General features: G+C 28.3%; 54 protein-coding genes. 9 read left to right on the top strand and 45 right to left on the bottom strand.

Annotation, left to right across the window (positions count from 1 at the left end):
• Window positions 1–202: 202 nt before the first annotated feature.
• The 17 genes from EJJ37_RS13470 to hypB all read right to left on the bottom strand — a co-directional run bounded on the left by EJJ37_RS13470 (window position 203) and on the right by hypB (window position 15,191).
• Window positions 203–952 (bottom strand): N-acetylmuramoyl-L-alanine amidase, encoded by a 750-nt coding sequence (locus EJJ37_RS13470; protein WP_133016101.1) that lies wholly within the window; start codon window positions 950–952, stop codon window positions 203–205.
• A 72-nt stretch (window positions 953–1,024) separates the two neighbouring features.
• Window positions 1,025–1,537 (bottom strand): AmiS/UreI family transporter, encoded by a 513-nt coding sequence (locus EJJ37_RS13475; RefSeq protein ID WP_133016102.1) that lies wholly within the window; start codon window positions 1,535–1,537, stop codon window positions 1,025–1,027.
• Window positions 1,538–1,575: 38 nt separating this feature from the next.
• Window positions 1,576–2,778: an ammonium transporter gene (locus EJJ37_RS13480; protein ID WP_133016103.1), complete on the bottom strand. Its 1,203-nt coding sequence runs from the start codon at window positions 2,776–2,778 to the stop codon at window positions 1,576–1,578.
• Window positions 2,779–2,826: 48 nt separating this feature from the next.
• Window positions 2,827–3,675, bottom strand: a complete 849-nt coding sequence (locus EJJ37_RS13485) for an urease accessory protein UreD (protein ID WP_133016104.1) — start codon at window positions 3,673–3,675, stop codon at window positions 2,827–2,829.
• A 1-nt stretch (window position 3,676) separates the two neighbouring features.
• Complete coding sequence (gene ureG, locus EJJ37_RS13490; RefSeq protein WP_133016105.1) at window positions 3,677–4,288, bottom strand: urease accessory protein UreG; 612 nt, start codon at window positions 4,286–4,288, stop codon at window positions 3,677–3,679.
• Window positions 4,289–4,410: 122 nt separating this feature from the next.
• The gene (locus EJJ37_RS13495) at window positions 4,411–5,112 is read right to left on the bottom strand and encodes an urease accessory protein UreF (protein WP_133016106.1); all 702 of its coding nucleotides are present in this window, start codon (window positions 5,110–5,112) and stop codon (window positions 4,411–4,413) included.
• Window positions 5,102–5,566 (bottom strand): urease accessory protein UreE, encoded by a 465-nt coding sequence (gene ureE, locus EJJ37_RS13500; protein WP_133016107.1) that lies wholly within the window; start codon window positions 5,564–5,566, stop codon window positions 5,102–5,104. The genes EJJ37_RS13495 and ureE overlap by 11 nt, the downstream gene beginning before the upstream one ends.
• Before the next feature lie 18 nt (window positions 5,567–5,584).
• Entirely contained in the window at window positions 5,585–7,300 is a 1,716-nt protein-coding gene (gene ureC, locus EJJ37_RS13505) for an urease subunit alpha (protein WP_133016108.1), read from the bottom strand.
• The gene (locus EJJ37_RS13510) at window positions 7,300–7,635 is read right to left on the bottom strand and encodes an urease subunit beta (protein ID WP_133016109.1); all 336 of its coding nucleotides are present in this window, start codon (window positions 7,633–7,635) and stop codon (window positions 7,300–7,302) included. Before EJJ37_RS13510 ends, ureC begins: the two co-directional genes overlap by 1 nt.
• A 13-nt stretch (window positions 7,636–7,648) precedes the next feature.
• Window positions 7,649–7,951, bottom strand: coding sequence for an urease subunit gamma (locus EJJ37_RS13515; RefSeq protein ID WP_133016110.1), 303 nt, complete (start codon window positions 7,949–7,951; stop codon window positions 7,649–7,651).
• 97 nt (window positions 7,952–8,048) lie between these two features.
• On the bottom strand, window positions 8,049–8,765 hold the full coding sequence (locus tag EJJ37_RS13520; RefSeq protein ID WP_133016111.1) for a carbonic anhydrase: 717 nt from the start codon (window positions 8,763–8,765) through the stop codon (window positions 8,049–8,051).
• A gap of 183 nt (window positions 8,766–8,948) precedes the next feature.
• A complete protein-coding gene (locus EJJ37_RS13525) occupies window positions 8,949–9,839 on the bottom strand; it encodes an ATP-binding cassette domain-containing protein (RefSeq protein WP_166484768.1) in 891 nt (296 codons plus the stop codon).
• A 2-nt stretch (window positions 9,840–9,841) separates the two neighbouring features.
• Window positions 9,842–10,849, bottom strand: a complete 1,008-nt coding sequence (locus EJJ37_RS13530) for an ABC transporter ATP-binding protein (RefSeq protein WP_133016113.1) — start codon at window positions 10,847–10,849, stop codon at window positions 9,842–9,844.
• 55 nt (window positions 10,850–10,904) lie between these two features.
• Window positions 10,905–12,485 carry an ABC transporter substrate-binding protein gene (locus EJJ37_RS13535; protein WP_133016114.1) on the bottom strand — a complete coding sequence of 527 codons (1,581 nt, stop codon included), beginning with the start codon at window positions 12,483–12,485 and terminating at the stop codon, window positions 10,905–10,907.
• A 14-nt stretch (window positions 12,486–12,499) separates the two neighbouring features.
• On the bottom strand, window positions 12,500–13,399 hold the full coding sequence (locus EJJ37_RS13540; RefSeq protein ID WP_338032272.1) for an ABC transporter permease: 900 nt from the start codon (window positions 13,397–13,399) through the stop codon (window positions 12,500–12,502).
• On the bottom strand, window positions 13,389–14,369 hold the full coding sequence (locus EJJ37_RS13545; RefSeq protein WP_133016116.1) for an ABC transporter permease: 981 nt from the start codon (window positions 14,367–14,369) through the stop codon (window positions 13,389–13,391). The genes EJJ37_RS13540 and EJJ37_RS13545 overlap by 11 nt, the downstream gene beginning before the upstream one ends.
• Window positions 14,370–14,534: 165 nt before the next feature.
• Entirely contained in the window at window positions 14,535–15,191 is a 657-nt protein-coding gene (gene hypB, locus EJJ37_RS13550; RefSeq protein WP_133016117.1) for a hydrogenase nickel incorporation protein HypB, read from the bottom strand.
• A gap of 157 nt (window positions 15,192–15,348) precedes the next feature.
• On the opposite strand from hypB, the gene EJJ37_RS13555 reads away from it, so the two are divergent.
• Complete coding sequence (locus tag EJJ37_RS13555) at window positions 15,349–15,771, top strand: DUF3842 family protein (RefSeq protein ID WP_133016118.1); 423 nt, start codon at window positions 15,349–15,351, stop codon at window positions 15,769–15,771.
• A 35-nt stretch (window positions 15,772–15,806) separates the two neighbouring features.
• On the opposite strand, the gene EJJ37_RS13560 is transcribed toward EJJ37_RS13555, so the two are convergent.
• Together EJJ37_RS13560 and EJJ37_RS13565 are read right to left on the bottom strand one after the other, a co-directional pair.
• A complete protein-coding gene (locus tag EJJ37_RS13560; RefSeq protein WP_133016119.1) occupies window positions 15,807–16,559 on the bottom strand; it encodes an exodeoxyribonuclease III in 753 nt (250 codons plus the stop codon).
• A gap of 97 nt (window positions 16,560–16,656) precedes the next feature.
• The gene (locus EJJ37_RS13565; protein ID WP_133016120.1) at window positions 16,657–17,892 is read right to left on the bottom strand and encodes a serine hydroxymethyltransferase; all 1,236 of its coding nucleotides are present in this window, start codon (window positions 17,890–17,892) and stop codon (window positions 16,657–16,659) included.
• 141 nt (window positions 17,893–18,033) lie between these two features.
• Here EJJ37_RS13565 and EJJ37_RS13570 point away from each other — a divergent pair, with 141 nt between their 5' ends.
• Window positions 18,034–18,792, top strand: a complete 759-nt coding sequence (locus EJJ37_RS13570) for a threonine/serine exporter family protein (protein WP_133016121.1) — start codon at window positions 18,034–18,036, stop codon at window positions 18,790–18,792.
• Between the two features lies 1 nt (window position 18,793).
• Entirely contained in the window at window positions 18,794–19,252 is a 459-nt protein-coding gene (locus EJJ37_RS13575; RefSeq protein WP_166484769.1) for a threonine/serine exporter family protein, read from the top strand.
• 57 nt (window positions 19,253–19,309) lie between these two features.
• On the opposite strand, the gene EJJ37_RS20290 is transcribed toward EJJ37_RS13575, so the two are convergent.
• The 13 genes from EJJ37_RS20290 to EJJ37_RS13635 form a co-directional block, all read right to left on the bottom strand.
• Window positions 19,310–19,453 (bottom strand): hypothetical protein, encoded by a 144-nt coding sequence (locus EJJ37_RS20290; protein ID WP_166484767.1) that lies wholly within the window; start codon window positions 19,451–19,453, stop codon window positions 19,310–19,312.
• Window positions 19,454–19,608: 155 nt separating this feature from the next.
• The gene (gene aspS / locus EJJ37_RS13580; protein WP_133016122.1) at window positions 19,609–21,396 is read right to left on the bottom strand and encodes an aspartate--tRNA ligase; all 1,788 of its coding nucleotides are present in this window, start codon (window positions 21,394–21,396) and stop codon (window positions 19,609–19,611) included.
• A 20-nt stretch (window positions 21,397–21,416) separates the two neighbouring features.
• Window positions 21,417–22,664 carry a histidine--tRNA ligase gene (gene hisS, locus EJJ37_RS13585; protein ID WP_133016123.1) on the bottom strand — a complete coding sequence of 416 codons (1,248 nt, stop codon included), beginning with the start codon at window positions 22,662–22,664 and terminating at the stop codon, window positions 21,417–21,419.
• A gap of 4 nt (window positions 22,665–22,668) precedes the next feature.
• Window positions 22,669–24,102, bottom strand: a complete 1,434-nt coding sequence (locus tag EJJ37_RS13590; RefSeq protein ID WP_133016124.1) for a coproporphyrinogen III oxidase — start codon at window positions 24,100–24,102, stop codon at window positions 22,669–22,671.
• Between the two features lie 14 nt (window positions 24,103–24,116).
• Entirely contained in the window at window positions 24,117–24,734 is a 618-nt protein-coding gene (locus tag EJJ37_RS13595) for an MBL fold metallo-hydrolase (protein WP_133016125.1), read from the bottom strand.
• A gap of 25 nt (window positions 24,735–24,759) precedes the next feature.
• Entirely contained in the window at window positions 24,760–25,209 is a 450-nt protein-coding gene (gene dtd / locus EJJ37_RS13600) for a D-aminoacyl-tRNA deacylase (RefSeq protein WP_133016126.1), read from the bottom strand.
• An 83-nt stretch (window positions 25,210–25,292) separates the two neighbouring features.
• Window positions 25,293–27,476, bottom strand: a complete 2,184-nt coding sequence (locus tag EJJ37_RS13605) for a RelA/SpoT family protein (protein ID WP_133016127.1) — start codon at window positions 27,474–27,476, stop codon at window positions 25,293–25,295.
• Window positions 27,477–27,604: 128 nt separating this feature from the next.
• Entirely contained in the window at window positions 27,605–28,123 is a 519-nt protein-coding gene (locus tag EJJ37_RS13610) for an adenine phosphoribosyltransferase (protein WP_133016128.1), read from the bottom strand.
• 62 nt (window positions 28,124–28,185) lie between these two features.
• Window positions 28,186–29,040, bottom strand: a complete 855-nt coding sequence (locus EJJ37_RS13615) for a DHH family phosphoesterase (protein ID WP_133016129.1) — start codon at window positions 29,038–29,040, stop codon at window positions 28,186–28,188.
• A 203-nt stretch (window positions 29,041–29,243) separates the two neighbouring features.
• Window positions 29,244–30,116, bottom strand: coding sequence for a protein translocase subunit SecF (secF, locus tag EJJ37_RS20900; RefSeq protein ID WP_133016130.1), 873 nt, complete (start codon window positions 30,114–30,116; stop codon window positions 29,244–29,246).
• 3 nt (window positions 30,117–30,119) lie between these two features.
• On the bottom strand, window positions 30,120–31,373 hold the full coding sequence (gene secD / locus EJJ37_RS20905; RefSeq protein WP_133016131.1) for a protein translocase subunit SecD: 1,254 nt from the start codon (window positions 31,371–31,373) through the stop codon (window positions 30,120–30,122).
• 230 nt (window positions 31,374–31,603) lie between these two features.
• Window positions 31,604–33,784 carry a DNA topoisomerase III gene (locus tag EJJ37_RS13630; protein WP_133016132.1) on the bottom strand — a complete coding sequence of 727 codons (2,181 nt, stop codon included), beginning with the start codon at window positions 33,782–33,784 and terminating at the stop codon, window positions 31,604–31,606.
• Between the two features lie 151 nt (window positions 33,785–33,935).
• Window positions 33,936–36,002: an SPFH domain-containing protein gene (locus tag EJJ37_RS13635; protein WP_133016133.1), complete on the bottom strand. Its 2,067-nt coding sequence runs from the start codon at window positions 36,000–36,002 to the stop codon at window positions 33,936–33,938.
• Between the two features lie 192 nt (window positions 36,003–36,194).
• Between EJJ37_RS13635 and EJJ37_RS13640 the strand changes: the two genes are divergently transcribed.
• Window positions 36,195–38,207, top strand: coding sequence for a penicillin-binding transpeptidase domain-containing protein (locus EJJ37_RS13640; protein ID WP_133016134.1), 2,013 nt, complete (start codon window positions 36,195–36,197; stop codon window positions 38,205–38,207).
• A gap of 64 nt (window positions 38,208–38,271) precedes the next feature.
• Here the strand turns inward: EJJ37_RS13640 and EJJ37_RS13645 are convergent, their stop codons facing one another.
• The 4 genes from EJJ37_RS13645 to EJJ37_RS20915 all read right to left on the bottom strand — a co-directional run bounded on the left by EJJ37_RS13645 (window position 38,272) and on the right by EJJ37_RS20915 (window position 40,115).
• Window positions 38,272–38,997, bottom strand: a complete 726-nt coding sequence (locus EJJ37_RS13645) for a DUF434 domain-containing protein (protein WP_133016135.1) — start codon at window positions 38,995–38,997, stop codon at window positions 38,272–38,274.
• Between the two features lie 106 nt (window positions 38,998–39,103).
• On the bottom strand, window positions 39,104–39,433 hold the full coding sequence (locus EJJ37_RS13650; RefSeq protein WP_133016136.1) for a branched-chain amino acid transporter permease: 330 nt from the start codon (window positions 39,431–39,433) through the stop codon (window positions 39,104–39,106).
• Window positions 39,414–39,629, bottom strand: a complete 216-nt coding sequence (locus EJJ37_RS20910) for a hypothetical protein (protein ID WP_243124895.1) — start codon at window positions 39,627–39,629, stop codon at window positions 39,414–39,416. The genes EJJ37_RS13650 and EJJ37_RS20910 overlap by 20 nt, the downstream gene beginning before the upstream one ends.
• Window positions 39,630–39,764: 135 nt before the next feature.
• A complete protein-coding gene (locus EJJ37_RS20915) occupies window positions 39,765–40,115 on the bottom strand; it encodes an AzlC family ABC transporter permease (RefSeq protein ID WP_243124896.1) in 351 nt (116 codons plus the stop codon).
• 234 nt (window positions 40,116–40,349) lie between these two features.
• Here EJJ37_RS20915 and EJJ37_RS13660 point away from each other — a divergent pair, with 234 nt between their 5' ends.
• Window positions 40,350–40,808 (top strand): immunoglobulin-like domain-containing protein, encoded by a 459-nt coding sequence (locus tag EJJ37_RS13660; protein WP_133016137.1) that lies wholly within the window; start codon window positions 40,350–40,352, stop codon window positions 40,806–40,808.
• A gap of 110 nt (window positions 40,809–40,918) precedes the next feature.
• Here EJJ37_RS13660 and EJJ37_RS13665 read toward each other — a convergent pair whose 3' ends face one another.
• On the bottom strand, window positions 40,919–41,221 hold the full coding sequence (locus EJJ37_RS13665) for a hypothetical protein (protein ID WP_133016138.1): 303 nt from the start codon (window positions 41,219–41,221) through the stop codon (window positions 40,919–40,921).
• Between the two features lie 581 nt (window positions 41,222–41,802).
• On the opposite strand from EJJ37_RS13665, the gene selD reads away from it, so the two are divergent.
• Window positions 41,803–42,840 carry a selenide, water dikinase SelD gene (selD, locus tag EJJ37_RS13670; protein WP_133016139.1) on the top strand — a complete coding sequence of 346 codons (1,038 nt, stop codon included), beginning with the start codon at window positions 41,803–41,805 and terminating at the stop codon, window positions 42,838–42,840.
• 88 nt (window positions 42,841–42,928) lie between these two features.
• Here selD and yedF read toward each other — a convergent pair whose 3' ends face one another.
• The 6 genes from yedF to EJJ37_RS13695 all read right to left on the bottom strand — a co-directional run bounded on the left by yedF (window position 42,929) and on the right by EJJ37_RS13695 (window position 46,330).
• Window positions 42,929–43,525: a sulfurtransferase-like selenium metabolism protein YedF gene (yedF, locus tag EJJ37_RS13675; RefSeq protein WP_133016140.1), complete on the bottom strand. Its 597-nt coding sequence runs from the start codon at window positions 43,523–43,525 to the stop codon at window positions 42,929–42,931.
• Between the two features lie 37 nt (window positions 43,526–43,562).
• Complete coding sequence (gene yqeB, locus EJJ37_RS13680; protein ID WP_166484771.1) at window positions 43,563–44,348, bottom strand: selenium-dependent molybdenum cofactor biosynthesis protein YqeB; 786 nt, start codon at window positions 44,346–44,348, stop codon at window positions 43,563–43,565.
• A gap of 24 nt (window positions 44,349–44,372) precedes the next feature.
• The gene (yqeC, locus tag EJJ37_RS13685; RefSeq protein WP_133016142.1) at window positions 44,373–45,119 is read right to left on the bottom strand and encodes a selenium cofactor biosynthesis protein YqeC; all 747 of its coding nucleotides are present in this window, start codon (window positions 45,117–45,119) and stop codon (window positions 44,373–44,375) included.
• Window positions 45,120–45,256: 137 nt separating this feature from the next.
• Window positions 45,257–45,421, bottom strand: coding sequence for a hypothetical protein (locus EJJ37_RS20300; protein ID WP_166484770.1), 165 nt, complete (start codon window positions 45,419–45,421; stop codon window positions 45,257–45,259).
• A 70-nt stretch (window positions 45,422–45,491) separates the two neighbouring features.
• The gene (locus EJJ37_RS13690) at window positions 45,492–45,689 is read right to left on the bottom strand and encodes a hypothetical protein (RefSeq protein ID WP_133016143.1); all 198 of its coding nucleotides are present in this window, start codon (window positions 45,687–45,689) and stop codon (window positions 45,492–45,494) included.
• Window positions 45,690–45,703: 14 nt separating this feature from the next.
• Window positions 45,704–46,330, bottom strand: coding sequence for an HAD family hydrolase (locus EJJ37_RS13695; RefSeq protein WP_133016144.1), 627 nt, complete (start codon window positions 46,328–46,330; stop codon window positions 45,704–45,706).
• 136 nt (window positions 46,331–46,466) lie between these two features.
• On the opposite strand from EJJ37_RS13695, the gene EJJ37_RS13700 reads away from it, so the two are divergent.
• Window positions 46,467–47,033, top strand: a complete 567-nt coding sequence (locus tag EJJ37_RS13700) for a hypothetical protein (RefSeq protein ID WP_133016145.1) — start codon at window positions 46,467–46,469, stop codon at window positions 47,031–47,033.
• A gap of 208 nt (window positions 47,034–47,241) precedes the next feature.
• On the opposite strand, the gene EJJ37_RS13705 is transcribed toward EJJ37_RS13700, so the two are convergent.
• Window positions 47,242–48,690, bottom strand: coding sequence for a glycogen synthase (locus EJJ37_RS13705; protein WP_133016146.1), 1,449 nt, complete (start codon window positions 48,688–48,690; stop codon window positions 47,242–47,244).
• A gap of 327 nt (window positions 48,691–49,017) precedes the next feature.
• Here EJJ37_RS13705 and EJJ37_RS13710 point away from each other — a divergent pair, with 327 nt between their 5' ends.
• Window positions 49,018–49,212 (top strand): hypothetical protein, encoded by a 195-nt coding sequence (locus EJJ37_RS13710; RefSeq protein ID WP_133016147.1) that lies wholly within the window; start codon window positions 49,018–49,020, stop codon window positions 49,210–49,212.
• Between the two features lie 76 nt (window positions 49,213–49,288).
• Here EJJ37_RS13710 and yjeM read toward each other — a convergent pair whose 3' ends face one another.
• The gene (gene yjeM, locus EJJ37_RS13715) at window positions 49,289–50,788 is read right to left on the bottom strand and encodes a glutamate/gamma-aminobutyrate family transporter YjeM (RefSeq protein ID WP_133016148.1); all 1,500 of its coding nucleotides are present in this window, start codon (window positions 50,786–50,788) and stop codon (window positions 49,289–49,291) included.
• Window positions 50,789–51,197: 409 nt separating this feature from the next.
• Here yjeM and EJJ37_RS13720 point away from each other — a divergent pair, with 409 nt between their 5' ends.
• The gene (locus EJJ37_RS13720) at window positions 51,198–51,932 is read left to right on the top strand and encodes a phosphatase (RefSeq protein WP_133016149.1); all 735 of its coding nucleotides are present in this window, start codon (window positions 51,198–51,200) and stop codon (window positions 51,930–51,932) included.
• The last annotated feature ends 196 nt before the right edge of the window (window positions 51,933–52,128 follow it).

Raw genomic sequence — 52,128 nt, forward strand, 5'->3', positions numbered from 1 at the left:
TTACACCTCCTAGTACCATACCTTATTGCTTTTTAGCTTGTACATCAATATTTTCAGTGCTACCTATTTTTTAATATATTTATAATTATGATTTATAACATTATTTTATCCATATTTTATATTTTTATTACTAATAAATCCTTTAGCCCCTCCCCCTAAAATTAAATTTTAGAGCTATAAAAAAATATATAGCTCTAATTAATTAATTTTTCAAAAATTCTTCACTATATTTATCTATAGATTCTGACACACATTCCATTAAAAGCTTTTGATATTTAGGATCTGATAACATTCTATCCTCATTATAATTACTCATAAATCCCATTTCTAATATAACAACTGGCACTCTAGACCAGTTAAATCCAGTTATATCATTTCTCTCAAAAACTCCATTAACCTTTATATTATTATTTTGTAGAGTACTCTTTAGTATTTCTGCATATTTATTACTTTCACAATAAATATTTTTTGTATATTGTGAATTTTTTGCTGGCACTAATATAGTAGCTCCAGTTTTTCCTGAATCATTAATACTATCACAATGAATTCTAATTGTCATATCTGCATTTGCATTATTAGCAATTTCTGCTCTTTCCGCATTACTAATATTAACATCAGCAGTTTCTCTAGTCATAATTACATTATAATTTTTTTGTACTAGTAAATCTTTTAATATCATTGCTGCTTCTAGATTTACAACATGCTCAGCCTTTTTTGTCGCAATTCCTGCTGTTCCAGATGACACTCTTGGTTTCTTATTTCCAGAACCTGGAGCAACCGGCTCCCCTTTTGGATCACCTTTTCCTTGATGTCCAGGATCTATACATACTGTAAACTCTTTATTTAAAATTTCGCCTTCCTTATTACATTCGTAAGCTTTTGTATAACTTGATGCACTTAAACTAAATATAATTAATATAGCTATTAAAGATGCTGATATTTTTTTTAACATATTTCCTCCATCTATTTTAATAAATTAAGAGGCCAATACTAACTGTATTTAGCCTCTTAATTTATTTATTTTTTACTTAGGATACATATTTATTAATAATAAAAATCCTGGAATCCATGCTGTGAATATTCCATCAAATACAGAAAGATATCCGACAAACTTCCCCAAATCTTTTTTCATCACAAGTTCTATAAATCCAGTTAACCATAATAATCCCCATAATAACCATATGAAAATCCAATATATGTTACCTATTGTAAAATCTATAAATCTTAGTGTATTAGCATCAATAAATGCTAATGGTATAGTATTAATTGCAACAAATAAACAATACCAACCATATAGTCTTCCATCTAAATTGAATATGCTTCTAGCTGCAATATACAAATATGTAAATCCAAACAATAATCCTGTTCCTGCAGCGAAATAGTTTCCTTGTATTACTGCTACTATATTTAAAATAAATGATAGCATACCTGTAAATACATTAAATACAGCACTTGATTTAGCGTCTACATTACATAGTCTTCCTATTCCATTTAAAATAAGAACTACTCCTACATAAATTAAAACTACTCCTAACATCGTTCTCCTCCTTTGCTTTTTTCTAAAAATATAATCTTTTAATCTATTTTAGTTTCATAATTTTCTTTAAAGAATTCTTGATCTAAACCTTTTCTTTGAATTTCTTCACTTACTTTAATTGACTTAGTCTTATCTACTAATTTAAATATTAAAAATGTTACTAAGATAGAATAAACGCCTATTATTACAGCTCCTAAAGCCTGAATTAGAAATTGATGTAATCCTGCACTAACACCATTTATACGAGGATCTGCAAATATTCCTATTAACAAAATACCTAATAATCCTCCCATTCCATGTACTCCCCAAACATCTAATGCATCATCCCACATTTTTCTTTCAAACTCAACACAGTAGAAACATACTAGTGCCCCTAAAGCACCAATAATTAATGCACTTAAAGGTTTAACATATCCTGATGCAGGTGTTACCGTTGCTAAACCTGCAATAGCTCCTATTATTGCTTCAAGGAAGGATGCTCTTTTAGTATGTATAGCATGTAAAATTAACCATACTACCATTGCTGATGCAGCTGCAACTCCTGTATTAGTGAAAACAATGGCTGCAATATCAGCAGCTGCTATTGTCCCACCAGCATTAAATCCAAACCATCCAAATAACAATAATCCTGCTCCAATTGCTACTAAACCTAAATTAAATGGTCCCTTTTCATTTTTAACTTTTCTTTCTCCAAGTACATAAATTCCACCCAAACATCCAAATCCTGATGTTATATGTATTACAGCTCCACCAGCAAAGTCAACAAATCCTAATTTACTTAAGAATCCGCCGCCCCAAACCCAATGTGCTACTGGAAAATATATTAAAATCATCCAAAGAATTAAGATTTTAATCCATCCACTTACTGTTAATCTATTTGCAAATGCTCCTGTCATTAACGGCGCTGTTATAATTGCAAACATCATTTGATACATAAAAAACAATATAAATGGTATTGTTTCGCTATATCTCAAATCTACTGTAAATGTTACATCATTAAATGCAAAAAATTGTAGTGGATTACCTATAATGCCGCCAATATCATCACCAAAAACTAAACTGAAGCCTCCAAAAATCCATAATAAGGAAACAACTCCAATTGCTATAAATACTTGGAACATTATAGTTAAGGCATTTTTTCTTTCAACTAATCCTCCATAAAAAAATGCTAATCCTGGGGTCATAATTAAAACAAGTGTAGTAGCTAATATCATAAAAGCTACGTCACCATGAATAATCATAGAATCACTCCTTTAATCTTCTTTTGTTTAACTTTTAAATAAAACTTTTTAGTATTTTCTTATAATTAAATCCTTAGATCCTAAGAAACTTTTTCTAATATAATTATGACAAGCCCCCGTTACTTGCTCTATATGTTGTGTTAAATTCCCTAATACTCTGAGAACAAATCCATTAATCTCTAATTTTGATATTCCAAAATCTATAGGTAAATTTAGCTTTTCAATTACATCTCTTAATTCATCTATAACTTTATCGTCTATATTTTTATTAATAACTAGTAATGTTCCAAAATTCAGGTATTCTTCAAAAAAGCCTAATTTTGTTACATCGTTATTATTAGGATTAACAATTAAATTATCTAATAATACCAACTTATTATTTACATATACATTACTTTTTAATTGTACACTTCTATATTTAAAATTTTCTCCTTCTGGAGACCATCCAGCTGTAATCCCATCACTATATATTAATGTTGAACTTTCATCTAAATATATATTATTAACTTGCTTATAAATTGCATCTTTATATAAAATAACATTATCAGTTATATATTCTAAAACACTATTTTTACCTAATTCTATTTCTGTTTCTTGTTGTGTCATTATATTATTTAGACACTTATAAACTTTTGCTGCTGCTTGTGTTGTTATTATAGCTCTTGCATTATCTTTTAGCTTAAATCTATTTTTGTATTTTTCTCCTTCAATATACCCTCCTCCAAGCTGTAATAAATAAAATGTAGGTATATTTTCTCTATCCATTTTAATAGTAGGAGATACCTTTACTAATCCTTCATAAAACTTTTTAGTTGCAATTGTTTTATCATCTTTTCTTTCTAACACTAAATCTATAAATCCAGAATATTCACTTTTAATTTTCGCTTCTTTAAACATATTATGAAATTCCCTCTAATAAACAATTTTTCTTAATCCAATTTATGACACTTTCAATTCCTTCATCTGTTTTAAGATTAGTAAAAATAAAACTATTTTCATCTCTAAAAGCTAATGTGTCTTTTCTCATAACTTCTAAATTTGCTCCAACATATGGAGCCAAATCAACTTTATTTATTATAAACAAATCGCTTTTTATCATACCTTGACCTGCTTTTCTTGGGATTTTCTCACCTTGAGCAACATCAATAATATATATAGAAAAGTCAACTAAATCAGGACTAAATGTTGCAGCTAAATTATCGCCACCACTTTCTAAAAAAATAATATCTAAATCATCAAATCTTCTTTTTAATTCTTCTAATGCTTCAAAATTCATTGATGCATCTTCTCTTATTGCTGTATGTGGACAACCTCCTGTTTCAACTCCAATAACATGATCTTCACTTAAAACAGAATTTTTAACCATAAACTTAGCATCTTCTTTAGTATAAATATCATTAGTTATAACAGCACATTTATACTCATTATTCATTGCTCTAGTTAATCTTTCTATAAGTAATGTTTTTCCACTACCTACTGGTCCTCCAACTCCTATAACTACTGGTTTCATATTGCAACACCCTTTCAATAAATATTAAATTTATTTATTTTGAATTATGAATAAGTTTCCTCATTCATAATTCAAAATAAAATATATTTGCATGTAATTTTCTTTACAAACCTTCTATTTAATTAAGACATAAATAATCTAAATTCCATAGTCTCATGCTTAATTTGAGATAATTCTAATCCTGGGCTATTAGCTCCAAAATAATCATCATCCAAACTTATAACAATATCATATAGACTTTCAAATTTCTCACTAAACTCTTTTAATAATAATTGCCCATCCTTTTGTCCTAAAGGAATAGTTCTTACAGCATTACTTATAAGAGTAGATACAGTACTATACATATGGTAAATTATAGCTTCTTTTAAATTAAAACCTAGAGAATACATTAACATTCCAAATACAATTGCTGGATGTCCAAATGCTTCTTTATTGACAATTTTAGTATTATATTCTTTTAACAAATCAAAATCATATAAATCCAAGAAAAGCTTAATCATTCTACTTGCAACTAATTTTCCACCGTTTCTAGTTTCAATAGCAACAGTTTGAACAGTTATACGATTATCTAAATCTAAGATACTTTCTAAATCATCATTGTTTAAATATTCATATAGCATTCTAATTGATAAAGCATCACTAAAAATAAATTGTTCATTTAAATATACTTTCAACCATTCTCTAAAAGTTTCTGTATTATAAACTTTTTTTAATCTTAAATAAGTTTCCATACCATATGAATGGTTAAATGATCCAATTGGAAAATTTGAGTCACATATTTGAATAACCTTTAAAACATCAGCAATATTATTATTAATTGGCATGTGTATGAGTGTGCCCAAATTCCACGTGCCTGAAAGCTTTCTTTAATTTTAAGTTCTCTCTAGAATAATTTATATTATCTCGCTTTAATTCACCTTCTACTAATGCATCATATTGAATTATCATTTTTCCATCTTCAAATTGTGCTTGTAAATGTCTATTTCCAAGACTATGAGCAATAATTCCCATCTCTGTAATACTATTTGGCTTTATAACTAAAACATCATCACCTTTAATCTTTACTATAATAATATTTTTATCATCACGGTAAAGTATATCTCCGTCTTTCAACTCAATATTTTCAGATAATGCTATACCATATTCATGATTATGATCTGAATTAACTCTCATTATCCTTTTTAATGCTTCTTCACTAGTTATGTATATCTTTTCTATATGTACGTCATTTAAATTATCTATTTCATTTATATTTCCTAATACTTGATTAAAAATCATATAACCTTCTCCTTAATTTTAGAATAAGAAATATCTTTGAGCTAATGGTAATTCACTTGCTGGTTCACAAGTTATTAATTCACCATCAACTGTTACATCATAAGTTTGAGGATCTACTCTGATTTCTGGAGTAGCATCATTAAGCTTCATATCTTTCTTTGTTAAATTTCTAATTCCACCTACTGGTAATACTGTTTTTTCTAATCCTAACTCTTCTTTTATTCCATGTTCATAAGCATACTTAGAAACAAAAGTAATACAAGTTGATTCTTTAGCTTTACCAAATGCTCCATAACAATCTCTATATATAACAGGTTGACATGTTGGAATAGAAGCATTTGCATCACCAATTATTCCTCTAATTGCCATACCACCCTTGATTATTAAATGTGGTTTAACACCAAAATATGGTGGTTCCCAAAGTACTAAGTCAGCTATCTTACCAACTTCTACTGAACCAATATATTGATCCATACCTTGTGCTATAGCTGGATTAATTGTATATTTAGCAATATATCTTCTAACTCTATTATTGTCGCTATATTCACTATCATCTGGGAAAGTTCCTCTTTGCTTCTTCATCTTTGAAGCTGTTTGCCAAGTTCTTGTTACAACTTCTCCGATTCTTCCCATAGCTAATGTATCAGAACTCATAATACTAAAAATACCCATATCTTGGAATATATCTTCTGCTGCTATTGTTTGATGTCTAATTCTTGAATCAGCAAATGCTATATCCTCTGGAACTTTTGCATCTAAGTGGTGACAAACCATAAGCATATCTAAGTGTTCTGCTATTGTATTAATTGTATAAGGTTTTGTTGGATTAGTTGATGCAGGTAAAACATTTATTTGTGATGCTACCTTCATTAAGTCTGGTGCGTGACCACCTCCAGCACCTTCTGTATGATATGTATGAATTACTCTACCAGCAATTGCTTGAATAGTATGCTCTACAAATCCACCTTCATTTAAAGTATCACTATGTAATGCAACTTGAATATCATATTTTTCAGCAGTTTCTAATGCATAATTAATAGCAGACCTTGTTGCTCCCCAGTCTTCATGAACCTTAAGACCAATTGCTCCTGCTTCAATTTGTTCAGCATTTACATCAATATTAGCTCCACTACCTTTTCCTAATAAACCAACATTTACTGGCCATCCATCTGCAGATTGTAACATTTGTTTAATATTCCATGGACCTGGAGTTGAAGTAACAGCATTTGTTCCATCAATAGGGCCTGTTCCTCCACCAACTAATGTAGTTATACCATTTTCTAATGCAACTTCTGCACAACCTGGATGAATATAGTGAACGTGAGTATCTATTCCACCAGCTGTTAAAATTCTACCTTCACCAGCTAAAGCTTCAGTTCCAACGCCAACTACAAAGTCAACGTTATCCATTGTATCAGGGTTCCCCCCTTTACCTATAGCAAGAATTTTACCGTCTTTAATTCCTACATCGGCTTTATATATTCCAGTATAGTCTACTATAGTAGCTCCTGTTATTATTAAATCAGCAACTTCTGGATTTTTACTAGTTTGTGTAGCATTTTGTCCCATACCATCTCTAAGAGTCTTTCCTCCACCAAACTTACATTCATTGCCATAACCTGTATAATCTTTTTCAATTTTTATAAAAAGATCAGTATCTCCTAATCTAATACTATCCCCTTCTGTTGGGCCAAATAATTCTGCATATCTATGTCTATCAATTTCAAAACTCATTACTTTTCACCGCTCCCTTTTGACATTCCATCTAAGAATCCATCACACATATTTCTAATTCCATAAACTCTTCTATATCCACCGATATCAATTAAGTTTACTTCTTTTTTATCTCCAGGTTCAAATCTAACAGCTGTTCCTGAAGGGATATCTAATCTTTTTCCCCAAGCAGCCTCTCTATCAAAATTTAAGGCATCATTTACTTCATAAAAGTGATAATGTGATCCTATTTGCACTGGTCTATCTCCAGTATTAACAACTTGTAATTTGATTGCTTCTTTTCCTTTGTTATATTCAATTGTTCCCTCTTGTATTTTTAATTCACCAGGTGTCATATTCTAAACCTCCTTATTTAATTGGTTCATGTACTGTTACTAATTTTGTTCCATCTGGAAAAGTACATTCAACTTGAACAGCATGAATCATATCTGGAACACCTTCCATAACTTCATCTTTTGATAAAATTTTTGTTCCGTAATCCATTAAATATTCAACTGTTTTTCCCTCTCTAGCTCCCTCTAACATTTCATCTGTTATAATTGCCATAGCTTCAGGATAATTTAACTTTAATCCTTTGCTTTTTCTTTTTCGAGCTATATCAGCTGCAACAGCAACCATTAATTTTTCTTGTTCTCTAATTGTTAAATGCAAAATAAATTCCTCCTTTTTCTAGTAATAAATTCTAAATTTATTACATATTTCTTATTTTTCCAATATTTTTATATTTTATTCTCTTTATTTAGACTTTTTATTCGTAGAAAGTTACTTTTCCATTCAAATCATAATAAGCTCCTATAACCTTAACTTTTCCTTGGTTTATTAATGATTTAACTGCATCATCTTCAGATATTTCTTTTACTACTGAATCAATATTATTATGAATTGCATCATCTATAGTTCCATCTTTATTAATACTTGGAGTTATTTTTTCTACAAATGATTCCATATTTCCTGTAACTTTTTCACCTTTAACTACTTCATTATATGTTGCAGTTACAGCTCCACAACTTTGATGTCCCATTACTACTACTAATGGTGTATTTAAATGTTCAACCGCATATTCAATAGAACCTAAAGCATCATCATCTACAACATTTCCAGCAAGTCTTACATCAAATATTTCACCAAGCCCTGCATTAAAAACAGTAGTAGGAGTTACTCTTGAATCTGAACAAGATACAATTACTGCATATGGATTCTGACCATCCTTTAAAGAATCTCTTCTCTCTTGATTTACATTTCTTAATATTGATGTATCTGTAACAAATCTAGCATTACCATCCTTTAACATTTGTAATGCGTCATCAGCTGATGATACTGTTGTATCCACTACTATAATTTCAGCTATACTATTCTCTGGAGTATTATTTGTAGTATTATTAGTGGTATTATTTGTTGTATTATCTCCACAACCTACTAAAAACATTGCACTAACAATTAACATTGATATTAACCTTTTCTTCATTAATTTTCCTCCTCTTTTTATGCTTTTATATAATTAAATTTATACATACCTTTTAATTATGTTTACTAAGTATAATATGAGCGAAAATTTAATAACATATTCATTTAATTTAATTCAAAATAAATAACCATCATAAGTAACAAAATAATCTTGTTACTTATGATGGTTATGATAAGTATATTTTTATTTATATACAAAATGGCCCTTCTTAATCTCTATCCAATTCATTTCCTCTTTAAAAAATTCTTTATTATTAAATTCATACTTGCTTATATCACTTAACTGAATCTCTTTAACTTCATCTTCCAATATTGCTTGTAATAAGGCCTTTGTATATGGATGAATTGGGTTATTATACAATTCTTCAGTGTCTGCAAGTTCAACTAATTTTCCTTTATATATTACAGCTATTCTATCACTAATATATCTAAGCATTGATAGATCATGAGAAATAAATAAACATGTTAATTTCTCATTACTCTTTAAATACTTAAATAAATTTATAATTTGAGCTTGCATAGATATATCTAATGAAGCTATTGGTTCATCTGCTATAATAAACTCTGGATTACTTGAAAGTGCACGAGCTATTGCCACTCTTTGTCTTTGACCTCCTGAAAAATCATATGGATATTTATTAATATATTCTTTATCAAGTCCAACTAAATTCATCATTTCATGTACTTTTTTCTCTCTATCAATTCTATTTTTATAAACTTTCTTTATTTTTAATGGCTCATAAATTATATCACCTATAGTCATTCTAGAATTTAATGATGAAGTTGAATCTTGAAATATAAATTGCATCCTTTCACTTACTAACTTCTTTTGAAGTTTATTATTACTACTTATTTCAACACCATTATAAATAATTTTTCCATCAGTTATCTTATTAATTCCCACTATGCTTTTTCCTAAAGTAGATTTTCCAGAACCTGATTCTCCAACAAGACCTAAAAACTCTCCCTTATATATTTCTAATGATAGATTATCAATTGCTTTTACTACTTTATTTTTATTTAATTTAAAATACTGTTTAAGATTTTTAATCTCTAATAAACTTTTACTTTCCATAATTAATTGACTTGCTCCTCTTTTACACTAATTAACTTCATAGCTTTAGGATGAAGTAACCAGGTAGCCGCATAATGACTTTCACTTACTTTAAACATAGGTGGTTCTTCCAAAAAATCTATAACTAATGGATTTTTATTTCTTATAGCAAAGGCATCTCCTTTAGGAGGATTTAAAAGATTAGGTGGCATACCTTCTATTACTTCTAAATATTCCTTACCTTTATTCATTGATGGAAGACATCCTAATAACCCTATTGTATATGGATGTTTTGCATTTAATAATATTTCCTCTTTCTTTCCTATTTCCATAATTTTTCCTGCATACATTACAGCAACTCTATCAGCAATTTTAGATACAACTCCAAAATCATGAGTAATAAATATAATAGATAACTTTTTTTCTTTTTGTATTGATTTTAATAAATCTAATATTTGATATTGCACTCGAACATCTAAGGCAGTGGTTGGCTCATCAGCAATTAAAATCTTAGGATTACATGCTAAACTAATAGCTATAACTATTCTTTGTCTCATGCCCCCTGAAAATTGATAAGGATATTGATTATATCTATTTACTGCATCTTCAATTCCTACTAACTCCATTAATTCAATTGCTTTCTTTTTAGCCTCAGATTTACTTGTTTTATTGTGTATTTTTACAACTTCAGCTATTTGCTTTCCAACACATATAGTTGGATTTAACGATGTCATTGGATCTTGAAATATCATTGAAATATCTTTTCCTCGTATTTTACTTATATTCTTTTCCTTTATTTTAACTAAATCATAATTATTTAATAATATTTCTCCATTTCTTATATAACCATTATTGGGTAATAATTTTATTAAACTTCTACATAACATAGACTTGCCACATCCTGATTCCCCTACAATAGCTAAAATTTCTCCATCATATAAATCAAAGGAAACATTTCTTATTGCTTTTACTTCACCACAATCAGTTTTAAAATTTACCTCTAAATTTTTGACTTCCAATAATTTATTCATTACAAATTTTCTCCTATTATAACATTATTGCTATCTAGATCTACTATTTCTATAACTATTCCAAATCCCACTCCTCTACATTCCAGAATATTCCCACCCCATGATGTCCTAAAACTGTTTCCGTTGTTATTCCCTTCAAATTGCTATTTGCAACATAAATTGCATCTATATAAGCAAAAAATGTATAAGGCATATCTTTAGTCATTTCTTCTTGAAATTCCTTATAATATTTTAATCTCTCTTCATATACATCAGTCTCTCTTGCTTCAACTAACAATTCATCTATTTTACTATTAGAATAAGCGCTATAATTAGCTCCTCCATTAGTAGAAAATACTTTATAAGTATGATCATCAGGATCAAAAGGGCTTCCCCATCCAATTAAAAAACTATCTTGATTTTCCCAATCAATTTTTGAATTAACTACTACCTTTACATCCGCACCAACTACTTTAAATTCTTGTGCTGCAAAATTTGCCATATCAATCCTTACTTGATCTCCTTCTTTACAAACTAGCTCAAAACTTAATTTTGTTCCATTCTTTTCATATACTCCATCACTTCCTAAAGTCCAGCCAGCCTCTTCTAGCAACGCTTTAGTTTTATCTGGATTATACTCAAATTTTTCAATATCAGTATTATTATAATTTCCCATTTGAATTGGCGAGTAAGCAACTTCCCCATATCCTAATAAAATACTATCAACCATTGCTTGTCTATCAATAGCGTAACTTAAAGCATTAGGAAGCTCTCTATTCTCTGCAAACAGTTGATTATTAAAATTATACATTATACCTCTATAATCTGCTGTTTTCATTATATTAACTACATAATCTTCATTATCTTGAAAAGTATTTATATCTTTTGGTGTTACTTGAGCTAAATCTAACTCTCCACTTTTTAGTTGTATAACCCTAGCTTTTGAATCATCTACAATCTTAAATATTATTTTATCAATTTTAGGATCATTTCTAAAATAATCTTCATTTTTCACTAAAGTTATACTTTGTCCTTCATCCCAATTACTTAACTTATATGGTCCTGTTCCTATTGGATTTCTATTAAAATCACAAGTAGTGATATCTTGTCCATCTAAAATATGTTTAGGTATTACACCAACTGTTAAATAATCTAGTAAAGCAACATTTTCATTTTTTAAAATTATTTTCACAGTATAATCATCTACTATTTGAATTTCTTTAATATCCTCATAATTGGTAGCAATCTCCGAACCTACATCAGGATCTGTAATAATTTCATAAGTATATTTAACATCCTCTGCTGTAAAAGGCTCACCATCATGCCATTTAACATCTTTTCTCAAGTTAAAAGTATATGTCAAATTTTCTTTATCATATTCCCAACTTTCTGCAAGCGCTGGTACAATATTATTATCTTTATCATGAGCCGTTAATCCATTAAATAATAATGAATTAATTTCTCCATGTTCGTATAATGCTGGATTAATACTTGAATAATCTCCACTACCATAAACTAATACCTTTTCATTACTTTCAGTTACAGCTGCATTCTCACTGTTATTAATATCTTCCTGAGTTACTGTTTTATTGCCACACCCTACAATTAAGGATAAACTTACAGTTAATATTAACGCTTTAACCCCTTTTAAATTCATAACTCCCTCCACTTTTATAAATTATTATATTTTTTAATATTTTTTCTTCTCATATAATTTCCTATATTGGCTATGCAAACAAGTGTTGTAACTAAAAATACACCTGGAATTACAATTATCCACCAATAATTTGAAAGTAATGCATCTTGAGCTAATGAAAGCATACTTCCCCATGATATAACTTCTATAGGCAATCCAATTCCTAAAAAACTAAGAGTTGCTTCTGTGCCAATTGCTGATCCTATATTACTTACAACCATAAACATTATGGATGATACAAAGTTAGGTATTAAATGTTGTTTTACTATATAAAAAAAATTTCCTCCCATTATTTGAGCTGCTAATATATATTCACTATTTCTTATTTGTCTTACTTCGCTTCTTATAATTTTAGCTATATTCATCCAGCTTACTACTCCGATAACTAAAGAAATAGAAATTGGATTACTACCTCCTATAATGGCTTGAACAAAAATTATTACTAAAATAGATGGAATGCTAAGAAATATTTCTGTTGCTTTCATCATTACATCATCTATCCACTCTGGTGCCATTCCACTAATACTTCCATAAATAATTGCAATTGTAGTTGAAATAATAGTTGAAAATACTCCAATAAATAATGATATTTTTCCTCCATACCAAATGTCAGAAAAAATATCCCTTCCCATTGAATCAGTCCCAAAATAAAATATATTATTTGGTGATACATTTGAATTGGCTAAATCCATAAATTTAGGATCATGAGTCATTACTAAATCTGAAAATAAGCATCCACTAACTATTACTATTAAAATTATCATTGATAAGTATGGAAAGTTTTTAGGTAATTTAGAACTTTTTTTAATTTCTATATTATCTATAAATTCTTCTTTATTTTTAACAACTTCAAAGTTACTTATATCAAGATTCAAATATTTCACCTCTTTCATATTTCATTCTAGGATCTATCTTAGTATTTATTATTTGTGCTATCATATTTGAAATAAGCACTAATACTCCTGTAATAAGAGTTAATACCATAAGCATATTATAGTCATGATATTTTGCACTCTCAAAAATTAATGTACCTATACCAGGATAAGAAAATACTTTTTCAACTACATATGTCCCAGCTAAAATATGGGGTACTGAAACTGCCATTATAGTTATAAAAGATGGTGCAATATTTCTTAAACAATGTTTATAAATAATTTGTTTATTTTTTAACCCTTTAACTTTAGCAAGTAAAACATAATCTTCTCTCATTTCTTCTAGTATTTTATTTCGTACCATATAAGCGTAATACCACAAATGCCCTAATATTAACACTATCAATGGTAATATTAAGTGACATATCCTATCTAATATATTTTCCTCCATTCCAACTGAATAAGCTCCACTTGTAGGTAATATAGATAAATTTACTCCAAAAATTAATATAAGTATTAATGATACCCAAAATGATGGTATACAAGATGTTATATTGCCTATAGTAGTTATTATTTTATCTATTATCTTATCCTCATGTAGCGAACAAAATATACCAAGAAATACTGCTAGAGTAAAAGTTAATATATATGCAAGTCCACCTAGAATTATTGTATTTTTATATACTCCTCCAATTACTTCATTAACATTTCTTTTATATTTATAAGAAATTCCAAAATCACCTTTAACTGAATTTTTCAACCACTTCCCATATTGAATATAAATTGGAGAATTAAGTCCTAGTTTCTTCATTGCATTTTCCTTTTGTTCTACACTCATTCTCTCCACAGCACTTCCATAATAGGATTCTAATGGATCTCCTGGAGATAATCTTGACATATAAAAAACAATTACAGATAATATAAATATTGCAATTATACATTGAAAAATCTTTTTAAATATAACTTTAATCATTTATTTCTCCTCTTTATATTAATTAAATAAAAAACCACGAAAAAGATAACGAAATATAATCGTTAACCTTCGTGGTTATATAAATTCATAATTATATTAAATTCAAACATACTCTATAAATCCTCGTGATTTACATCATAATAATAACTTATTTAGAAATATTTGTCAAGAATATTTTTCTTTTACTCTTTCTTCTATAAATTTCACTAAAGAGTTAATTTCTCTTCCAGTTCTACTTGAAACTTTAAATATATTACAGTCATCATTAATACTTATTGTATCATTTAATACTTTATTCTCATCAAATTCAAAATATTGCATCATATCATACTTATTTAACACTAAAACATCACTTTCAGCAAATAATAATGGATACTTTTCAACCTTGTCATCACCTTCTGGAATACTCAAAATTGCAATTTTTAAGTTTTCTCCAATATCAAATTCTGCAGGACAAATTAAGTTACCTATATTTTCAACAAAAATAATATCAATTTCATCTAAATCAAAATATCCTAAAATCTCTTTAATTGATACTGGTGCTATATGACATGCCCCATTTAAATTTAATTGAACTACTGCAATTCCTAGCTTATCAATTTTTTCGGCATCTACTTGCCCTGCTATATCTCCCTCAATTACAGCTATATTATATTTTTCCTTTAAAGATTTTATTAACTCTATTATTAAAGTAGTCTTACCTGTACCAGGTGAGCCCATTACATTTATTAAAAATATTTTTTTCTCTTTTAATATTTTTTTTATTTCATTACTACATTCGTCTCTATTATCAATATCTTGTTTAACTACCCTTATATTCATAAAATTCTCCTTAATAAATAATAATAATTAATTGTAATAATTTACTTTATTTTACTAATATTATATATTATTATTATATATTTTACCATCATAAAAATAGTAATATTCTAAAGTGGTACATTTTGTTTTCATTTTGAATATTTACGGAGGAAATATAATGATTATAGCTATACTTGATACTAATGGAGCTGGACTTGGTCAAAATATTATAAAAAAATTAAAAAAAGATTTATTTCATGATATTAACATAATTGCCCTTGGAACTAATACATTTGCAACTTCTAAAATGGTTAAAGCTGGTGCTCATATAGGTGTTAGTGGTGAAAAAGCCATTTGCTATTTCTGTAAAAAAAATAAAGTGGATTGTATTATTGCTCCTATTGGAATTTTATGCAATGGAGAAAAGGATATGGAGTTATGTCCTAGTATTTGCAAAGCAGTTATAAATATGGACTGTACTAAATATATAATTCCACTTCAGAAACATGATATATATATACCTGGTACAAGAAATTTACAAATTAAAGATTTCATAGAAGAAATTATTTCTGATATTAAATGTAAAATGGTGATAAGTTAAAATTATTTTATATAATTAACTTATCACCATTTATTCTATTTTATAACTAATTCAACAGGACAATGGTCTGAACCTAATATCTCAGTATGTATTTTAGCACTTTCTAATCTATCTTCTAAAACTTTAGACACTACAAAGTAATCTATTCTCCATCCAGCATTATTTTTTCTTGCATTAAATCTATATGACCACCAAGAATATATATCTTTTAAATCTGGATAAAAATATCTAAAGGTATCTATAAATCCACTTGATAATAAAGTAGTGAATTTTTCTCTCTCTTCATCAGTAAACCCAGCATTTCTTCTATTTGTTTTTGGATTCTTTAAATCAATTTCTTTATGTGCAACATTTAAATCTCCACAAACTATTACTGGCTTACTTTCTTCTAATGATTTTAAATAATCCCTAAAATCATCTTCCCATTTCATTCTATAATCTAATCTTGCAAGTTCATTTTGTGAATTAGGTGTATAAACTGTAATCATAAAGAAATCTTCAAATTCTAATGTAATTACTCTACCTTCTTTATCATGTTCCTCAATACCTAATCCATATCTAACTGATAAAGGTTCTTTCTTTGTAAATATAGCTGTGCCACTATATCCTTTCTTTTCAGCATAATTCCAATACTGATTGTATCCTTCAAGCTCAAGATTTATTTGTCCCTCTTGAAGCTTACTTTCTTGTATACAAAAAATATCTGCATCAACTTCTTTAAAGAAATCCAGAAAACCTTTCTGTACACATGCTCTTATTCCATTTACATTCCATGATATTAATTTCATCCTTATCCTCCTGTATCTATTATTAGGTAAAAGTTAAAAAGTAAGAGGGAAAAGTTAATAATTAACCTCTTACTTCTTCTCTATTACCTCTTAATTCTTAACTATATAAAGGGTATTTAGCACAAAGTGTTTTTACTCTTTCTCTTAACACCTCTAAATTTGAATTCCTATTTTCTATAACATCATTTATTATACTTGCTATTTCCTTCATTGCTTCACTATCAAATCCTCTTGTTGTAACTGCTGCAGTACCTATTCTTATTCCTGATGTAACAAAAGGACTTCTTGTTTCATTTGGAACTGTATTTTTATTAACAGTAATACCAATAGAATCTAGAAGATTTTCTGCTTCTTTTCCTGTAATATCTTTATTAGTTAAATCTACAAGAATTAAGTGATTATCTGTTCCATTAGAAACTAACTTAAATCCATACTTAACTAACTCCTCACCTAATACTCTACAATTTAAAACTACATTTTTCATATAAGTTTTAAAAGTAGGTTCTAATGCTTCCTTAAAGCATACCGCTTTAGCTGCAATTATATGCATAAGTGGTCCGCCTTGCATTCCTGGGAATATGTTCTTATCTAGTGCTTTAGCATATTTCTCTTTGCAAAGAATTAATCCTCCCCTTGGTCCTCTTAAAGTTTTATGAGTTGTTGAAGTTACAAAATCAGCGTATGGAACTGGTGATGGATGTTCTCCAGCTGCTACTAATCCTGCTATATGTGCCATATCTACCATAAAATATGCTCCAACTTCATCACAAATTTCTTTAAATTTCTCAAAATCTATAACTCTTGAATATGCACTAGCTCCTGCTACAATTAACTTTGGTTTATGTTTTAATGCAAGTTCTCTTACATTCTCATAATTAATTCTTTCAGTCTCACTATCAACTCCATAAGAAACGAAATTAAATAATTTTCCTGAGAAGTTTACTGGTGAACCATGAGTTAAATGACCACCATGACTTAAGTCCATTCCAAGTACTGTATCACCTGGTTCTAATATAGTAAAGTACACAGCCATATTTGCTTGTGATCCTGAATGTGGTTGTACGTTAACATGTTCAGCCCCAAAAAGCTCTTTTGCTCTATTTCTTGCTATTTCTTCAACTTCATCAACTATTTCACAGCCCCCATAATAACGCTTACTAGGATAACCTTCAGCATACTTATTAGTTAAATGAGATCCCATAGCTTCCATTACAGCTTGTGATGCAAAGTTCTCTGATGCAATTAGTTCAATTCCTTCTCTTTGTCTTTTTAACTCTTTCTCCATTAAGTCACAAATTTCTTTGTCTTCATTCTTTAAATTTACAAAATTCATTTAATCACCCCAATTATCTTTTTATAAAATTATATATATAAATAATAATTAATTCAACTACTTTTTAATATAAATATACATTTCTATAATCTCTTATGGTATAATACATAAAAAATTAAAAAAATATAGGAGTTTTGTGTTATGAATGAAATACTTCAAGTTGCAATGCTTGCTGGACAAATGATTTTAGAAAATGGCGGGGAAACCTATAGAGTAGAGGAAACTATCTGGCGTATTTGTAAAATCTACGGCGCTTCAGAAGCTGAAAGTTTTGCCACCCCAACAGGAATTATGGCTTCAATTTGTCATGAAGGTAAAATATACTCTTTAACACGTCGTGTTTCTAATAGAACTGTTAATTTAGATAAAATTGATAAAGTAAATGATTTATCTAGAAGTATATTATCAAAAAAACTATCTGTTAATGATTTAAGAAAAGAATTAATTAAAATTAATAAGGAAGAAATTTATCCTCTTCCTGTTATTATAATCTTCTCTGCTTTAGGGGCAGGGTCATTTTCAGTTTTATTTGGAGGAACCCTTAAAGATGTTTTTGCTGCATTTCTAATTGGTTTGATAATTAAATTTCTAACTATAAAATGGTCTGAAATAGGTATAAACTTATTCTTTATAAATAGTATATGCAGTGGAATTGCAGCACTTTTAGCAATAATTTTTTATAAACTTGGTATTGCAAGTCAAGTGAATGAAACTATTATAGGTGCTATAATGCTATTAGTTCCTGGTTTAGCTATTACCAATGCCATTAGAGATACGATTTCAGGTGATTTATTATCTGGTATAATAAGAGCTGCTGAAGCATTTTTAGTTGCTATATCTATTGCTGTAGGTACTGGTGCAGTATTAAGTTTCTGGATATCAAACTTTGGAGGAATTTAAAATGATTATTTGGGTTACACTTGTATCTTTTTTTGCAACATTTGGATTCTGTATTGCCTTTAATATACGTGGTAAAAAAATATTTTTTGCTGCTCTTGGTGGTGCTATGAGTTGGTTCTTTTATTCGCTACCTTTACAAATGGGATTATCAGAGATTTCTTCACTATTTATTTCTTCTGTAATTTTCAGTGTATATAGTGAAGTACTTGCAAGAATTTTTAAGACACCAGTTACTACATTTGTAGTTTGTGCTCTAATTCCATTAGTTCCTGGTAGTGGCATGTACTATACTATGCGTGAAGCAATTGCAGGCAATATATCTAAATCATTGGAATTAGGATTAAATACACTAGCAAGTGCAGGAACATTAGCATTAGGAGTTTTATTTGTTTCAACACTTACAAGATTGGTTCTTAGTGCTAAACGTAAAAAAGAAATTAAAAAATTTGCTCAAAAATAATATAAAAATAATCTCAACATAAATAGTTGAGATTATTTTTATATATTATTCTATATTTTACTTTTTACCTTTTAACTTTTTATATAATTTTGCATTTGCAACTAAATCTTTTAAGTCTTCTGCCATTTCCATTATAATACTATTTTTCATTTTTGCTTTACGCATTTTTCTATTCATTTTTTTCATCATTTTGTTTTTCATAGTGACTCCTCCTTAGTAAATATGTATAGAGTACTTACATTATTATTTTAATCAAATTAATGTTTTTTATCCTGTTAAATATTATTACAATTACAAATAACATATCTAATATACATAAAAAAGCCAGCTTATGCTGGCTTTTTCAAAAAAACTAATTATTCTTTATCTTCAGGTTTTATTATTAAACCTAATTCATCAATTTGCTTTTGATCTACAACGTTTGGTGCTTCACTTAAGTAGCAATAAGCATTTTGATTTTTAGGGAATGCTATAACATCCTTTATATTTTCAGTTCCTGCTAAGAACATTATCATTCTATCAAGACCAAATGCTAATCCTCCATGTGGTGGTGGGCCAAACTTAAATGCATCTATTAAGAATCCAAATCTCTCATAAGCTGACTCTTCAGTAAATCCTAAAGCTTTAAACATTCTTGTTTGAAGTGCAGAATCATGTATTCTTATAGATCCTCCACCTAATTCCTCACCATTTAATACTAAGTCATATGCCTTAGATCTTACAGCTCCTGGATTAGATTCAAGCATATCTAAATCTTCATCCATTGGAGATGTAAATGGATGGTGAGCAGCATGATATCTATCTTCTTCTTCATTGTATTCAAATAATGGGAATTCTGTAATCCATGTAAAGTTAAATTCATTTTTATCTTTAATTAAATCAAATTGTTTAGCAAGTTCTAATCTTAATGCTCCTAAACTTTGGAATACCACAGAGTTCTTATCTGCAACAATAAGTATTGCATCACCAGTTTCAGCCCCCATAGTCTTAATTATATTTTCAGTAACATCATCAGTTAAGAACTTAGCAATTGAAGATTTAACTCCATCTTCCTTAAGTTGAATCCAAGCAAGACCTTTTGCTTTATATCCCTTAACAAAGTCAACTAACTTATCAAGAGGCTTTCTTCCTAAATCTGCTCCTCCTTTTAAGCATAATGCTCTAACACTTCCGCCCATTTCTAAAGCAGACTTAAACACTACAAAGTCCATGTCTTTAACACAGTCAGTAATATCAGTAATTTCCATACCAAATCTTAAATCCGGCTTATCTGAACCATATTTTTCCATAGCTTCTTTAAATGGCATTCTCTTAATTGGAAGTTTAACTTCATGACCTAAAACTTCTTTAAATACATGAGCAATTAATCCCTCATTTAATGCCATAACGTCATCTTGCTCAACAAAACTCATTTCTAAGTCAATTTGAGTAAATTCTGGTTGTCTGTTAGCTCTTAAATCTTCATCTCTGAAACATTTAGCAACTTGATAATATTTATCAAATCCTGATACCATTAATAATTGCTTAAATATTTGAGGTGATTGTGGAAGTGCATAGAACATTCCTGGATAATTTCTTGATGGAACTAAGTAATCTCTAGCACCTTCTGGAGTACTCTTATTTAATATTGGAGTTTCTACTTCTAAGAATCCATTATTATCAAGGTAATCTCTAACAGCTTTTGTAGCTCTATTTCTAATCATAAAGATTTTTTGCATATCTGGTCTTCTAAGATCTAAATATCTATATTTTAATCTTATATTTTCAGCAGCATCTAATCCTTCTTTAATATATATTGGTGGAGTTTCTGATTCTGATAAAACCTTTATGCTTTCACATTTTAATTCTACCATTCCAGTTTCCATAGCAGCATTTGGAGCCTCTCTTAAAACAACTTCTCCAGTAACTGCTATACAATATTCTGGTCTTACTGCTTTAGCTTTTTCAAAGCTTTCTGCATTAATCTCTTCACCAAAAACTATTTGCATAATCCCAGTTCTATCTCTAAGGTCTATAAATTGAAGACCTCCAAGCTTTCTATTTCTTTGAACCCATCCCATAAGAGTGATTTTTTCTCCTACGTTTACTTCTCTTGGTTCTCCACACATCATGGTTCTTTTTAATCCATTTAAAGCCTCACCCATAGTGTATTCTTTCCTCCTAACTATTTAATAGCTTTAGCTATTTCTTGTATATTATCTAAACTTACCTCAAATTGTTCTCCATCGCTCATTCTCTTAAGCTTTATTGATTTATTTTGAAGTTCGTCATCACCTAAAATTGTTGTAAATGTAGCACCAATTTTATTAGCATATTTCATTTCTGCCTTTACACTTCTTCCCATATGATTTACTTCTGTTTTTATACCAGCTTCTCTTAACTTATTAGCTAAAGTAAAGGCTTCAAACTTTGCATCATCACCTCTAGCACCTATATATAAGTCAAAAAGATTTTCATTTGGAATTTCAATACCTTCTTTTTCTAATATCATGATAAGCCTTTCAATTCCCATACCAAAACCAACTGCTGGCATTTCTGGTCCACCTAATTGTTCTATAAGCTTATCATATCTTCCACCACCACAAACAGTAAATTCATCGTTTAAGATTTCAAATATTGTTTTAGTATAATAATCTAAACCTCTTACAATACCTGGATCAACTGTAAATGGAATATTTAATGCAGTTAAATATTTTTTAACTGAATCAAAGTGAGTATCACATTCTTCACACATATAATCAAGTATTATAGGTGCATTTTTAGTAATTTCCTTACATTTTCTTTCTTTACAATCTAATATTCTCATTGGATTCTTTTCAAATCTTGATTTACATAATGGACATAAATTATCATAATTTTCTTTTAAATAATTCTTTAATGCCTCATTATAATTAGGTCTACATTTAGGACATCCTAAATTATTTATATTTAAACTTAAGCTTTGTAAACCTAAAGTTTTTAAAACTTGCATTGCTAATGCGATAACTTCTGCATCCATAGATGGCTCTTTTGATCCATATACTTCTGTTCCAAATTGATGGAATTGTCTAAATCTCCCCTTTTGAACATTTTCATATCTAAAGCATGGAGTTATATAATAAAGCTTTGTTGGTTGTGCCTCATTAAATAATCTACTTTCTATAAAAGCTCTTCCAGCTCCAGCTGTTCCTTCTGGTTTTAAAGTAATACTTCTATTTCCTTTATCATTGAAAGTATACATTTCCTTTTGAACTATATCAGTTGTATCACCAACACCTCTTGCAAATAATTCAGTATGCTCAAACATAGGAGTCCTAATTTCTCTCATCCCATAATATTTTGCTACATCTCTAAATGTTTGCTCAACAAAATGCCATTTATACGCATCCTGTGGTAGCATATCCTTCGTTCCTTTTGGAGCTTGCATTTCCATTTAATTATTCCTCCTTATTTAAGTAAAGGGTATCTAATAATTTTTTCTTTCCCTCTACCATCTCTTCTATTCTATTACAGTATTCTCTAACATCCTTGATATTTGCAAATCTTTCTATTCTGCCTTCCTCTAAGAAAACAACTTTAGAAACGGCATCTGCACCTAAAGCAATAATAGTCTGCTTATCTTCTATCATTTGAATATTATAAATACATTCTGCACCTTTTCTAGAATAACCTAAGTTCTCCATATTTCCAACCATATTTTTTTGACGATACATATAGTATGGATGTAATCCCAGCTTCTTAGCTAAAATTCTACTTTCTTCATACATATCAGCTAACTCAGCTTGCTTCTTAACTTGGATTCCTTTTTTAAGAATAAAGTTTTCATAAAGAATTGAAGCTCTCTTTAAAGATAATCCATGAACAGTCAAACTATCTGGATGTAATTTTAATATTTCTTCCTTTGTATGAAGAACTTCTTTTATTCCTTCTCCTGGCAGCCCTATAATCATATCCATATTTATATCATTAAAGCCCATACTTCTTGCTAAATTAAACTTTTCTATTACATCCTTAGAATTATGTCCTCTTCCTATCATTTTTAATGTTTCATCATTCATAGTTTGAGGATTTATACTAATTCTTGTTACATTAAACTTTTTCATAGTTTCAAGCTTTTCTTTTGTAATGCTATCTGGTCTTCCACATTCCACTGTAAATTCCTTTATCCCTTTACCTTTAACAAAGGCATTATAAGCTTCTTGCATAATAAGTTCAAACTCTTCATTATTTACTGCTGTAGGTGTACCTCCACCAAAATATACAGTTTCAATATTTAAATTTCTTTCATCAACATATTTCTTCATTTCTCTGATTTCATATATTAATGCTTCAAGATAAGGATTTACTAACTTTTTATTTCCCATTATTGGATTAGCAGCAAAAGAACAATAAAAACATCTTGTAGGGCAAAAAGCCATGCCTATATAAATAGCTATATTCTTAGAATCATTATTTACAAAGCTTACTTCTGTTTTTGCAATTTCTATGCAAAGCTTAGCTTTTTCTTCCGATGCTAAATGCTTTTTCTTAAATATTTCTATGATTTCTTCTTCTGTTTTTCCTTCTTCTAAATATTTAAGTGCAATTTTAGATGGTCTAATACCAACTAAAATTCCCCATGGATATTCTTCTTCTGTAATATCTTTTAATGAAGAAAATACTAGTCTCTTAATGTCTTCTTTAATATTTTCAGATATTGCAGTTTCCTTATAATAATCTCCATTAATAAATTCTACTTTATTATCTAAAATATTAACAATATAATCTCCATCATCTAAAAATTTAATTTCATCTAATGGAAAATAAATATTAAACATTTGGTATACGTCATATCTATACTTCATGTCGTTTAATTTAATTTTTATTTCCATGATTTCTCCTTTTATTAAAAAATCTCAAATTCTTCTTGTAAGAATGGATTTCTTAGTTTTTCATATCCAATACTTGATGATTCCATATGACCTGGATATACCTTTATATCTTCATCTAAAATCATTAATTTTGTCTTTATGGAATTTATTAATTCATTAAAATCTCCACCTATAAAGTCACTTCTACCTACTGATCCTTTAAATAGAGTATCTCCAGTAAATATAACATCTTTATATAAATAACACATTCCACCTTTAGTATGTCCTGGAGTATGAATACATTTTATAATATCATCACCAAATGCTAAAGTATCCCCATCTTTTACAATATTATATTCCTTTGGAAGATTTCCAAAAACAGTTTTATCTGTTTTCATAAAATTAATTTCATTTTCATTGATGTATACAGGCGCTTTAAATCTTTCTACTACTTCATTTAAAGCTTCTACATGGTCAAAATGACCATGAGTTAGTAATATATATTTAATATTACAACCTAATTCTTCAATATTTTTAATTAATAACTGACCATTTCCTCCTGGATCTACGATACAAGCATCTTTTGATTTTTCATCCACTAAAACATAAATATTCTCTTCATAAATACCTATAGGATATGTTTTTATTATCATAAATTCACCTCATTTACTATTCTATTTAAAAATTTTTGCTACTATCTAAAAGTATTGTAACGGGACCATCATTTTTAATGTCAACTTTCATATCTGCACCAAAGATTCCTGTTTGGACTTTTAATCCCGTTTCTTTCATCATTTCAATAAATTTATCATAAAACTTCTTAGCTTCTTCGCCACCTAAAGCGTTCATAAAATTAGGTCTTCTTCCTTTTCTTGCATCTCCATATAAAGTGAATTGTGAAATTAATAATAATTCACCTTTGATATCTAATAAAGATAAATTCATTTTATCATTTTCATCACTAAATACTCTAAGATTAATTATTTTATCTTTAATATACTTCATATCTTCCTCCGTATCATCTTTTGAGATACCTAAAAGTACATTAAATCCTTTATTTATTTCACCTACAATAACACCATCAACTTCAACGCTAGAATATGTTACTCTTTGTACTACTGCTCTCATTTATACCATCCTCTAATTAAAACTCTAAATTTCAATTTTGCAAGTTGAACTTATTCCTTAAATATCAAAATAAAGAGTTTCTTCTAATTATTCATTCTATAGACATCCATGACACCAGTCAATTTTCTTATTTTTCTCATTAACTCTTTTAATTGCTCTATTGTGTCTATTTTAACTTTTATATTTACATATGCTAAATTACTCTTTGCACTTTTCGCATTTAATGCATTAAGAGGTAACTTACTTTCCATTATAACATTCATTATATTAGAAAGCACACCTGGTATATCTTCAGTTTTAACCTGAATCTCTGCCATATAAGCCACACCTTTTGCAACTCCCCAAGCTACATCAACAACCTTTTGTGGATCTTCTTCAATTAAATTTTGTAAATTACTACAATCTCTTCTATGAATAGATACTCCACGTCCCTTTGTTATATAACCTAAGATATCATCACCTGGCACTGGATTACAACATTTTGCAAATCTAACCATTAAGTTATCTTCACCTCTAACTGTAACCCCATAATTATTTTCTTTTTTTCTTTTTTCCGTCTTTGAAATATTTTCTTCAATAGCTTTATTTAAATTTTCCTCTTTAGTTTTTTCATCTTTAGATAAACTTTCTTCTTTTAATTTTAAAATAAATGAAGATGCTACTATAGCACCAAGACCTACTAAAGCATATAAATCATCCATACAATTTATATTGTATCTTTTTATAAACTTATCATAACTTTCACCCTTAGCAATATCTGCATAGTGAACCCCTTGTTTCTTTAGTTCTCTTTCAAAAACTTCTTTTCCTTTTGTAATATTTTCTTCTTTTTTAGCCTTCTTAAACCATGCTCTTATTTTACTTTTGGCTTGATTACTTTTAGCTATGTTAAGCCAATCCATATTAGGCCCTTTAGAACTATTAGAAGTCAAAATTTCTACTATTTGCCCTGTTTTAAGTTGATAATCAAGTGGAACTATTTTACCATTAACCTTAGCCCCAACACATTTATTACCAATATCAGTATGTATTCTATAAGCAAAATCTATAGGTGTTGCACCATTTGGCAAATCTATAACTACACCCTTTGGCGTAAATAAGAAAATTTCATCTGTGAAAAGATTTATTTTAAATCCTTCCATAAACTCCTGTGCATCAGAAGTTTCTTTTTGCCATTCAAGCATATCTCTAAGCCATGCTAGCTTATTTTCAAAAGTCTTTTCCTTACTATCAGAAGTATCACCTTCTTTATACTTCCAGTGTGCTGCTATACCATATTCTGCTGTTTTATGCATTTCAAATGTTCTTATTTGGATTTCGAACGTTTTACCTTGAGGACCTATAACTGTTGTATGCAATGATTGATACATATTCGGTTTTGGCATTGCAATATAGTCTTTAAATCTCCCAGGTATTGGCTTATATATAGTATGAACTATCCCCAATACTTCATAACAATCTTTTACCGAATTCACAAGTATTCTTATAGCAGTTAAGTCAAATATTTGTTCTATGCTCTTATTTTTAGTAACCATTTTTCTGTAAATGCTATAAAAATGCTTAGGACGACCATCTATATCCGAATCTATTCCTGATTCTTCAAGCTTTCCATATAAATCTTCAATTGTTTTTGCAATATATGTTTCTCGCTCTACTCTCTTTTCAGCTATTTGATTCACTAAATCATAATATTCTTCTTCATGTAAATATCTAAAACATAAATCTTCTAGTTCCCATTTTACTTTTGAAATACCTAGTCTATGTGCAATAGGTGCATATATGTCTAAAGTTTCTTTAGAAATTCTTTTTTGTTTTTCCTTCGGCATATATTTTAATGTTCTCATATTATGTAATCTATCTGCTAATTTAATTATAATTACTCTTATATCATTAGCCATAGCTAATAACATTTTTCTAAAATTATCTGCCTGTTGCTCTTCTTTAGACTTATATTCCATTTTAGTAATTTTAGTAACTCCACCAACTAAGTTGGCTATTTCTTCACTAAAAATATTTTTAATATCTTCATATGTATAGTCCGTATCTTCTATAACATCATGGAGTAATCCTGCAACTATGGTACTTGTATCCATACCTAACTCAGCTAAAATTACAGCTACATCAATAGGGTGAATTATATAAGGTTCTCCAGATTCTCTTTTTTGTTCCTTATGAGCCTCAAAAGCTAAATTAAATGCTTTATTTACAACATCTAAATCAACATTTGTGCAATTTTCCTTTATTTTTTGTATCAATACCTCAACCATTCAGATCCTCCCTTTAAGAATTTCAAATATTATACTTTTTCTGTAATAAAAATTAAAATCAATGGCTGGTTAATTCAACCAGCCACCTTTACACTATTATATATTAAAATTTAAGGTATTTCAATAAATTAAATATCGTATTGCACAAGTGACATTACTTCATATCCCTTTAATTTATCTCTTCCCTTTAATTCAGTTAACTCAATTGCAAAATCTAAAGCAACAACTTCTCCTCCTGCAGCTTCTACAAGTCTAGTTACTGCTTCAATAGTTCCTCCTGTAGCAAGTAAATCATCAACTATAGCTACTCTTTGCCCCTTCTTAATTGCATCCTTATGAATTTCTAATACATCTGTACCGTATTCTAAATCATAATTAACTGATACTGTTTCAAAAGGTAGTTTTCCTTTTTTTCTAACTGGTACAAATCCAACTCCTAAAGCATATGCAACAGGTACTCCAAAAATAAATCCTCTTGCTTCAGGTCCTAATATAACATCCACATTTTTATCTTTAAGATGTTTAGCTATTGCATCTATTGAATATTTAAAAGCTTCTCCATCTGCTACTAAAGTAGTGATATCTTTAAAACTAATTCCCTTCTTCGGAAAATCTTCCACTATTCTTATGCTTTTTTTTAGATCCATAACAAATCCTCCATATCAACTTATTCTTGTATTCATTATATCTAAATTTCTATGTAATAATATTATACATTTTCTTTAGACTTATTTAAATACTTTGTTATTTGTTCTGCTCTTTCTTTTCTATTTGTTATTAACAATTCAATTATAATTCTAGCGTTGTCTGTCATAGTTACAACATTAATAGTTGGAGTAATAACATCTATAATTTTATCAACACTATCATCATTTATATTAATCATGTTATAAGCATCCATAATAGATCTTAATCCATGATTGTTTGTATTGATTAAAAATCTCATACCTTCTTTTATAAAAACACTATTCTCACCCTTTTTAGGGGATTTAGCCCATTTTTCACCTATTAATATTAAGTCTAGATACTTGTTTATACTTTTAACATTATAGTAAATTGCAATTGCTTGCATTAACTTAAATGTTAATCCACTTACTGATAAATTCTTATATCTATATTGACATCCCTTTTGATTAGGATTTATGTATATGTACTCATAATCATAATTTACGTCTCTATTCTCTATAACTATCAAATCTATCCCAAGACTTTTACAAAGCTTTTCTTCTTCCTTTGACTTTAAATCTATTCCTAAAGCTATAAGCACTTCTCCACCTAAAAATTGAACATTGTTTATTATATCTTTAGATGAAATTTTAGATTTACTTGAAGAATCATCATGGACTACGTATTCAATATCGGCATTTAAATATTTCAAAACCAGTATAAGGGATGAAATAGCACATAATCCATCTACATTTGGTATCCCATAAACAACAATTTTTTTTCTATTATTAATTGCTGATACCATACGCTCTATTGCTTTATTCATATCTTTAAGTATAAAGGGATTATATCCAGTTATGTAATTAGGACTATATATACTTTCCCAAAACTTACGCATGACAAACTCCTCCACAATAATAAGAAAACAGTTATATTATAATAGATAAATTGATATAATACAAATGTTTTCTGCATTTCATAACAAATTATCCTGTAAAATATTCTATTTTTAGAATAGTGTCCACTTATTTTATCTTTTTTTGTATATTATATCCAAAAAGAAGCAGTAATTCCTTACTGCTTCTTTTTTGGGATATAATATTAAGCTGTTTTTACTTTTTTGTTTTTTACTTTTCTATTCTGTAATAACACCCAAACTGGTGATGCTATGAATATTGAAGAATAAGCTCCACCAGCAATACCTATTAATAATGGGAATGAAAACTCTCTAACTGTTGGTACAAATATATTAACCGCTCCAATTATTATTAAAGTAGTTAATGAAGTATTTATAGATCTAGCTAAAGTCTTATTAATACTTGCATTTGCTATTTCAGTTGGAGTGCTTCTTCTCATACTATGACGGTTTTCTCTTATTCTATCAAAAATAACAATAGTATCATTAATTGAATATCCTAGAATTGTTAACATAGCAGCTATAAATGAACTATTTACAGGTATATTAAAAATTGCATAAACGGATAAAGTTATTAACCCATCATGTAATAAGGCAATTATAGCAGCCAAACCAAAATTAAATTCAAATCTTATTGCTATATAAATAAGCATTGCCACACAAGCAACTGCCACAGAAAGAAGTGCATTTCTTGTTAGCTCTTTCCCTACTGATGGTCCTATTTGACTTTGAGAAACTAAAGCTGAATCCTCTAACGAATATTTCTCCTTCAATGCATTAAATAATTCTGCTGTTTTAGTTTCATCTAAATCCTTTGATTTGATTTCATATTGAGTAGTTTCTATAGTTTTTGTTACTGCATCAGGTGCATATTCTTTTACTATTTCATCAGCTTCTACCTTATCAAAACTATCTCCAAAATCAACAACTACTTTAGTACCACCTTTAAAATCAATACCAAAATTTAATCCTCTAGTTGCCATTAAAACTACACCAACTAATATAATTGCTAGGGATATTGAAAACCAAATTTTTGTCTTTTCTATTATCTTAAACATCTTCTACCCCCTCTTTACTCTAAACTGCCAATTAGATTTTAACATACCCATATCAACAGCCCATCTCATTAATGTTTTAGTAACAACTACAGCTGTAAACATACTTACTACTATACCTATCATTAATGTTACAGCAAATCCTTTAACGCTTCCTGTACCCATAAAGTAAAGTACAAGTGCAGCTATAACAGTAGTTATGTTTGAATCAACAATTGAAGATAAAGCATTACTAAATCCCTTATCTACCGCTGATTTTACAGACATTCCATTTTTCAGCTCTTCTCTAACTCTTTCAAATATAAGTATATTTGCATCAACTGCCATACCAACAGTTAAAAGAAATGCAGCAATACCTGGAAGTGTTAATGCAACATCAGATTCAACAAACACTAATAAAACTAAGCATACATATAATGTTAAAGCTATACTTGCAATAACTCCTGGTATTCTATAATAAAGAATCATAAATACAAATATAATTGCTATTCCTATAAGTCCAGCTTTTACTGCATTTGGAAGTGCTTCAGCTCCTAATTGAGCCCCAACATTCTCTATTTGTATAGCTTTAACTGTTACAGGTAGTGCCCCTGCATTAATTAAGCCTGCTAAATTCTTAGCTTCATCTAAACTACCGCTACCTTCTATAATAGCATTACCATCAGTTATAACAGCATTTACTGTTGGACTTGATATTTCCTCATCATCCATATAGATTGAAATTGTTTTATAAAGATTTGCTTCAGTTGCTTCTGCAAATTTTTTAGTACCTTCATCTGTTAGTTTTAATGATACTACTGGTGAATTAGTAGTACTATTAATAACTACGCTTGCTTCATCAACATCTGAACCATTTAAAACTTCATTTCCCTCAGCATCTTTAAATGTTAAATTACCTGTTTTAGATAAACTATCAACTAAGTCCTTAGAGTCATATTCTCCTGGAATCTCAACTCTAACTCTTCTGTCTCCCTCTGCTGTTACTGAAGTTTCAGCAACACCTAACTTATTAACTCTTAAATCAATAAGTTGTCTTGTTTTTTCTAAATCCTCTTTTGTTACATTCTCATCTTGTATCTCCATCAACACAGAAACTCCACCTTGTAAGTCAAGTCCCTTAGTAATAGCTTTATTGAATGACTTAAATTCCCATCCCGCTACTTCAACACCTCTACCACCAGCATAGGCAAATGCAACTATAACAACCAAGGTTAGAATAAATAATATAGCGCTTCTAACTTTTGTTCGTCCTCTTTTCATGGTTTTCCCCCTTCTGTACTTTTATCTCACATTAATTATATTATGTATACTTTCCAATATCAAGTAAGATTAATATTTTCTCCATTTTTTACATTTATTTTTCACATATTATTCAGTTATTATTCCTTTATTTATAAATTCATAAAAAAATCATAGTTTCACCCAAATCAAAGACGAAGTGAATATACCCTTTAACTCTCAATTTTATCACTTCGCCCTTATTATACATACTATTTAAAATTCTTTAAAAGTTCTGCAAATGGATTATCATTTACTTCTTCAGCTTCCTTTTGCATTTTTTTCATTATTCTTTGAGTCTCTCTCTTATCGATTTTTCCTTTTTTATCGAATCTTTTTTCAAAAGAAGATGCTTTTTCTCTAAAATTACAGTTAGCTCCAGTACAAACATAAATCTTACCTTCACCCTGTCCTCTAAGTTCTAATTTCTTCTTACACTCAGGACATCTTGCATTTGTAACTCTAGCAATATTTTCTCTATATCCACATTCTCTATCTTGGCAAACATTCATTGTTCCGTTCTTACCTTTAACTTCTAAAAGATATTTACCACAATTAGGACACTTCTTGCCAGTCTTATTGTCATGAACAAATTTACTATTTGCACATTTTACATCTTCTACAAGAGCAACAGAGTAATTTTTCATTTCTTTAATAAAGCTATTCCAATCTCTCTTTCCTTTTGCTATTTCATCTAATTGACTTTCCCATTTAGCAGTTAATAACGGAGACTTTAACTCCTTAGGTACTAAGTCTATAAGTTGTTTTCCTTTTGATGTAGGTAAGATTTCTTTTCCCTTCTTTTCTATAACAAAAGAATTAAACAACTTTTCTATTATATCAGCTCTAGTGGCAACTGTACCTAATCCTCCTGTTTCACCTAAAGTCTTAGCTGCATCTTTTCCCACATTAATATATTTATGAGGATTTTCCATTGCAGATAACAGAGTACCTTCATTAAATCTTAACGGTGGTTTAGTTTCTCCTCTATTTAAAGAAACATTTTCAATAATAAACTTATCTCCTTTATTAACATTAGGTAATATTTGTTCTTTAATATCCTCTTCAGATGAATCTTCTTCTATTTTATCGTAAAGCTTTTTCCACCCCTTAGATACTACTACTTTACCTTTTGCTATAAATCTTTCTTCATTTACTTTTGCCTCTATAGTTGTTTGAACATACTCAAATGGTGGAAGCATTATACTTAAAAATCTTTTTACTACTAAATCATAAATTTTTCTTTCTTCCGAACTTAGATTTGAAAGATTAGGTTTTTCTTCTGTTGGTATTATTGCATGATGGTCACTTACCTTAGAATTATCTACAAAGCCCTTATGACCATTTATTTTCGTTTTTAATAATCCCTCTGCAGTGCTTCTATATTCTCCTATTGCAATTGCTTTAAGTCTATCTGGAATAGTTGCTACAATATCAGTAGATATATATCTTGAGTCTGTTCTAGGATAAGTTAATATTTTATGATTTTCATAAAGCCTTTGCATTATATTTAATGTTTGTTTTGCTGAATATCCAAAAATCTTATTTGCATCTCTTTGTAATTCTGTTAAATCATAAAGAGCTGGTGAAAATTTCTTTTTATTTGTAGAATTAATATTAACTATTTCACCTTCTGATCCTTTTATTTTAGAAACAATTTTATTTGCAAATTCTTCATCAAAAACTCTACTATTATTATCTTTATTTATCCAAGATAAATTATATCCTTTTGTTTTTGCATTTATTGTATAGTATATCTTTGGTTTAAAGTTTTTTATTTCCTCTTCTCTTTGAACTATCATTGCAAGTGTTGGAGACTGAACTCTACCTGCTGATAATTGAGCATTATATTTACAAGTTAATGCTCTAGTTACATTAAGACCAACAAGCCAGTCTGCTTCTGCTCTACAAACTGCGGCTCTATAAAGATTTTCATATTCCTTTCCATCCTTTAAGTTTCTGAATCCATCCAAAATAGCTTTATCTGTTTGTGATGAAATCCATAATCTCTTAAGTGGTTTCTTTACGCCAGCCTTTTCTATAGTCCACCTAGCAACAAGCTCACCTTCTCTTCCAGCATCTGTTGCAATAACTATTTCACTAACATCTTCTCTATTCATAAGCTTTTTAACTTCATTAAATTGCTTTCCTGTTTTCTTTAGCACAACTAGTTTCATATGCTTAGGTAACATTGGAAGTGTTTCCATCTTCCACTCTTTATATTTATTATCATAACCTTCTGGATCCATAAGTCCTACTAAATGTCCCATTGCCCAAGTTACTATATATTTACTTCCTTCTATATATGAACCTTTATTATTATTACATTTTAAAACTCTTGCTAAATCTCTACCTACTGATGGCTTTTCTGCCAACACTAAAATCTTACTCATATTTTCTCCTTTTTTCTTTAAGATTTTCTACTTATTATATCATAATTTCCCTTAAACACCTAACAAAGCTTTAAATAATATTAAAGCTACAATAAATAGTGTCTAACATTTTAATTATAATACACTATTATTGTAGCTTATTTTTTATATTTTAAATTACTTCATTTTCTTCTTTATATTCTTTATCCTTAGATATCTCACTTAAAATCTCATCTCTGATTTTTTTAATCTCTTCACTTACTTCTGCTTTATTTTCAAACTTATCTTCTGTTAACTTTTCACTTAATAAAAGCATTAGCATTGATTCAAAGGCATTAACTCCATTATTCGCTTCTCCATTACCAGCATTTACAAATGTCTTAGGAACTATATCTATCTTACCTTCCTTAACTGCATTTGCAAAAGATGCCATTACATCACTAACTACCTTATATTGTGGACCTCCATAAGCATTAACTTGTTCCTTTGCAGCTATTGCCTTAGATATACCAACCCTTGCTTCTTTCTCAGCTTCAGATTGTGCCGTAACTTTAATTTTAAAGGCTTCAGCCTCTGATTCTTTCTTAACTTTATAGGCGTCAGCTTCAGAAAGTTTTTGAATCTTTTCAGCATCCTGCCTTGCTTTCATAAGCTCTGCCTTACCTTGATTTTCTTGAATTCTTATATTAATATCAGATTCTGTCAATGAAGTTTGTTGCTTAGCTATTGCTTCAGCTTCCCTTAACTCCTTCTCTTTTTCTGCAGCTTTTTGTTGTGTTTCGTAAGTTTGCAGTTGCTCTCTTGCTATTTGTCTACTTCTTAATTGAGTTAAAATTGTTTCTATTTCATTTCCAGCTTTTGGACTTGCTGGCGTTCCTATTAATACCTCTTCAAGTTCTAAGTTATAATGACTAAACTTTTCTTGCATCTCACGCGAACTTTGGGCTTGAATTTCATTTCTTTCTTGAAGTAATTCTATCAGAGTTTTAGTTTGTCCAATATTTTTAAAGTATGCTGAAATCATAGGGTCTAAAGTTTGATCAACTAGCATTTTTATATCTCCAAATCTTTGAATAACAAGTGGTGCTTTTTTATAATCTATATGAAAAACTACAGATAAAGGTAAGTTAGGTTCAAATGCATCCTTAGTAATTAAACTAACCTCCTTAAGGTTTTCATCGTATTTATGATTACCAATTTGATTAGTTATCCATTTTAATATTACATTTGTTGTAGGAACCTTAATTATATTTCCTGCATAAGTATTAAAGGCATATTTACCTGGCATCAATGCTTCATTCCAAACACCTCTATACCCTTTTTTAACAAGTTCACCATGCTTATAATCAACACCTGAAAAATCTTCTCCCTTTGAACCTGTATAAGATACAACAACACCTACAAATCCAACTGGAATAATTACTTTAGGAATATATTCAACAGTTGCAAATAGCCTATTAATAAAGTAAGTACCATCAGCTAATACTTGATACTGTCTTCCCCTATATCCACCAGCTCTTAAGAATGCATCAATATCTTGAAAATTATTATGATAATTAGGATCAGAAGCTTCATCACCAACTGTAGGACAAATGATATTTTCTCCTCCTAAAGAAGGTCCATCATGAACAGTAACTATTCCAACCAAATCTTCGTTACCTTGAATTATAACTGGTTCAAAACCTTTCCTTGCATGAATAAGATTTGCCATAGCTTTTAGTGTTTCTTGTTCCGCTTTTGTTCCAGTTTTTAAACAGTAAGTTACAGTATCCGTTATAATTACAAATTGAGCTAAATTAAATGCATAAGTTCCTTCTCTTATAATTCCTCTTTGCGGACCTTTTTGTCCTCCATTAATTAAAAATTCTCTAACATCTTGGAAATTATTACTTTCTGGAACAACCTTACCTAAAGTTTGTGTTGGATCAAGGGGTTTTCCATCCCTTGCAAAAACATAAGCTATCTTTCCTTGTGGTATAGTAACTAATGGAACTACGTGTATTTTATAAATTAAAGGTGTTCTAAAGTGAATTCCTCCTCTCAATAGTTCTGGTTGATAACCAGCTTCACCATTTAAAGCAATAATTTGTTCATTTAATGACCCTTTCCTACTCCACCATTTTTCAACTATTCCTACTTTATCATTATCTATAATTCTGAATCCTAAGAGCCAAATTATAAATAATACTATAAGAATAATTCCTATAATAGTAATTCCAATTCTAATATAACCCTCCATAATAACCTCCATATTATTATAAATATTTTATATAAATATATTGAATTATTATCTTATATATTCTTATATTATGTTATTGAATTTTTCTATATAAGCTCATGCTTCTATATTATTCTTTTTATTTCTATATTATTGGATTTTTTTCCACCAAATAGTATAATAATCAATGAGACAATATTTAAGGAGGTTTATATGAAAATTTTTAGAAATATACTGTTATTTTCACTATTAATTATAATAGTTATTTCAGTTTCTTGTTCCAAAATTAATAAATATGAAGAAACCTTTAATACTTTTAAAGAAAAATGGATTGATAACGATTTTTCTGGAATGTATTCTATGTTAACTGAAAACTCTAAAAAATATATTGATGAAGAAACTTTTGTAAATAGATATACAAATATATATTCAGCAATAAATTTAAAGGATCTTGAAATCGAAATTTCTGGTGATATTATAAAAAATGAAGGTTTTTATACTGTTCCATTCTCACTAAAAGGTAATACTATTGCTGGAGAATTAAACATAAGTGATTACAAAGTAAATATTTATAAAGTGGATAAAGAATACTTTATTAATTGGGATGAAAGTTTATTATTTCCTAATATGATTGAAGGAGATAAAGTTTATGTTAGAACCTTTAGTCACACTAGAGGAAAGATACTTGATAGAAATGATAATATTTTAGCTGAAGATGGAGCAATATCTGTTGTGGGTATACATCCCTCTAAATTTGATTCAGAAAATCGCGATGCTAAAATAACAGAACTTGCAAATACTTTAGATATAAGTGAAGATACCATTATAAATAAATTAAATGCAAATTCAAATCCAGAGTATTTTGTTCCAATAGTAGATATACTTTCAAGTGATGAAAAACTTGCAACTTTAGTTAATAGAAATGATGAAGGTATAATTATTAACCAAAAAACCTCTAGAGTTTATAATGGAGGGGAAGCCTTTGGAAGATTAATCGGATATGTTGGTCCTATTACTGCTGAAGAGTTAGAATCTAAAAGTGATAAGGGATATACACAAACAAGTTTAATTGGAAAAGCTGGCATTGAGCAAGTTTATGAAGATACTTTACGTGGTGAAGATGGTGCTGAAATTTATCTTAGTAGAAATAATGAGGAAATTTCAATTCTAAAAAAGGAAGTTGTAAACGGTACTGATATTAAACTTACCATAGATTCAACTTTACAAACTAACTCTTATGCTCAATTAAATGGAGAAAAAGGAGCTGTTACAGCTGTTGACCCTAAAACAGGAGAAGTTTTAGCATTAGTTAGTGCACCTTCTTATGATTCAAATATGTTTACAACATATGTTACAAAAACTAAATCAACTGAAAGAGAAGAAAATAATTATACAGATGAAATTAATAGATTTAGCAAAACATATGCTCCTGGGTCAACAATGAAGCTTATAACTGCTTCAATTGGATTAAATACAGGAATACTAAATGCTGATGAACCTATTACTATAGACAATAAAAGTTGGCAAAAAGATTCAAGCTGGGGTAATTATTTTATAACTAGAGTTAACAATATAACTACTCCTATAACTTTAAGAGAAGCCGCTAAATATTCAGATAATATCTACTTTGCTCAGTTAGCATTAAAAATTGGTAGTGAAAATTTAATTAATGGAATTAAGGGATTTGGTATAGGTGAAGAGCTAACATTTGAATATCCTATGACTAACTCTAGTATTTCTAATAATGGAAATTTAGATAGTGAAATATTATTAGCAGATACAGGATATGGACAAGGTGAATTAATGGTAACCCCTTTAAATATGGCTCTAGCTTATAGTGCTTTAGCTAATGACGGTAACATTATGAATCCAAGATTAGTTTTAACTTCTGATAGTTCTGCAACTATTTGGAAGGAATCAGCAATTAAATCTGAATATTTACCTACATTAATAGAAGATTTTTCTGCAATGGTTAATGATGCTGATGGTAGTGCTCATTTAGCTCAAATTGATGGATTTAATATTGCAGCTAAAACTGGAACTGCTGAAATAAAAGCATCTCAAGATGATACTACTGGAACTGAAAATGGTTGGTTTGTAGCTGTTGATACAACTAGCTCTAAACTTGCTATTGCAATGATAGTAGAAGATGTAAAAGATAGAGGCGGTAGTAGTATCCCCATTCCAAAAGTTAAAGCAATAATGGAAGAATACTTAAATAGATAATATTAAAACCACCCCAATAGATATAAAATTTTTATTGGGGTTTTTATATTTTCATAAAATATAATTATTTTTCTTTCAAATCAACAATCCAATAATCGCTAATCTTATTTCCTATAATATACCCAACTAAATTAATCCATCCATCACACTTATCCAAAATAATTGAATCACTACTAACAACATAATTACTTTTCTCTAAAATAACATCTGGATTAGGTATAATTTCTACATTAACATCAACATCCCACTTCTCTGAAGTTTCATAAATTGCAGTTTTAAGCTTACCAGAATTAGAAACAGGTGCATCAATATAAAAATTAACACCCTTAATTTTAAGCTTTTTAAAAATCTCACCTAAAATATCTAAAGCTATGTAAGTTTTATCAATTAATCTATATGTTCCCCTAAGCCCAGCTAAATCTCTTATTGAACCATCCATACAATTTATTAATAATCCCTTAGACAAAGCAACCTCAAGAGAAATAATAAAATTAAATGTATCTATATTTATAGTTTTACCTTCTAATTCATAAACACTTATTTCCTTCCTTTTTCTTATTCCCAAATCTTTATTTGAACAACTTGCTCTTCTAAGAGCCATACGTTGCCTTGAAGAAAACTGATGTCTACCTCCAACAAAATCAATAATATTACTAATAGGATAATTCCTATTAAGTAGCCATACTACTTCTTCTTGAGCATACTTTAATCTTTCTATTTCTTTCCTTGAAAAAAATCTTTCATCCTTATCTTCTTTTCCTCTTATAGTACTTTTCTTTACCTCTTCCATAACAAGTTCCCTTCATAGTAATTTCTAATATAATTACTTATATTTTATATTCTTTTCATATATTTTATTTAAAAAATAATTTTAAATTGTTTTTTATAAAATATTATTAAAGAAAAACTTGTACAATTATCATGTAGCATATAGTTCCCGATAATATACTTAATAATGTATTTCTTTTGTAAATATAAAGTATTACAACTAAAAATATTGATATTAATTCAGGTAATGCAAAAGGGAATGTTACTAGAGATACATTTTTTAAACAGTAAATCACTAGCATTCCCATAACTGCACATGGTAAAACATTACTTAAATAGGTAATAATTTTAGGTGGTTCTTTTCCTTCTGGAAATAATATAAATGGTAAAAATCTTATTAAAGCAGTAATTAATGAAACTACTAGTATTAATAAAAAATTATAAATAATTTTGTTCATTAAGAGTATCCTCCTTATTAATAATTCCTACTATTAATAAAGAAATTGTTATTAATATCATTGTAGGTATTAGAAAGTATTCACTTCCAAATATGAATAAACATATGATTGCTGAACAAATACCTATAGCTGCTGAAATATAATCCTTTTTTGATAGAATTTGCTCAGTAAAGATTACTACAAAAAGTGCTGTCATAGCAAAGTCTATTCCTGTTGTATCTATCTTAAGTGAGGCACCTATAATCCCTCCAATTATACCGCCTAATATCCAATAAATTTGATTAAGTAAGGATACAAAAAAATAATAGTACTTATTATTTTCTTTAGTATTTTAAGCACATACTAAAGCATAGGTTTCATCTGTTAATGAAAATATAAGATAAGGTTTTAGTTTACCTGTGTTTTTATATTTGTCCAACATAGAAATACCATAAAACAAATGTCTTGCATTTACCATTAGGGTAATTAATGCCGTAGAAATTAAAGATGCTCCTGAGGTAAGAAGATTAATAGTAAGAAATTGCATTGAACCTGCATATATAATACAACTCATAAGAACTGTCCAAATCAAATGATATCCCTTGCTAGACATCAATATACCAAAGGCTGATCCAAGCACTATATACCCTGCCATTACGGGTATTGTTGCATTAAATGATTTTTTTAAAGTCTTTAAATTCACTATTTTTCACCTACTTTTTAATTTATTTTAATTACAACTAATCATTAAACACATTTTAGTTATTTATCCTTATTTTGTCAAATGATAACCATAGTGAATCTCTTTTTGTTTAAATTTTTCTTCTTTATATAAATACTGTGATTATATTCCATAGATTATGTATAATAAGAATATACACTATGTACTAATTATATTATTTCTTCTTAAAACAAATCTATTTAAATGGAGATAGCTATGAAAAAAATTTATATCTTTATCATTGTAATAATATTACTTCTTCTTTATAGTTGTTCAAACAAAACTTTAGATGTTTCAGATTTAGAGAAATCAAATATTGCTGTTGATTGTGATAATATAAATATAATAGTCCAAGAAAATACTATTAAATCTTCAAAAGAAAATGTTACTTTAATTTTAAAAAACAAAACAGAATATGAATACTTTTATGATCTTTATTTTGAATTAGAAGTGGAATTGGATAATCAATGGTATAAGGTACCATTCAATAAAAATCATGAATTTAATGACATTGGATTGTTATTAAAAGGAAATGGTGTATCTAATGAAGAGATTGAATTATCTAAGTATTTTTCAGATTTGCCAGACGGCAAGTACCGTATAGCTAAAAACTTTTATCTTGATGGTGCAAAAACTGTTGTAGTTGGTTTATTTAATATAAATAAACCATCTTAAATTATTTTGATCTAAAAGTAAAGTGGACAAACAATTTGTCCACTTTTGTAGGTTCTATTATCAACACTGATTTAAAATAGAGCCAATTTAAAATAAACTTATTATGTACCTTAAAAAATATAAGTCATATTTTGAGGCTCAAAATATGATAATCCATAAGCTTTAGCAAGTTGAGGAATTACATCATTTAAATACTCAGCATCTTCAAAGCTGCATCCAATTATTACAAATCCCTTACCCCTATTAACTTCAACATTAAATTTTTTAGAATTTAACTCTTCATAAAATTCATCAATTAAATCTATATCACCAACAAGTGAAGTATCCCCCTGGCAAATCATCTCATATAAAACTTGTGCCCCAACAGCACTACTTACACTATCACTATTCCATACTGCACAATACCAATCCATTTTTTCTTCTCTCCTATATAATATTTTTAATATATACTTTTTATAATTTTATCATATCATTAATAAACTTAGTTAAAAAACTTATAATTTAAATTATTGCAAAAAAATAGAATGTATTTAATATAAAATACATCCTATTTTTTATACAATTATTTATTGATATTCATCATTATTAACTATTTTTGTTTTAGCCTTTTTATTCTGCTTAGGCTTTTTTTCATTTCTATTTTTAGCCAAACTATTTTCACCTCTTTTTTTCAATATATAACTTTAATAAAAGCTATATATATAGTTTGTCTTTAATTCGCCTAAAGAATACTGGCAATTATAAGCCTTAAATCCAACTTATGTTTCCTTTAATTTAAAGTTTCTTGTTATATTTCTTTCATATTTTCCACTTAACAATTTTAGGAATCAAATAATATAATTAGTTAAATTCTAACTATCTTAACTAAAATAAGTATAATTGTGGTTCAATTTGTTATTACTTCATAATTATTGTATCATTTGCACTATTGTTTTTATTAATTTCTTATTATAATTATTAGTATATAAGTATTTTTATACGAAAGGAGACTAATATGAATAAAACTATAAAACTAACATCTTTAACTAAAAGCTCTGGTTGCGCCGCTAAAATCGGTCCAGCTGTCTTAGATTCTGTTTTAAATAATCTACCTAAATTTGAAAATTCAAATCTATTAGTAGGTTTTGATAAAAAAGATGATGCTTGTGTATATAAAATTTCTGATGATAAGGTTTCAATTCAAACAGTAGATTTTTTCCCACCTATGGTTGATGACCCATATACATTTGGACAAATTGCTGCTACAAATGCACTTAGTGATATTTATGCAATGGGTGGAAACCCTGCAGTTGCTATGAACTTGCTATGTTTTCCATCATGTTTAGATCCATCCTTAATGCATGATATATTATCTGGTGGTTACAGTAAAATAGCTGAAGCTGGAGCTGTTGTTGCTGGAGGACATACTATTGCTGATCCTACTCCAAAATATGGACTTTGTGTTACTGGATTTGCTCATCCAAAAGAAGTCCTTACAAATAGCAATGCCCAAACTGGTGATGTTCTTGTTTTAACTAAGCCTATTGGTGTAGGAATTTTAAATACAGCTACAAAAGCAGAATTACTATCAGCAGATAAAATAAAAGAATTAACTAATGTTATGACTACATTAAATAAGTATGCAAAAGATTCATTAAAGAATTTAAATGTTAATTCTTGTACTGATATAACGGGATTTAGCTTAATTGGACATGGCTATGAAATGGCAAGTGGCAGTAATAAAACTATTGAAATATTTACTGAATCTCTTCCTATTCTTAGTTATGCATTAGACTTTGCTAGAATGGGAATAATTCCTGAAGGAATGTATAATAACTTAGAATATCTTAAAGATTTATTTACATGCTCTAATAATATTACTCAAGAAATGAAAGATATTCTTTTAGACCCTCAAACTTCTGGAGGCCTCTTACTATCAATGCCAGAAAAAGATGCATTAGAATATGTTTCTCGCATGGAGTTATATAATCCTTGGACAAGAATTATTGGAGAAGTAACTGATAAAAAAGATTACTCTATTATAATAAAATAATTTATATTAAATAAGGTCATCCGTATAATTACACTACCTCACTTATTCTAGATAGCTATAACTATTATGATGACCTTTTCTTAGTTAATTATATAGTTATTACTTTTGAAGCTTCTTTCATAGCATTAGTTATATCATACATATTGCTAATTTTACCTACTTCTAATTTATTTTCTAATTCATAAAAATTAAGACAAGCTCCACAGACTAATAATTCTACCCCTTTATCTTGTAAAACTTTTAAATGTTCAATGGCTTGAGCATTTAATGTAGGAACTTTTACCCCACCATTCATAAATAAGATTGACTTAGGTAAATCTTCTCCTTCTGAAATAGTGTAGAAAAACATTTTCATCAAAGATTGTCCTAGTTCATCATTACCAGCACCTATTATTTCTTTATTAACAAATATAGCCCAATTACCTAATGGTTTTTTACCTTCAACTTTAGCTAAAACCTCTTCACATTCTTCACAACCATTTGAAAAATCAACTTTAAAGTTTCCATTGTTTTCTTTAATTGTAGTTATAAACCCTTGACTATTTGCTAATTTCTTTAAGTTTTCAACTGCAATTTTATTATCTACCTCAATTTCAAAAAACTTTACTCCTGCATCTATTTCTTTTTTAGCCATTATAACAGGCATAGGACAATTCTTACCTTTTGCATCTATAAACTTTTTCATTTCTACTCTCCTCTTATATACCTATCTATTTTAAATTTTAATTGTTATTCTTCATATACATTATAGCTTCTAAAACTCCGCCACCAATAGATCTAGCTTTGTCTGATATAGTAAAACAGTGATCCTTTTCACACCTTGGATCAATATCTCCACTTTTCATCCCTTTAAACACTTCTATCCCTTCTTGTAACATCCCTCTTACTATTCCATCTATTTGTGCCAAAACTTCTACACCATCAACATAAGCAACTATATCTCCTTTTTTAACAAAATCACCTATTGATACTACAGGCTTTATTTTACCGTTACTTGATGCCCTAATGATTCTTTCCTTTGTATATCCGCCTATATTTCCTGGAACTCCAGTATTAGGTATTGCACTTCCTTCTTCTATTACTTTTCCTAAATAATGACCTCTTTTAGTTTCAACTACTAAATGACAATCTACCTTAGCTTCAAATCCTGGTCCAACTCCAATAACTATTGGTGCATCATCAATGCTTGTACCTAAATTTTTCTTAGCAATTATAGCATCTACTACTACATCTGGTCTTAATTCTTTTATAATCTCTGCCTTTTCATCAATTATTATTGGAATATTACCTTGATTTATTTCTTTATATATTTCATTAATATTATTAACTTTAACTCCCTTAATACCTTCTATTACAATTTCATTATCAAATACTGCCTGTGAAAATGCTACTGTTCTTCTAACTGTAGTAGGCTTATCAATTTCTGTCATAACAATATCAAATCCACTTTTCTTCAATCTATAAGCTATTCCTGTAGCTAAATCACCTGCACCTTTTATAAGTATCATCATAAATCACCTCAAAACTTAAAATTAACTTTTATAACTTGTAATAATAGCTTGTACATCTTTTTCTTTCAAATATCTACATATTTTCTCTGCTGAACATAGTAATTCTTCATTATCAACTTTATTAATAATAGCCCTATACTCCGCATTATCACATCTATCTATAAATTTTTTCTGTCCACTTTCACTACTTAATAAATTTGCAATATCTTTTTCATTTATTTTATCTTCATATTTTTTTATAAGTATATTGCATACATACTCTGGCCTATGACATATTTCTTTTATACTTTTACCTAATGAATCTATACCAGCAACACCAACAATCATAGTTGTATTACTTAAAATAACTGGCTCATGATTAGCTGGCGCTTTTAAAGGTAACATTTTAGCTCCATCTGCTTCTATAAGTAAAAAATCGCATAATTCTATTAAAGTTATTGCAACATCTTCACCTACAGATGAAATTTTCTCATTTCTATCTTTTATGCCAACAGTAATTAAATTGGTATTTTTAAACCTTTCTTTTATTTCATTTATGTCACCCTTAAAATTAATATAGTCCTTAGGCATATGCATATGTGTAGTAGTTGTAACTAATACTTTTTTTCCTAAACTACTCAATTCATTTGCTAAAGTATATATTGATGTTGTCTTTCCCCCTCCACCTACAAATGAAATTATATTTTTTTCGTTAATATTAATTCCTAATGACTCGTATAAATATTTCTTTTGATTTACTTTATTATCTTCATAACAAAAAACTTTCATCTTAATCCCTTACACTTAATTTATTTTTCAAGTTCTAATTTAATAAAAATAAATTACTTACAGTATCAAATTAGTAAATCCCTTCCTTTTAATTATACTAATTTTTTCTACTTTTATAAACATTAACATATAAAATTTTAATCATCACTACAAACACACATTGAGTGTTGTAATTCTATATACTCTTCTTTGCTTAAACCCTTTAAATATTTATCATAGTGATCTTCACTACAAAACTTTCCCACTTTATTTTCATAACAATCCTTTTCTAAATTCTTTTTACAAAATAAACATTTATTCATAACCTTATACTCCTTAAAATAAAAAATAACTATTAAATATATTATATATCTAATAGTTATTTTATAAACATTACTCTTCGTATAAATTATCCTCAATAATTTTATTTGCTAAAATTCCTATATTAACTTCTCTAGTATCCATGTAAACATCAATAATTCTATCTACTAAAGTAACTTCAACATATTCAACTACTTTCCCATCTTCATCTTTATACTTAATAATATCATAAGTTATAATATCATCTTTAAGTTGCTTTTTAGTAATCATAATTTTCTCCTTAGTTATTTTATAATATTTAATAATTCTTCAAAAGATTCAATTTTATCTTCAAACTCTTCTACGTCTCCAAATCCATATTTGGCATATATAAATGGAACATTAGCAGCTTTTGCTGCATTTGCATCACCTTGTGTATCCCCTACATAGACTGGATTTTTTAAATTATTTCTTTCAACTACTAATTTAATATTCTCCGCTTTAGGTAAACCTGTTCTACCTGGACATTCGTAATCAATAAAATATTTCTCTAATCCATGAGAATTAAAAAAGCTTTCTATATATCCATCTTGACAGTTACTTACTATAAATAATTTATAGTCCTTAGCTAACTTTTCTAATGTCTCTTCTAATTTATCATATAAAGTTGCACCGTAATCTCTTAGATATTCATTTTCATACTTACAACACTCATTTATTATTTTCATCTGCATTTCTTCATCTAAATCTGGAAGCAAAATTCTAGCTATCTCATCTAATAACTTTCCCATGCAAGGTTTTAAATCCTCTACTGTTACTTCTTTTCTACTTAAATTATATTTAGCAATTATAGTACTCCATGTTTTTGCAACTTCTACTGTAGAATCCCATAATGTGCCATCTAAATCAAATATTATACTATCAAACTTCATACTTACCTCCTGAGCCTCCCTATACTATTACTTATTATATCATTATCTCTGAATTTTGTATCATAATTTTATTTTTATGTAACATCTTTCATGTTAACTTAATAAAATATATTATAACTATATAGGAATGATTATTATGAAAAAACTTAAAAATAACTTTTTAAATGCTTTAATCAAATGCTGGAGAGAAATTTCCATTAGTGATAAAGCACTTATTATAATAATGTTAATTTTATTAATACAAAGCATCCATAATTTATTTACTCCTGAACCTAGTGAAGCTACTGCACTATCTATAAATATTATAATTCGTACTTCTATTGCTTCAATTTTTGGTTATTTTCTAAGTGAAAATTTCTTAAAGAATGAAGTTATAAAAAATAACAATTCTAATATTGCAGTTCCTCTTAATAAAAATAAAGTAGATGGTAACAAATCTGAAGATAATACTAATAATTTCATTTCCGATGATAATAACTCAAAAAAACTTAGTATAGACCTGAAAGAATATATTTGCAATAAAACACTTCAAATTATAGTTGCATTAACAGTGTGTATTATATCTTTACTTTCTCTAATCATAGGAAATTCCTTCGATTTAATACCTTCTAGTGCAAATCCTACAGTAATTCAATTTAGAGATTTAATAAGTAGTTGTATTGGCTTCTTAGTAGGACATTCTAGTAATTCTATAAAAAAATAATTTACCTAATAAATTAGAATATAATAAACTAAAGTCACAATATACTTTTATAATATATTGTGACTTATTTATTTTAAGGCATTCTTTTTAAATTAAATAATTTTTAAGTGTACTTAATGGAACTCTAATAAAAGATTAGATAATTCTAATATTTATAATAATTTTTTATATATTAGAATGCCTTACACATAACGCTAATTTTAATTCATTATCCCATTAACCTTCTGTATAATTTAGAATATTCTTGCGCTGAATTTCTCCATGAAAAATCTTTATTCATTCCTCTAAATGCTATTCCATTCCATTTAGCTCTTTCATCAAAATATATATGTTTTGCATAATTTATAGTATTAAGCATCTCATGAGCATTATAATTTGCAAAAGAAAATCCTGTTCCACTATCTGAATATATATTATATGGTTCTACAGTATCTCTTAATCCTCCAGTTTCTCTTACTATAGGAACGGTTCCATATCTTAAAGCTATTAATTGAGTTAAGCCACAAGGTTCAAATCTCGATGGCACAAGCATTGCATCTGCTGCTGCATATATTTTATGAGCTCTGTTATTAGAAAAGTATATATTCCCTGACATCTTTCCTTTTAATTTCCACTCATAATATCTAAACATATTTTCATATCCTTCATCACCAGTTCCTATTACAACTAATTGCGTATAATCATCAACAATTTGTTCTAAAACATGTCCTATTAAATCTATACCTTTTTGATCTGTTAATCTTGATATTACTCCTATCATGAATTTACCTTCATTTTGCTCTAATCCTAACTCTTTTTGTAGCTCCAACTTATTTCTTGCTTTATTTTCAATGAAACTATATGCATTATATCTACTAAATATTTCATTATCAGTTTCAGGATTATATTCGTTATAATCTATACCATTTAATATTCCAAATAATCCTCCACTCTTTTCTCTTACAACTCCATCTAAGCCTTCTCCGTAATATTCACTTTGTATTTCATCTTTATAGCTATTACTTACTGTAGTAATATAATTAGAATATACTAATCCACCTTTTAACATATTGGCATCTTTCTTATATTCCATATCTGTCGCTCTAAATACATAATCAGGGAATCCTGTAATCTTCTTAAGTGTTTCAATATCCCAAATTCCTTGGAATTTCAAATTATGAATTGTCATAATAGTACGTATGTTGTCATAGAAGTGATTGTCTCTAAAAATAGTATGAAGATAAACTGGTAATACTCCAGTTTGCCAATCATGGCAATGTATTATATCTGGCTTAAAATTTATAGTAGGTAAAATTGATAACACTGCTTTACTAAAAAAGCAGAATTTTTCTATGTCAAATTTAGTATCACCATAAGGTGAATTTCCTGCAAAATAATGTTCATTATCTATAAAGTAAAATGTTATTCCTTCATATTGAGTTGTCATTATTCCAACATACTCATTACTACTAATTTCTCCAAAGTTCATATGAAAATGTGTTATATACTTAAAATGCCTTCTATATTGCCAAGGAATACATGTATAATTAGGTATTACTACTCTTACATCAAACTCCTCTTTTGGAAATGATTTAGGAAGTGATCCTACAACATCTGCAAGTCCACCAGTCTTTATAAAGGGTACACTTTCAGATGCTACAAATAGTATATTTCTCATATTTTATTTCCCCCCGCTTTTGATTATATCTTTTACTCTGATTATCATATAGTGGTTTTTTACTAAATATGCATTATTCTTTTAATTTCTAATAACATTTTAACATATTTCCATTTTTTTGAAACCAATTTATTAAATATTTACTAATATTGTTTCTGTAAACCTTTTTAACTTTTATTTTTTATTTATATCTTTTCCAAAATTATCAATTTGATAATATTGTTTCTTATTTGTCATAATTTTGTATTTATATTTGTACTATGATATAATATTAATATATAAATTAATATTAATTTATATTTTTATTTATAAGAGGGATGTGATTTTATGAAAAATAATGCTTATGAAATTATGAAGGAAATGTGGTCAATTGATGAAGAAATTCAAAAACTTACATCTGAATTAAGAAAAGTAGCCCAAATTTCAGAAAGAGAAACTCTTGAAAGACGTATTGATAATTTATATGCAGAATTTTTAAAGTACAAGCATTTATTAGAAGATGTTGAAGTTACTGGTTTATAATTCATTATATAAATAAAAATAGTAACCTTAAATTTAAGGTTACTATTTTTATTTTTATTTATTTAATGTTTTCTATTTAATCTTCGTTATTTCCATATTTTTTCTCATATTTAGAAATTAAGAAGAAGGCTACTAATCCAAATACTATTGGTCCAGCTAATTGGAATCCTGTAGAAACGTAGTCTTTACTTTCAATAGCTGGTTGTAATATTGTAAATATATTTGCAAATCCAACTGTACAAGTTACTATTATTGCCCAGACTGTTGCAACAGTTTTACTTTTAAAGAAAATAAATGGCTTATCTATACTATCGTTTTTCTTAAAGTAAATAAATGCAACTGCTAAGAACATTGTAGGAATTGTCATTGCAACATTCCCCATAAGGATCAAATAATCTAAAAAGCTTGAAGACTTACCACCTGTTATTACAGCAATTATAATTATAGTAACAACAGTTATGCATTGAACCCACATAGCTGTTACAGGCATATCATTTTCATTTACTTTAGTCCAGTTTTCTGGCCAAATTTCTTTTGGAGTACCTTCTATTAATTGTTTTAATGGTGAGTAAATTAATGTAAAGAATGCACCTAATAATGCTAAGAACATTGCTAATCCAATATATCTAGCAAACCAAGTACCCATTATTTCAACTCCATGAGGAGATAATCCAAATACTTCTCCCAGCTTAACTCCTAAATTTTTAATAACGACATATGCTACATTAGCCATTCTTACATCTGGACTTGAAAGAACTTCTTGCCAGTTTGTAAATAAACCAACCATTAATATAGCTAAAGAATAACCTACACCAATAACTATTGCTGATATTTTTATTCCCCTTGGAAAAGTTTTATTAGCATTTTCAGTTTGATCTACAAGACCTCCAACTGCCTCTAATCCACCATATGCAAAAATTGCAAAAACTAAGAATCCTAAAACAGCTAAAACTGTTCCATATGCTGGATTTGGTGAATGTGTAAACTCTGCTAATTTTAATGGTTGTGCTGCATGAAATCCATTAGCAAAAAATACTATTAATGAACCAACTATTAATAATACATTGGCACTAGTTACAAATATCCCACCAATAGAAGCAACCTTTGCAATACTATTTAAGCCTTTTGATGATAAGAATGTAATTACTATAACAAATATTGCTCCCAAAATTCCTAATGTTTGTGATGAAGTTAATCCAAATAAAGACCAGGTTGATGTTTTATCAGTACCAAATATTAAATTTGAAAGTGGAACCCATATAGATGATGATACACTAACCATCCAAACTATATATGAAGCAAACCACATAAATGTACCTATGAATGCAAATTTTCTTCCTACAGATTTTTGCATCCAAACATATATCCCCCCTTTTTCTTCTTTAAATGCTGCTCCAAATTCAGCCATCATAAATGCATATGGTATAAAGAAACATATAGCTCCAAAAATATACCATGGAATTGCTGAGTATCCCATAAGAAAAAATGCTCTTGGAATATTAGCAAAACCAAATACAGATGTAAAAATCATAAGTATTAATGCTATTAAAGTTAACTTCCCTTTATTTTTACTCATAAAAGTTTCCTCCTTAGTATAATTTTCATATTACTTTTCAAAATATATTTGTCGAATCTTATAACACTGTATATAATAGCAGATTTACTTTCTCTTTTCTAATAGAGCTTTTTTGCATTTTTATATTATATTTATTATTTTATTAAATTTTTTCATAAAAATACTCTTGTTTTTTTATCTTTTATTTATATTTATAATATATATTTTATTATATAAACATTTCGCTTTATCACATTAAATCGATAAAACAAATATTTTCTCCTTTAGTATTAGCATTTCATATAAATCATAATTTAAACATTTATTTTGTTGAAGTTTAATAAAAAAATAAATATACTAGTAATAAAGTACTAAGCAAAATTTACTTATAGCTTTGTTGCTTTAATAATAAATATCAAAGGAGATTTTTATGAATTACTTATCTGATTTACATACACATACAATAGTAAGCGGACATGCATATACAACACTAATGGAAAATATTGATTACTGTGCAAAGAATGGCATTAAAATATTAGGCACCTCTGAACATGCACCTTCAATGCCTGGTGCACCTCATTATTGGTATTTCGGAAATTTAAAAGTTCTTCCAAGAATTATTAATGATGTTATTATACTTAGAGGCTGTGAAGGAAATATATTAGATGTAGATGGAAATATAGATCTACCTGAAGATGCCATGAGATATTTAGATTACATGATTGCTTCATTCCACGAGCCTGTTTTCCACCCTAAAACAAAGGAAGAAAATACTATGGCAATTTTAAATGTTATGGATAAATATGAAAAGGTAGAAATATTAGGTCACCTTGGAAATCCTAACTATAATCTTGACTATGATGCAATTATAAAAAAAGCGAAAGAAAAAAATATAATGGTTGAAATAAATAATAGTTCTCTTTCTGGATCATCAAGAGTTGGAAGTGATGTTAACTGTGAAAAAATAGCTCTTCTTTGTAAAAAATACGGAACAAAAGTAATTTTAACATCTGATGCGCACATAAATAGTAAAATAGGTAATTTTACTAAAGGTATAGAATTATTTGAAAAAATAGATATGCCTAAAGAACTTATTATGAATGAACCTGATAAATTAATAGGTCACCTAAAATCTAAAGGTAGATTAATAGATTTAGAATATTAGAATTATATGATAAAACCTAATTTAATAATATTATTAAATTAAGTTTTATCATTTTATAAATTATATCCTTCATTTCTCTATATCATTATTTTTTACAAAATATCTAAACCACTTAACAAACTTTAATTCTATTTGTTAATTTTATTATTTATTAGCTATTAACTATTTAATTCGTATCTATATAATTCTGTTATAC

This window comes from Clostridium cuniculi (assembly GCF_004353185.1).
Taxonomy (GTDB): Bacteria; Bacillota; Clostridia; order Clostridiales; family Clostridiaceae; genus Clostridium; species Clostridium cuniculi.

Excerpts from the sequence above, each read along its gene's own strand:
- EJJ37_RS13470 (WP_133016101.1), bottom strand. The coding sequence starts at position 952 with ATGTTAAAAAAAATATCAGCATCTTTAATAGCTATATTAATTATATTT.
- EJJ37_RS13475 (WP_133016102.1), bottom strand. The coding sequence starts at position 1,537 with ATGTTAGGAGTAGTTTTAATTTATGTAGGAGTAGTTCTTATTTTAAAT.
- EJJ37_RS13480 (WP_133016103.1), bottom strand. The coding sequence starts at position 2,778 with ATGATTATTCATGGTGACGTAGCTTTTATGATATTAGCTACTACACTT.
- EJJ37_RS13485 (WP_133016104.1), bottom strand. The coding sequence starts at position 3,675 with ATGTTTAAAGAAGCGAAAATTAAAAGTGAATATTCTGGATTTATAGAT.
- ureG (WP_133016105.1), bottom strand. The coding sequence starts at position 4,288 with ATGAAACCAGTAGTTATAGGAGTTGGAGGACCAGTAGGTAGTGGAAAA.
- EJJ37_RS13495 (WP_133016106.1), bottom strand. The coding sequence starts at position 5,112 with ATGCCAATTAATAATAATATTGCTGATGTTTTAAAGGTTATTCAAATA.
- ureE (WP_133016107.1), bottom strand. The coding sequence starts at position 5,566 with ATGATTTTTAATCAAGTATTAGGAAATATAAATGAAATAGATAATTTA.
- ureC (WP_133016108.1), bottom strand. The coding sequence starts at position 7,300 with ATGAGTTTTGAAATTGATAGACATAGATATGCAGAATTATTTGGCCCA.
- EJJ37_RS13510 (WP_133016109.1), bottom strand. The coding sequence starts at position 7,635 with ATGACACCTGGTGAATTAAAAATACAAGAGGGAACAATTGAATATAAC.
- EJJ37_RS13520 (WP_133016111.1), bottom strand. The coding sequence starts at position 8,765 with ATGAAGAAAAGGTTAATATCAATGTTAATTGTTAGTGCAATGTTTTTA.
- EJJ37_RS13525 (WP_166484768.1), bottom strand. The coding sequence starts at position 9,839 with ATGGAAAGTAAAAGTTTATTAGAGATTAAAAATCTTAAACAGTATTTT.
- EJJ37_RS13530 (WP_133016113.1), bottom strand. The coding sequence starts at position 10,849 with ATGAATAAATTATTGGAAGTCAAAAATTTAGAGGTAAATTTTAAAACT.
- EJJ37_RS13535 (WP_133016114.1), bottom strand. The coding sequence starts at position 12,485 with ATGAATTTAAAAGGGGTTAAAGCGTTAATATTAACTGTAAGTTTATCC.
- EJJ37_RS13545 (WP_133016116.1), bottom strand. The coding sequence starts at position 14,369 with ATGATTAAAGTTATATTTAAAAAGATTTTTCAATGTATAATTGCAATA.
- hypB (WP_133016117.1), bottom strand. The coding sequence starts at position 15,191 with ATGAATATAAGGGTAGTTAAACAAGATATTGATAATAGAGACGAATGT.
- EJJ37_RS13555 (WP_133016118.1), top strand. The coding sequence starts at position 15,349 with ATGATTATAGCTATACTTGATACTAATGGAGCTGGACTTGGTCAAAAT.
- EJJ37_RS13560 (WP_133016119.1), bottom strand. The coding sequence starts at position 16,559 with ATGAAATTAATATCATGGAATGTAAATGGAATAAGAGCATGTGTACAG.
- EJJ37_RS13565 (WP_133016120.1), bottom strand. The coding sequence starts at position 17,892 with ATGAATTTTGTAAATTTAAAGAATGAAGACAAAGAAATTTGTGACTTA.
- EJJ37_RS13570 (WP_133016121.1), top strand. The coding sequence starts at position 18,034 with ATGAATGAAATACTTCAAGTTGCAATGCTTGCTGGACAAATGATTTTA.
- EJJ37_RS13575 (WP_166484769.1), top strand. The coding sequence starts at position 18,794 with ATGATTATTTGGGTTACACTTGTATCTTTTTTTGCAACATTTGGATTC.
- EJJ37_RS20290 (WP_166484767.1), bottom strand. The coding sequence starts at position 19,453 with ATGAAAAACAAAATGATGAAAAAAATGAATAGAAAAATGCGTAAAGCA.
- aspS (WP_133016122.1), bottom strand. The coding sequence starts at position 21,396 with ATGGGTGAGGCTTTAAATGGATTAAAAAGAACCATGATGTGTGGAGAA.
- hisS (WP_133016123.1), bottom strand. The coding sequence starts at position 22,664 with ATGGAAATGCAAGCTCCAAAAGGAACGAAGGATATGCTACCACAGGAT.
- EJJ37_RS13590 (WP_133016124.1), bottom strand. The coding sequence starts at position 24,102 with ATGGAAATAAAAATTAAATTAAACGACATGAAGTATAGATATGACGTA.
- EJJ37_RS13595 (WP_133016125.1), bottom strand. The coding sequence starts at position 24,734 with ATGATAATAAAAACATATCCTATAGGTATTTATGAAGAGAATATTTAT.
- dtd (WP_133016126.1), bottom strand. The coding sequence starts at position 25,209 with ATGAGAGCAGTAGTACAAAGAGTAACATATTCTAGCGTTGAAGTTGAT.
- EJJ37_RS13605 (WP_133016127.1), bottom strand. The coding sequence starts at position 27,476 with ATGGTTGAGGTATTGATACAAAAAATAAAGGAAAATTGCACAAATGTT.
- EJJ37_RS13610 (WP_133016128.1), bottom strand. The coding sequence starts at position 28,123 with ATGGATCTAAAAAAAAGCATAAGAATAGTGGAAGATTTTCCGAAGAAG.
- EJJ37_RS13615 (WP_133016129.1), bottom strand. The coding sequence starts at position 29,040 with ATGCGTAAGTTTTGGGAAAGTATATATAGTCCTAATTACATAACTGGA.
- secF (WP_133016130.1), bottom strand. The coding sequence starts at position 30,116 with ATGTTTAAGATAATAGAAAAGACAAAAATTTGGTTTTCAATATCCCTA.
- secD (WP_133016131.1), bottom strand. The coding sequence starts at position 31,373 with ATGAAAAGAGGACGAACAAAAGTTAGAAGCGCTATATTATTTATTCTA.
- EJJ37_RS13630 (WP_133016132.1), bottom strand. The coding sequence starts at position 33,784 with ATGAGTAAGATTTTAGTGTTGGCAGAAAAGCCATCAGTAGGTAGAGAT.
- EJJ37_RS13635 (WP_133016133.1), bottom strand. The coding sequence starts at position 36,002 with ATGGAGGGTTATATTAGAATTGGAATTACTATTATAGGAATTATTCTT.
- EJJ37_RS13640 (WP_133016134.1), top strand. The coding sequence starts at position 36,195 with ATGAAAATTTTTAGAAATATACTGTTATTTTCACTATTAATTATAATA.
- EJJ37_RS13645 (WP_133016135.1), bottom strand. The coding sequence starts at position 38,997 with ATGGAAGAGGTAAAGAAAAGTACTATAAGAGGAAAAGAAGATAAGGAT.
- EJJ37_RS13650 (WP_133016136.1), bottom strand. The coding sequence starts at position 39,433 with ATGAACAAAATTATTTATAATTTTTTATTAATACTAGTAGTTTCATTA.
- EJJ37_RS20910 (WP_243124895.1), bottom strand. The coding sequence starts at position 39,629 with ATGACAGCACTTTTTGTAGTAATCTTTACTGAGCAAATTCTATCAAAA.
- EJJ37_RS13660 (WP_133016137.1), top strand. The coding sequence starts at position 40,350 with ATGAAAAAAATTTATATCTTTATCATTGTAATAATATTACTTCTTCTT.
- EJJ37_RS13665 (WP_133016138.1), bottom strand. The coding sequence starts at position 41,221 with ATGGATTGGTATTGTGCAGTATGGAATAGTGATAGTGTAAGTAGTGCT.
- selD (WP_133016139.1), top strand. The coding sequence starts at position 41,803 with ATGAATAAAACTATAAAACTAACATCTTTAACTAAAAGCTCTGGTTGC.
- yedF (WP_133016140.1), bottom strand. The coding sequence starts at position 43,525 with ATGAAAAAGTTTATAGATGCAAAAGGTAAGAATTGTCCTATGCCTGTT.
- yqeB (WP_166484771.1), bottom strand. The coding sequence starts at position 44,348 with ATGATACTTATAAAAGGTGCAGGTGATTTAGCTACAGGAATAGCTTAT.
- yqeC (WP_133016142.1), bottom strand. The coding sequence starts at position 45,119 with ATGAAAGTTTTTTGTTATGAAGATAATAAAGTAAATCAAAAGAAATAT.
- EJJ37_RS20300 (WP_166484770.1), bottom strand. The coding sequence starts at position 45,421 with ATGAATAAATGTTTATTTTGTAAAAAGAATTTAGAAAAGGATTGTTAT.
- EJJ37_RS13690 (WP_133016143.1), bottom strand. The coding sequence starts at position 45,689 with ATGATTACTAAAAAGCAACTTAAAGATGATATTATAACTTATGATATT.
- EJJ37_RS13695 (WP_133016144.1), bottom strand. The coding sequence starts at position 46,330 with ATGAAGTTTGATAGTATAATATTTGATTTAGATGGCACATTATGGGAT.
- EJJ37_RS13700 (WP_133016145.1), top strand. The coding sequence starts at position 46,467 with ATGAAAAAACTTAAAAATAACTTTTTAAATGCTTTAATCAAATGCTGG.
- EJJ37_RS13705 (WP_133016146.1), bottom strand. The coding sequence starts at position 48,690 with ATGAGAAATATACTATTTGTAGCATCTGAAAGTGTACCCTTTATAAAG.
- EJJ37_RS13710 (WP_133016147.1), top strand. The coding sequence starts at position 49,018 with ATGAAAAATAATGCTTATGAAATTATGAAGGAAATGTGGTCAATTGAT.
- yjeM (WP_133016148.1), bottom strand. The coding sequence starts at position 50,788 with ATGAGTAAAAATAAAGGGAAGTTAACTTTAATAGCATTAATACTTATG.
- EJJ37_RS13720 (WP_133016149.1), top strand. The coding sequence starts at position 51,198 with ATGAATTACTTATCTGATTTACATACACATACAATAGTAAGCGGACAT.